Source organism: Marinococcus salis (assembly GCF_054971365.1).
The window spans coordinates 57,672-113,058 of the sequence record NZ_JBQOJB010000004.1; the positions used below are offsets into that span (position 1 = coordinate 57,672).

A 55,387-nucleotide genomic window follows, 5' to 3' on the forward strand; every position below is an offset into this window, starting at 1 on the left:
ATCCTTAAACTTCACTCCCGGCCGCTCCCTCCGGTCATCGAGCAGTACGGACCAGCCGCTTTTCTGAAGGCTGTCATACAGTTCTTCCCCGAGCTGCTGCTGGTCCTCCTGCTTCGGATTGATCACAAGCAGATGCAGGTCAAACGGGGCAGCTGCTTTCGGCCAGCAGATGCCGCTCTCGTCATGATTCTGCTCAATGACAGCAGCAATCGTCCGGCTCACACCGACGCCGTAGCTGCCCATAATGATCGGGCGGGCTTTTCCGTTTTCATCCAAAAATGTGGCTCCGAGGGCTTCGCTATACTTCGTGCCAAGCTTGAAGACGTGCCCGACCTCTATACCTTTAGCGAAACGGACAGTCCCCCGGCCGTCCGGGGATGGCTCGCCTTCCTGGATGAAACGCAGATCAGCGTACTCTCCTACCGGAAAGTCTTTTTCCGGCACCGCATTCTGGTAGTGCCTCCCGTTTTCGTTAGCTCCGCATACCGCGCCTGCCATGCCACGGACCGCGTAATCAGCAAGCACCTCCACGTCTCCGGAAAGGCCGGCAGGACCGATAAACCCGGGTTCTGCCCCGAACGCTTCTTCAATTTGCCCGGCGGATGCCGGCTCAAGCACTTCAGCTCCCAGGGCGTTTGCGACCTTCACTTCGTTGACGTCATGATCACCGCGCATAAGCACGGCTACCAGGCGGCCGTCTGCATCAAACGCCACCGTTTTCAGGCACTGCTCATGCCTGATGCCAAGTTTTGCAGCCACTTCTTCGATAGTTCGTTCCTGCGGTGTATCAACCATGGTCATTTCTTCAGCGACCGGCTCCGGCTTTGATACGGTGTCCGGGATGGCAGCTATTTCAATATTAGCCGCAAAATCGCTCTCGTCAGAATACACAATGGTGTCTTCCCCAACGTCGGAAAGCACAGTGAATTCGTGGGTCTCGCCCTGGCCACCCATCGCTCCGGCATCGGCCTGGACGGCCCGGTAATTCAGTCCCAACCGGGTAAAAATCCGCTCGTAGGCGCGATACATGGCCCAGTAGCTTTCGTTCTGCGCTTCGTAGGAGGTATCAAACGAATACGCGTCCTTCATAATAAATTCGCGGGCACGAAGCACTCCGAAGCGCGGGCGCGCTTCGTCGCGGTATTTGGTCTGGATCTGGTACAAAATCGCAGGCATACGTTTGTATGTATTCATTTCATCTTTTACAAGGGCGGCAATGTTTTCTTCATGCGTGGGACCGAGAACAAAATCCCGCTGGTGGCGGTCTTTAAAGCGCATCAGCGCCGGCCCGTAATTGTCATAGCGGCCCGAGGCCTGCCATACCTCTGCCGGCTGCATGGCAGGAAGCAGTACTTCCTGCCCGCTTGCCGCATCCATTTCCTCGCGGACGATGCTTTCGATCTTGCGCAACACCTTATGGCCAAGCGGAAGGTAGGAATATACCCCGGCTGCGCTCTGACGGATCAGGCCGGCACGAAGCATCAGCTGGTGGCTTGCAATGTCCGCTCCCTGCGGCACATCACGGAGGGTAGGACTGAATAAAAATTGTTGTCGCATACTATATCATCCTCTTTCTCTTATACATCTGCGTCTGTAAGCTCTTTGGTTATTTTAACATAAGAACGGTGACGGGGCCTTGGCTCCGTCACCGTTTTTTTATTACGTGAATAAGCGATTAATATCGTTCCATGTGACTGCGATCATAAGCAGCAGCAGCAGCGCAAAACCGAGCAGGTGGATGACGCCTTCCTTCTGCGGCTCGATCGGCTTACCGCGGATCGCTTCGGCAATAATGAACAAAAGCCGTCCTCCGTCAAGCGCCGGCAGCGGCAGGAGATTGACGATTCCGAGGTTGACGCTGATCATGGCGGACCACGCAATAAGCGTGAGAAGTCCGGTTGCAATCACCTGGTCCGTGGCGTCATAGATTCCTACCGGGCCTGCCAGGTCATCGAGGGAGAATTCCCCGGTCACAATCGTGCCGAGCGTCTGGAAAATCAGCGTGGAAACTTCATACAGCTGGGTGCCTCCATATTCCAATGCGCCCGTAAAGGATCGTTCCAGCTCGGCATAAACACCGATCTGGCCGAATTCTTCGCTTGATCCCTCCTGCACCGGAACACCGTCGATAGTAACCGTATCTTCGATTGTTTCTCCGCCGCGTTCAGCGGTGACTGTCACTTCTTCTCCCGGACGCTCCTGAACCACACCGGTCATTTCATCCCAGGAATTTACGGACTCGCCGTCTACGGAAGTGATTACATCGCCTTCTTCAAACGCGGATTCGCTCAGCGGCGAACCGTCTGCAATACCTCCAATCACCGGAGTATCCTGCGGGACACCGTGCGCTAGAGCGTAAATACCAAACAGTACGAAAGCCAGCACAAAGTTCATAAACGGACCGGCAAAGATCGCTACCGCTTTTTTCCACGGACGCTTGGAGCCGAACTGGCGGTCCCACGGTGCAATCTGTTCTCGCTTTTCGTCCACAATCAGGTCGCATGTGCGGTCGATCTCATACCGCTTCAGCCCGGAGTCTTCCTCATCCTCCACAGCTTCAATATAAAGCTCGCGCTCCATATCAATTGATTCCACGGATACCACTTTTGCTTCCGGATGCTTAGATTTATTATTGACGATGATTTCTTTGACTTTTCCGGCATCGTTAAAAGTCAGGCCGATTTCATAGCCCGGTTTGATGTTGACCGGGTCGGGATCGTCCCCGGCCATCCGTACATAGCCGCCAAGCGGGAGCAGCCGGATCGTGTAGACCGTTTCATTGCGCTTCGTCGAAAATATTTTGGGCCCGAAGCCGATCGCAAACTCCCGGCATAAAATGCCGACTTTTTTGGCAAAATACAGATGGCCCCATTCGTGAATGGCCACCAATAAGCCGAACATGATAATTACCGCTATCAGCGTATCCAAAGCTTATTCACCTTCTTCTTTTGCTCTTTCTTTTCATTATAGAGTGTTTGTGAAAGAACGTCACGTTATAAGCGTCTGCACATGTTCTCTAGTTTCCCGGTCTGCGCGTAAAATCGTGTCAAGATCCGGATGCTCGATGCGCTGGTGACGGGATAGCGCCTCTTCCACCGCGGTTTCAATTTCAAGAAAAGCGCATTTCCCATCTAAAAACATAGCGACAGCCTGCTCATTGGCAGCGTTTAGCACGGCCCCCATGGATCCGCCGGCTCTGCCGGCATCATAGGCAAGACGCAGGCTGCGGTAGCGTTCAAAATCCGGCGGCTGAAAATGCAGGGCACCTATTTCCCAAAGATTCAGCGATTCTTTAGCCGGATAGTCAAGGCGCTCCGGATAAGTCATTGCGTACTGGATCGGCACACGCATGTCCGGCAGCCCGAGCTGGGCAATGACGCTTGTATCCTGGTACTCCACGAGCGAGTGAATGATGCTTTCTTTATGAAGCAGCACGTCGATACGCTCGTATGGAATACCAAACAGCCAGTGCGCTTCGATTACTTCAAAGCCTTTGTTCATCATCGTAGCCGAATCGATCGTGATTTTGGCCCCCATGCTCCAGTTTGGATGATTTAAGGCGTCTTCCACGGAGACCCCGTCGAGATCGGCTCGTGAGTAGTCACGGAAGCTCCCTCCCGAGGCCGTGAGAATCAGGCGGCTCACTTCCTTCAAGCTATTTCCTTCCAAACACTGGGCGATCGCCGAATGCTCGCTGTCGACCGGCAGCAGGCGCACGCCGTGCTCCTTTGCCTTTTCCATCACAAGATGCCCGGCGGTGACGAGCGTTTCTTTATTGGCGATCCCAATATCCACCCGGTTTTCGATGGCCCGCAAGGTCGGCTCAAGCCCCATGCTTCCGCTGACCGCGTTCATCAAAAAGTCACAGGAGCTTCCTGCAATCTCGATCAGGCCTTCATGGCCCCATACGATGCGTATACGTCCGCCGTATTCCGCCTGAAGCGTTCGGGCATCTTCTTTTGTGTGGACGGATACAATCTCCGGAGAAAATTCTTCAATCTGCTTTCGTACGAGATCAACATTTCTGCCGGCAGCAAGCGCTGTTATCCGAAAGCGCTCCGGGTGCAGACGAATAACGTCAAGCGTCTGTGTACCGATAGATCCAGTAGATCCAAGCAATGCTATTCGTTTCATGACGAAGACTCCTTTAGGTTGGCAACCTGCGTTTTTGTATTAACCAAAAAAATAGAAAAAATGAAGCAGGGGCATCACGAAAATCAAGCTGTCAAACCGGTCTAATATACCTCCGTGGCCAGGCAGAATGTTGCCGGAATCCTTCACAGCGTAATGACGTTTTAACGCCGATTCCACCAGGTCCCCGAGCTGGCCAAAGATAGATGTTACTACGATAAAAGCACTCATGATCAGATAGGAATGAAACACCGGATACACGGCTTCAAAGATAAAGCCGACGACAAATGCCGCCACGAGCCCCCCGACAAACCCTTCGATGGTTTTTTTGGGGCTGATCTCCGGCCACGGCCGGTGGCGCCCAAAATTTTTCCCGATGAAATATGCCCCGGAATCGGTGGCCCAGATTAAAAACAAAATCAAAATCACAACGGCAAGGCCGATATCCGGGAGCTGGCGGATCATGATTAAACTGTGGAACCCATACCCTATGTACACAGAGGACAAAATAACAAACCCTGCTTCATCGAAGGTGAAGGAATTTTTGGTTACTACTGTTAAGGCAAGCAGGCCCAGAATCATTGTTAAAAAAATCTCTGTTTTCGTTATGTGCTGCAAAAATGGATAGTCGAGCCATTCTGTCGGCACGAGCAGTATCCACATAAAGCCCATACTGATTAAACCCCGGAAGGATACCAGCGGGATTCGTTTCATGCGCATTATTTCAAACATGGCGACAGAAGCAAGCAAAGCGATCAAAAGAGTAAACCATTCGCGGCCCACAAATACAATCGCCAAGACGAGTACTGCTCCGATAAGACCCGTAATCGCCCGCAATCCCATAAAAGACCTCCCCTTCAGTCGTTAAACGCCCCCGTACCTGCGTTTTCTCTGCTGATATTCTATGACAGCTTCCGCTAAGCCTTCTTCATTAAAGTCCGGCCAGAGCGTTTCGGTAAACCAAAATTCCGCATAAGCCAACTGCCACAGCATGAAATTGCTGAGCCGGATTTCACCGCTCGTGCGAATAAGCAGATCAGGGTCCGGGAGCTGGTTTGTATACAACCGATTGGTGATGAGTTCTTCATTGATGGCCTCTGCCTTCATCCGTCCCTCTTCCACGTCTTTTGCAAGCTCCTGTACGACGTGCACGAGTTCGTGCCGCCCTCCGTAGTTAAGGGCAAAGTTTAAGACGATGCCGGTATTTTCAGCTGTTGCGTCCACAGCCTCCTGCACGGCCTGCAGCGTATGGCCCGGCAGCTTGTCCGCATCGCCCATCATCCGTACTTGTACATTGTTTTTCATCAACTTTGGCAGCTCTTTAGCCAGAAATCGCTCTGGGAGCTGCATGAGAAAATTCACTTCTGATTTCGGGCGTTTCCAGTTTTCAGTGGAAAAAGCATAAAGAGTTAAGTATTTCACACCGAGTTCGTGCGCTTTTTCCACTACTTTCGTGATCGCTTTCATACCTTCGCGGTGGCCGGCTACACGGGGCAGGCCTCTTTTTTTTGCCCAACGGCCATTGCCATCCATAATAATAGCCACATGGGCAGGCGTATTCACTTTTACTGCCGTGGCATTCGCCTCCGTCCATGGATTTATTTGATTAAATAGTCGATCGTTCATAACGAGGGCACCAGCCTTTTCCCCTTTGTCTAATTTATATGGCACGCGTCAAATTATTTCCATATAAAAACCGTTCCTGCCTCAGCATTGTTGAAGAACGGAAAGCAGTATTTCTGTTTATTTTTCCCCTCCGGCAGCGCGTATTCTTCGTGCCGGTTTTGTTCTTACAAAAAAACCCTCTTGAATGCAGAGGGTTCCAGTCTGTTCCTATTGTAACTCGATTTGCATCAAACTTCCATAACTTCTTTTTCTTTTTGTTCTGCTGCCTGATCCACCTGGCGGATATATTTGTCAGTCGCTTTTTGCACCTGCTCCTGCTCACGCTTTAAATCATCCTCGGTGATTTCATTGCTCTTTTCATCTTTTTTCAACGTATCATTGGCATCACGGCGGATGTTGCGGATAGCTACCCGTGCTTCCTCCGCGTATTTGTTAATCAGCTTGCTCATTTCCTTCCGGCGGTCTTCCGTCATCGCCGGGATCGGAATCCGGACTACTTCGCCGTCGTTGCTCGGATTCAGGCCAAGCTCTGCTTTTTGAATGCCTTTTTCCACGTCCTTGATGGAGCTTTTGTCAAAAGGGGTTACAACAAGCAGGCGCCCTTCCGGCACGGTGATCGTTGCGAGCTGTTGAAGCGGCACCTCGGCGCCGTAGTAGTCGACAACTACCCGGTCGAGCATGGAGGCGTTTGCCCTTCCTGTCCGCAGTGTTGCAAGCTCCCGGCTTAAAGAATCCACTGATTTTTTCATCTTATCCTCTGTTGCTTTCATGTCATGAGCCATCGTTGTTCCTCCTTATTATTGTTCCAATGTCTTCGCCCATTACTGCTTTTTTGATGTTTCCTTCTTCCATAATCGAAAATACGAGCAGCGGGATGTTGTTGTCCATACAGAGCGTTGAAGCCGTAGAGTCCATCACTTTCAGGTCATGATTTAAAATGTCCAGATACGTGAGTGACTGATACTTTTTAGCATCCGCATTGGCAGACGGGTCTGAGTCATATACCCCGTCCACTTTGTTTTTAGCCATCAAAATGATGTCAGCCTCTACTTCAGCTGCCCGCAGTGCCGCTGTCGTATCTGTAGAGAAGTACGGGTTCCCGGTTCCAGCCGCAAAAATTACTACCCGCTTTTTTTCTAAATGACGGATGGCCTTCCGGCGGATGTACGGCTCGGCTACCTGTCTCATTTCAATGGACGTCTGCACTCTCGTAGGGATTTCAATATCTTCGAGGCTGTCCTGCAGCGCAAGCGAATTCATGACTGTGGCGAGCATGCCCATATAGTCTGCCGTGGCCCGGTCCATCCCTTTCGAGCTTCCGGCCATGCCTCTCCATATGTTTCCTCCGCCGACGACAATCACTACCTCTGTTCCCAATTCTACTATTTCGCGGATTTGAGAAGCAATAGATTGAATGACTTCCGGATCAATACCGTAGCCCTGTTGCCCTGCCAATGCCTCTCCGCTCAACTTCAACACAACGCGATTGTATTTCTCCATCGTCATGAACCCCGCCTTTATATTATGTATCGCAGAAGCCCTTAAGCTTCTGCCCTGATATTACTTTTAGAAAAAAGGAGAGCCTACGGACCCCAGAGGATTCGATATGGACTCTCCATACTGCCAATTTATTTCTTTACTTGGTTCATTACTTCGTCTGCAAAGTTTTCGTCGCGCTTTTCCATGCCTTCGCCTACTTCGTAACGGACAAATGTGCGCACGGAAGCACCTTTGCTTTTCAGGTAGTCGCCTACTTTTTGGTCGGTATCCTTTACAAATTCCTGGTCGAGCAGGCAGATTTGTTCAAAATACTTGCCGATACGGCCTTCAACCATTTTTTCAACGATGTTTTCCGGTTTGCCTTCATTCAGTGCCTGCTGCTTCAGCAGTTCACGTTCACTGTCTGCTTCTTCCTTCGGCACATCTTCACGGGAAACGTATTTCGGGCTGATAGCCGCTACGTGCATCGCTACGTCTTTAGCAAGGTCACTGTCTTCTGTGTTTTCAAGAACAGTCAGTACGCCGATGCGTCCGCCCATGTGAAGATAAGCGCCGAAAGCGTCGCCGTCATTTTTTTCTGCGAGCAGAAAACGGCGCAGGGAAATTTTTTCCCCGATGCGTGCAATCTGGTCGTTAATGTAACGATCAAGCGTTACTCCGCTTTCAATCTCCCCGGCCAGTGCTGTATCCACGTCCGCCGGCTGTTCTTTCAAAAGGTACGTAGAAACGTCAGCAACGAGCTGCTTAAACGATTCGTTTTTTGCTACGAAGTCTGTTTCTGCGTTCACTTCCACAATGACCGCCTTGTTTCCTTCGTACGTTGCGTACGTAAGACCTTCTGCCGCTACACGGTCAGCTTTTTTCGCTGCTTTGGAAATACCTTTTTCCCGCAGGTAGTTGATTGCTTCTTCCATGTTGCCGTCTGTTTCGTTGAGCGCTTTTTTGCAGTCCATCATACCTGCACCTGTTTTTTCACGCAGTTCTTTAACCATGCTTGCTGTTACAGCCATTTAAATTCCTCCTTCAATTTTCCATGCATACACGCTTGAGCGCTAATTTTCAAGAAAAAGGGTGATAAAGGGTTTTTCCCTTTTACCACCCTTCGCGTCAGGCCTGGGCCCGTTATATTTATGCAGAGAGCTTACTGGTTTGAAATGCTCTCTTCTTCTGTGCTTCCTTCTTCTTCCGCTGCAGATGCTTCTTGTTCTTTTTCCTGGGCAGCTGCCTGCTCACGGGCTTTTTCCTCTGCACCCTGGGTGGCTTCGATAACCGCATCGGCCATTTTTCCAGTAAGAAGGCGAACGGCACGGATAGCGTCGTCGTTACCCGGGATCAGCTTGTCGATTTCGTCCGGATCACAGTTAGTATCAACGATCGAAATGATCGGAATGTTTAGTTTGTGAGCTTCTGCCACTGCGATACGCTCTTTGCGCGGATCGATAATAAACAGGGCATCCGGAAGCTTGTCCATCTCTTTAATGCCGCCAAGGACTTTTTCGAGACGGTCTTTTTCTTTGTTTAAAAGCATAACTTCTTTTTTCGGAAGAATGTCAAAGGTACCGTCTTCTTCCATTTTTTCAAGATCTTTCAGGCGGGCGATCCGTTTGCGGATCGTAGCGAAGTTCGTTAACGTACCGCCTAACCAACGCTGGTTGATATAGTACATGTTTGAACGGATCGCTTCGTCACGCACAGAGTCCTGCGCCTGTTTTTTCGTTCCGACGAAAAGGATTTTTCCTCCGTCTTCTGCAATGCTGCGCACGTATTTGTACGCTTCTTCGACTTTACGTACCGTTTTTTGAAGGTCAATGATATAAATACCATTACGCTCCGTGAAAATATAACGGCTCATTTTAGGGTTCCAGCGACGAGTCTGGTGACCGAAGTGTACCCCTGCTTCAAGCAACTGTTTCATAGAAATAACAGCCATAAAATAATTCCTCCTTAGGTTTTTTCCACCGCAAGCGTCATATTCATGCAAAACTTTCTTTATCGAAAGCACCTCTGCATAAATCAGCTTTTGCGTGTGTTTTTAACACCAACACGTAATATACCATACGTGTCTGCAGGACGCAATGTCAAAGCTTACTTTTCCTGCATCTGCAAAAACAGATGCACCTCCCGCTGTCCAATCGACAGACTCTTGGCGATATCTTTTTCCTTCCATCCCTCTTTGTACAACATTATAACACGGTCCATCAGTGATTCCTTCGGGGACGCTTCACCCTCCGGCATTGCAGAATCCTCCCCAACCGCTTCCAATTCCTCTACAGGGCTTTCCGGTCCGCCCCATTCTGCACGGAGACGTTCATTGTCACGTTTCATCTCATCCGTGTAGTAGATTAAAAGCTGTTCGATTTCCTTCTTATCATTCTTTACCCGCTGCAGCTCGCCTGCCACCGACTGAAGCTTTATCCACAAAGCACCGGCAGCCATCAGGGCAAGCAGGCTAAATATTAAAGCCATCGCCATTCTCCCTTCTCACATTCTTTCTTCCGTCTGCTTTAAATACTGTCTCAGCCGGAAAAGCGCTTTGGAGTGAATCTGTGAAATCCGGGACGTAGACAGGGACAAAATATGGCCGATTTCCGTCAGCGTCATTTCCTCCAGGTAAAAAAGAGAAACGACCTTCTGTTCTTTTTCGGGCAGTTGGGCTATCGCTTCACCCAGTTCGTGCAGAGAAGCCTGGTCGGTAAGCATTTCCTCCGGCGACGGAGCGTTAGGATCCACAATCGCTCCCCGGTACGTTTCATCACGCTCACCATCCGGTGTCACTTCGTCCATGGAAAGCATATGCACAAAATAGTTTTCCGCTATTACTTTCGATACCTCTGAAGACTTCATATCCAGTTCTTCACCAATCTCCCGGTCGGAGACGAAACGCCCCTTTTTTTGTTCAAGCCATTCAGCCGTCTCTTCAATTTTCTTTGTCTTTTCCCGAAGGGAGCGCGGCATCCAGTCTTCCTGGCGGAGACCATCAATAATAGCCCCGCGTATCCGGAAGGAAGCGTATGTATCAAATTTCAAATCCCGGGCCAGGTCGAATTTTTTCATTGCGTCGTACAGGCCCATTAATCCGTGGCTCATAAGATCTTCCCGGTTTACATTTTTCGGAAGCGTGGCCGCGATACGCTGAACATGATAATGCACAAGGGGCGTGTAAATGTTGACTAATTGGTCGGCCGCTGCATCGTCATAATTTTCCAGCCATTTCTCCCAAATCTCCTGATGAGCATGCGCTGTCGATCTACTCATGTAACCTTCCCCCTGTTCATATTATCATTGTTTCTCCACCGGTCGGCTTGATCCGGAGAGCTCCCGTAGCCACGTCGAATTCTATTGTTCTGCCAATGTGCCCGCCTGTTTCTTCCGCTGTCAGGGATACCGACCGCCCGGCAAGCAATTCTTTTGCCGCTTCAACATTTCGTTTTCCGATATTCAGATGATCTGTCTGAAACTGAAACATTCTTGCTCCCCCGGCTAGCTTCGCTTCCAGAGAAGCTATTGGGATCCGGCGTTCTTCGAAGCCGGTGAATGCCTTTTTCACAGCCGTGTCTGCATACTTTGCTTCGTTAACATGCTGGCCCTCTCTTGCCATCTCAGATGACGGAAGCATGGCATGGATCAGACAGGCACACTGGCACCGGAGCGAATAAATTACAATACCGACACATGAACCAAGACCGCTTGTGGTGAGAATATCACCGTTTTGCCCCCACTGCATATCCGCCATGGCCACTTTCACTTTCGCTGGTTTAACGTCCACGTTTTTCATGCCCCGCTCTCCTGCACTCCAAGCGAAGCAAAAATTTTTGGAAGCGAGTGAGCATCCGGAAGCATAAAAAACCGTCCTGCCATCTGTGATTGATGCTCCCCTTTTGTCATGTTGGTATCGATCATGATCGCTTCATCTCCTTCCAGGCCTGCTTCGATCAGTCCTTCGCTTAAAAGCGCTCCGATCATGTCAACAGCAGACGACGGGACCGTCGGCATCATATAAAGCCCGGTAAAATCCGAAAGCGCCGATAAATAAGACCCGGCCAGAATATTGGTTAGTTCGCATACTGCCGAGGCGAACAAGTCTTGCTCATTTTCGGGCGTTCTGGAAATATTCCAGCTTTCTACAAGTGCTCTTCCAACCGTCTGCATTTCTTCGGGCTCCAGGACAAAAAATATGCTTCCACTGATATGACCCGCGATACGGAGAAAGGTAACCGCCGCCACTTTTTCTTCCCCTCCGGCCGCTTCAAGCAGCTCAGGGAATGGGACCATCTGCACCAACGGCACGCTGATCTGGACCGGTGTTTTCAGCAGCGAAGACAGTGCTGTTGCCGCATTCCCCCCACCAATGGTTCCGACTTCTTTTAATATATCGAGCTCTACCTCACGTGTGCCCATCATTTCACCTCTTTTTCATATGCGGTGTTATTTACAAGCTCCCCGATCCGCTCCCCGATCGCGTGGAGCGGCAGCACTTCATCAATTACGCCTGCCTGGACCGCTGCCCGGGGCATGCCATATACAATAGCCGTTTCTTCTGATTCAGCAACAGCATAAAGAACTGCTCTCACTTTCAATACTTTTAATCCATTTGTTCCGTCATTTCCCATGCCGGTTAAAATAACGCTGAGTACGCGCAGGCTGTCTACACCAGCAAGGGAGGCAAGCAGAATGTCTACTGATGGATGATACCGGTCGCCGGTTCTGCTCTCGCTTACCACCGTTACCAGCTGGCCCCTGTGCCTCCGGACCTCAAGCTGCCGGCCTCCGGGTGCAATATACGCGCTGCCCTTCTGCAGCAGGTCGCCGTCTTCGGCTTCTTTGACATTCCAGCTGTAATCCCGGTTCAGCCTGTCGGCAAGCGACCTGGTGAACCCGGACGGCATATGCTGGACAACCAAAATCGGCAGTGCTACTGTCTCCGGCATCGACTGAAAGAGTTTTTGCAGTGCTGCCGGACCGCCTGTAGAGGTGCCGATCACCAACAGATCCCACGGTCCTGTTAAATTAGAATAGTAATTTTTCATATACTCGGGCTCCGTCCTACATGCGGGCAGAGGCGAATAACCGCTGCTTCATTCCTGTAATAAATTGCCGGAACGGAGCGCCATCCGTTGCTGGTTCCCGTTTTTTCACCCACAGAGTGGCTGCGATCTGCTTCATGCTCTGTGAAGCGCCACAGTTCGGGTACGCGATTACAAGCGGGGTCTGCTCCATAACTGCCCTGCTTACTTTTGGATCACTTGGAACCATCGGCAGAAGCATAAGCTGCATCCCGAGGAACCGTTCACTGACCGACGTTAATTTCTGCGCTGCCGCTCGGCCGTCTTTTTTCTGCTCCACCCGATTGATAACAGCGGCAAATGGAAAGTCACTCTTATGTGACCGGATATATTTCATCATTGCGTAGCCATCCATCAGCGCCGTTGGCTCCGGGGTCGTTACCAGGATTCCGCGCTCGGTTGTGGCAATCAGATGCATATGGTTTTCGTTCAGCCCTGCCCCCATATCAAAGATAATAAAATCAAATGCGCCTTCGAGCAGCTGAAGCTGTTCGTAAAACCGCTGCTTATGCTCCTCCTCCATATGAAAAATACCGGAAAGGCCCGATCCTCCCGCCACCCACTGCACGCCGGATGGGCCCGGCTGAATTAATTCAAAGATGCTTTTATTTTCCGTAAACATTTCCTGAAAAGGGGGAATCGGCGCACATCCGAGCAGAATATCGAGGTTGGCCATCCCGGTATCCATGTCAATTAACAGCACTTCCGCTCCAGCCTCCGCCAGGGATATAGCCACGTTCAGGGACACGTTTGATTTACCCACGCCCCCTTTTCCACTCACTACCGACAACACTCTCGTCTGCCTGCGGCGCCTTTTTTGCATTTGCTCTCGCAGGCTTTCCGCCTGATCATTTTTCACCGAGCGCCCTCCCTGCTATTTTTGCTGCAAGCCACCGGTTGTCTGTTGGTTCAATGTCTTCCGGCACTTCCTGTCCCGTAGTGACAAACGCCACCCGGAGCGAAAATTCATCGATAATATTCAGCAGCGCCCCAAACGATGTGGTTTCGTCCGTTTTGGTAATAATAACCTCGTTTGATATATAAGGAAGAAATTTTTCAGCGACTTCTTTCATATCCTTGTATTTAGCTGTCAGTGACAGTACGAGCACGGTTTTAATCGGTTCCCCGGCTGGGAGAAGGCGCTGCGCCTCCTCTACTGTCTGTTCATGCAGAAAATTCCTGCCCGCAGAATCAATGAATACATAATCATGTGTCCGGGACTGGGCTACTGCCTCGATATAATCTGCCTGGTCATAGATAACATGCACCGGCGCTTCCATGATGGAGGCATAGGTATTCAATTGGTCGACCGCTCCCATGCGGAAGGTGTCTGTCGTAAAAAAGGCAATGGATTTTTTTCTCCGGAGCATTTCCCGGGCCCCAAGCTTCGCAAGCGTCGTCGTTTTTCCGACCCCGGTCTGGCCGACCAGCTGAATCATTCGGGACGGCACCGCTTCTGCAGCGGGATGCCGATGCTCCAGCCACTCCCGTATGCAGTCTTCGAGCACAGCCGCTTCCTGCCGGCGCCCCTTCTCTGCGTACCATTTTTCCATGAACCGGTTCATCAGCTCTTCTTCCACCTGTCCGTTTACTTCCTGGGCCTTTAAAGCGGAAGCTACGGCCCGAAAAGGCGCCGGGGCCGAAGACGGAAGACCTTCTGTCATCTTCCCCGGGCCCTGGGCCGCCTTAATTTCTTCAGGTGGGTCCGGCTTCACAATGTTTGCCGGAGGTTTTCGTTCTTTTTTGCGGGGCGGAGCATCATCAATTCCTGCATAAACTTCAAGCTTTTCTACAGATTTTAATCCAAACCATGTTCTGACTTTGACAGGCTTGGAATGCAGAATGACTGCTTCATCACCAAATTCCCGCCGCACCTTCGCCACCGCTTCCGGCATTGAATCCGCTGTAATTTTTTTCATTCTCATTCATTGTTCACCACCCCAACGCTTTGAACTTCGACCGAAGGTTCAAGCTCGTTATAAGATAAAACCGGCATTTGCGGAAAAAATCGCTCAATCAGCTGTCTTACGTGCATACGCACAGCCGGCGAACAGAGAATAACCGGCGTTTTCCCGAGATTCATCAGCTGCTCGGCTTCTGCGCCAATGCGCTGGACCACCCGCTGGGATTCGTTTGGATCCATTGCCAGATAATTTCCGCTTTCGGTCTGCTGAAGCGCATCGGCAATTTTCTTTTCAATGCTGCCGCTGAGTGTAACGACCTGCAGCAGCTCTTCCCCGTCCGCATACTGCTTGGAAATCTGTCTTGAGAGCGCCTGCCGTACGTACTCAGTAACGATGTCCATATCCTTGGTCATCGTGCCGTATTCTGCTAGTGCTTCAAAAATGGTCGGCATGTTCCGGATGGATACTCCTTCCCGGAGCAGCTTAGCCAGTACCTTCTGTACATCCCCGATTGTGAGCATTGAAGGTGTCACTTCTTCCACAAGGGTCGGATATGTTTCCTTCAGGTGTTCAATCAGCTGCTTCGTTTCTTCACGGCCGAGCAGCTCGTGGGAATGGGTTTTAATGACTTCGGTTAAATGCGTGCTTACCACGGACGGCGGATCGACGACGGTGTAGCCGGCATCCTCGGCAATCTCCCGCTCTTCTTCCGGAATCCAGAGGGCCGGCAGCCCGAAGGCTGGCTCGGTGGTTTCAATGCCGTCAATTGGCTCTTCAGCTCCGGTGCCCATCGCCATGTAATGATCCATGTAAAGCTCGCCCCGGGCGATTTCACTGCCGCGCATGCGGACTACGTATTCGCCCGGCTGCAGCTGGATATTGTCACGAATCCGTATTACCGGCACCACCATACCAAGCTCCAGCGCCAGCTGGCGCCGGATCATTACAACCCGGTCGAGCAGATCGCCTCCCTGCTTTGCATCCGCAAGCGGGATCAGGTTGTAGCCGAATTCAAATTCAATCGGATCCACATCGAGCAGCTGCATCACGCTGTCCTGCGAACGCAGGTCCTCCTCCTGTGCCTCTTCGGTTTCATGGACCGCCGCCTGTGCTTCCTGCAGTACCGTCTGCCTGATGGTAAATCCAATTGCAGCCATCGCTCCGGCAATACAGGTGGTCAAAAAGAAGTTGATCGGCGTGAACACACCGAGCAGAAAAATGGCCCCTGAAGCAACAAACAGCATCGGCGGGAAAGCAAACAGCTGTTTTGTAATATCGTGGCCGAGGTTGCCCTCCGACGCTGCCCGCGTCACAACAATACCAGTCGCCGTGGATATTAGAAGAGCTGGTATCTGGCTGACGAGTCCGTCCCCGACAGTAAGGAGCGTAAAGGTGTTTGCCGCCGTTCCGATATCCATTCCGTGCTCGGTCATGCCGATCACAAGGCCGAAAATAACATTGATAATAACGATCACAATCCCTGCGATGGCATCACCCTTCACAAACTTACTTGCCCCGTCCATTGAGCCATAAAAATCGGCTTCCCGTTCGATTTTCTCCCGGCGCGCTTTTGCCTGCTGTTCGGAAATGACGCCGGCGTTCAGGTCGGCATCGATGCTCATCTGCTTGCCAGGCATCGCGTCGAGGGTAAAACGCGCCCCGACCTCCGACACCCGTTCTGCCCCTTTTACAATAACGACAAACTGAATAACGACAAGGATGACAAAAACCACCAGGCCGACGAAGGCACTGCCCTGCACCACAAAGCTTCCGAACGTTTCAATAACGTTGCCTGCTTCAGCATTGCTTAAAATGGAACGGGTCGTCGAAACGTTCAACCCGAGCCGAAACAGCGTTACAAGCAAAAGCAGCGTAGGAAAAATGCTGAATTCGAGCGGCTCTTTCGTGTTCATCGCCACAAGAATCACCAGAAGCGCCAGCGAAATATTGGCCATAATTAAGACGTCTAAGATAAATGTCGGCAGCGGGATGATCAGCATAATGACGATCAATATAACGCCGAGCAGCACTGATAATTCTCTAAATCCCATAACGTTACTCCTTTTCTACCCGTTTTTCCTTTTAAGGCGGTACACGTATGCAAGCACCTCGGCCACGGCTTTGAATAGATCTTCAGGTATTTCATCATCGATCTCGGACTGGGCATACAGCGCACGGGCGAGCGGCTTGTTTTCCACCATCGGGATAGCATGTTCACCTGCTTTTTCCTTAATCCTCCGGGCCAGATGATCGGCTCCCTTAGCAATCACCTTCGGCGCCCCCATCGCCCCTTCTTCGTAGCGGAGCGCGACCGCAAAATGCGTCGGGTTCGTAATGACGACATCTGCTTTCGGCACTTCTTCCATCATCCGTCCCATCGCGAGTTCCTGCTGCTTCTGCTTTCGTTTGCCGCGGATAAGCGGATCGCCCTCCATGTTTTTCATTTCCTGCTTTACGTCGTGCTTGGACATGCGGATCTGCTTTTCGTGGTCGTGCTTCTGATAAATATAGTCCGGAAGCGAAAGCACGAGCAGCAGCAGGCTTCCGATAATCCCCATCAGCCCGGTCAGCCGGGCAATTTCCATAAATCCGTCGCCAACATCCTTTTGCGATAAAAACAGGAGACGGTCGAGCGCGAGCCAGAGAATGGTAAAAACGACACCGCCGACAAGCGTGATTTTTAAAAGTGCTTTGGCCAGCTCCACAAGCGCCCGGGCTGAAAATATCCGTTTGATACCGCTGAGCGGGTTAATTTTTTCAAGCTTCATTTTGACCGGTTCGCCCGTGAACAAAAAACCAACCTGGGTAAGCGAGGCCGCCACGCCTGCCACCATGGCCACGAGCATTACCGGCAGGATAATAATAACGGATTGGATCGTAATTTCCTGCAGCATCGCCGGAACACTGGCCGTTGTAATTTCCCACTGCATGTATTCTATGTATGTATGCGTCATTAACGCCTGCAAATGATTAAAAATAGTGCCTCCGTACATGTAAAAGAGAGCAAATACTAAAAACAGTATGACTGCTGTATTCACATCGTTACTTTTGGGGACCTGGCCTTTCTGCCTTGTATCCCGGCGTTTTTTAGGCGTGGCCTCCTCGGTTTTTTCCTGTGAAAAGAATTGCAGATCGAGTGTCCACTTCATTCCTGTTCCTCCCCCAAAAGTTCAAGCAGTCCACGCGAGACGTGAAACATGTCTTCATATAAGTACTGAATGGCCAAAAACATCCCGGGAATTGCCACCACAAGCAGCGGCAGCCCTGCCGCAATTTTCAGCGGCAGTCCGACGACGAACACATTCATCTGCGGGACTGCTCTGGCCATGATCCCTAAAGCAAGGTCAACCAGAAAGAGCGAACCAACCAGCGGAAACGCCAGCTGAAAGGCAAGAATAAACATCTGGTTAAAAGCCTCCGCCACATGCGTAACGACCGCTTCATCGCCGAAGGCAAGCCCTGTTTGGTCGATCGGCACAAAGCTGTAGCTGTAATAAATGCCGTCGAGCAGCAGATGGTGGCCGTTCACTGCCAAAAGCATTAAGAGCGCAAAAGCGTAAAAGTAACCGCCGAAAAGCGGGCTCTGGGCACCCGTCTGTGGATCCACCACGTTTGCCACCAAAAAGCCGAAGGAAATGTCAAGAAACATTCCGGCTGTCTGGACAGCATACAGCATAATCGTCGCGATAAGCCCGATCGCAAGTCCGAGCATGACTTCTTTTAACAGCAGGAGAATATACTCGCCGTCCACCGTCATCAGCGGAGCATCCAGTGCCGGAAAAATAGCCAAAGCAAGAAAAAATGCCAAACCTACTTTAAATTGATTCGGAATAGTCCGATAAGAGAAAAGAGGCATCGTCGTAAAAAAAGCGAGCACTCGCACAAACACCAGGGAAAAAGCAGGGAGCTGCTCAATTATTGCTTCCATCGTCTATTCAACCGATAAACTGCTGGGCGTGATACCATAAATTTCTCGTATACTCCACCAGCTGCGTCAGCATCCACGGGCCGAGCACGAGCATGGCGGCCAACACGCCAAGAATCTTAGGTATAAACGCGAGCGTCTGCTCCTGGATTTGGGTGGTCGCCTGAAATATGGCAACACCAAAGCCGAGAACGAGCGCAATGACAAGCAGCGGCCCTGCAATTAAAAAAACCATCCATATTCCCTGTTGTGCGATCTGCATTACCTGTTCTGCTGACATACATTTCTTCCTTTCTTTAACCCGGCTAGGTGTAGCTGAGGAGGAGCGACTCCACAATCAGATACCATCCATCTACAAGCACAAACAATAAAATTTTAAACGGCAGACTGATCATCACCGGCGGAAGCATCATCATGCCCATGCTCATCAATACACTCGCCACAATCATGTCAATAACAAGAAAAGGCACAAAAATGAGAAACCCCATCTGAAAAGCTGTTTTCAGTTCGCTGATGGCAAACGCCGGCACGAGCGATGTAAGAGGAATGTCTTCGATCGACTCCGGTCGCTCTTCGCCCGCGTAATCCATAAACAGCGCCAGGTCTTTTTCCCTCGTATACCGGGACATAAATTCCTTCATCGGGCCGACCGCTTCTGTCAGCGCTTCGTTTTGATCGATTTCTCCTGCCATTAGCGGGCTGAACGCCTGCTCGTTTACTTCCGAGAGCGTCGGCGCCATAATGAAGAAGGTTAAAAATAAGGCAAGGCCGATAAGCACCTGGTTTGGCGGCGTCTGCTGCGTGGCAAGCCCCATCCGCACAAAGCTCAGCACGACCACAATTCTGGTAAAACAGGTCATCAGCACCAGAATGCCCGGGGCAAGAGATAAAACCGTAAGCAGCAGCACTAGCTGTACCGAGGTTGCCGCTCCTTCGCCGCCGCCCTCGAGCAGTCCGCTGAAATCAAGCGCCGGAAGAGCACTAATAATCATCGCTGTTCCTCCTTCGCTTCCGTCCGTTTATCCCGCGCCTCCGGATGTTTTGCCTCACGTGCTGTTTTCAGCCGTTCTTCAAGCATCGAGTGAAAAGGCGAGCTGCTGTCTTCTTTTTTTCCGCGTTTTTTCCACTTATCTATCACTGACGGAACGCCTGCATATGTATTTTGTTCCTGGGCGGTAATCCGTTCCTGTTCCTCTTTATCCTCAATTTCCTGAAGGAGCGAAATTGTATCCCCGACACCAATCACAAGCATTTTGTCTCCAACTTTAACTACTTGAATGGATTTATTCTGGCCGAGCCCGATTCCGCCAATGCTTTGCAGCGAGCGGGTCGATTGATATCTGCTCGTTTTTTTATTAATGAATTTCAGCAGCCAGAACAGCAGGCCGAGGACGACCGCGAGTGCTCCAATCATCTTTATAAAATTCAGCCACAGGCTGCCGTTATCCATCGCTGCAGGGACCGAATCTTCGTCTGCCGGAGTTTCACTGCCAGAACCCGTGTCCTCCTGATTTTCCTGCGGATTCAGGGACTCATTAACAGTAGTGCTGGCAAGCGCTGTGTCTGCGCCCGCCAGAAGTATTACTGTCATTATTACACCTATAATCACTGCGTATTTCCAATTCATTTTTTTCCTCCGCAGCAGGCCCTCAGCCTAACGTTTTATTGATCGCTTCAAGTACACGGTCTGCCTGAAACGGCTTTACGATAAAATCTTTCGCCCCTGCCTGAATCGCATCAATGACCATGGACTGCTGGCCCATGGCTGAGCACATGATTACTTTGGCATTGGGATCTGCTGCTTTGATTTCCTTTAACGCTTCGATTCCATCCTTGTCAGGCATAGTAATGTCAAGCGTCACAAGATCCGGAGCCGTTTCCTGAAATTTTTCCACTGCTTCGTTTCCGTCTTTTGCTTCTCCTACTACGTTAAACCCGTTCTTTTCCAGAATATCTTTGATCATCATCCGCATGAACGCGGCGTCGTCTACTACTAAAACTGAATAAGCCATGCTGTCCACTCCCTGTTTATTATTATTTTAGTTGAGCCACCCGTTCTCTCGGGCTTAGTATTTCTGTAATGCGCACGCCAAAATTTTCATCGATGACGACGACTTCCCCTTTAGCTACGGGCTTCTGGTTTACAAGCACGTCCACCGGTTCACCGGCAAGCTTGTCAAGCTCAACCACCGACCCCTGGGACAGGGCCAATATATCCTTGATCGGCTGCCTGGATCTGCCAAGCTCCACTGTCACGTCAAGCGATATATCCATGAGCATATCAAGATTCCCGCCGCCGTCGCTATGTCTGTGGGCCGGCTCCTCGAGCTCGGAGAAAGCGGCTCCACTTACTGTCGGAGCCGACGCAGGCCCCTGGGCACGCTCTGTCTGCTGCCGGGCTTCCTGCTGTCTGGACCGCTCCGGGCCAGGCTCCTGTTTTTGCTGCGGCGGAGCTTCTGCGTTATTTGTTCCAAGCAGCTCTTCGACCATCTTTTTTGCAAATCCAAGCGGTATGAGCTGCATAATATAAGAGTCCATCAGCTCCCCGATCTGAATGCGGAAGGCGATCTGTACGACCGTATCTTCGTCAGGGATGTAGCGGGCTGATTCCTCCTGCTCCAGGTTCATAATATTGACGCCCGGAGGAGAAATATCCACCCGTTTATTAAAAATAGTGCTCATGGAGGTGGAGGCTGAGCCCATCATCTGGTTCATTGCTTCCTGTACCGCGCTTTGCTGCATGTCATCAATGTTATCAGCTTCATCTACTTTGCCATCGCCGCCCATCATCAGATTGGCGATAATGCTTGCGTCCGTCATGCTGATCACAAACAAATTGGTTCCTTCAAAACCTTCCGTGTATTTCACATTTACCGCTACATGCGGACGTGGAAAGGACTTCTCTACCATTGCGGTTGATACAGCTTTCACGCCAGGAATGGTGATGCTCACTTTCTGGTTCAGCAGGCTCGACAGGGCAGTTGCCGCGCTGCTGAAGCTGATGTTGCCGATTTCTCCAAGCGTATCCTTTTCCTCGGTGGATAAGAGGTGGTCAAGGCCGTCTTCCTCAGTAGAAGAGGCAATCTCTTCGGCCGGTGTTTCCCTGGAGGGAAAGCCGCTGTCATTATCATCGTCTGCGCCAACGTTTTTCAGCAGCTCGTTAATTTCGTCCTGCGAAAGCATATCGTCACTACTCATGCTGTTCTTCTCCCTCCTCTATCTTTTCTAATATTTGCACAGCCATATGGCTTCGTTTTCTTCCTGGCTGGGCTGTGAATTTTTTCCTGCTGCCTACATGCACCTCGAGCGGGTCATGAATATGCTGTTTCAGCGTTAAGATGTCCCCGCGTTCCATATGTAATAGCTCCTCAATAGTAATAGAGGAAGTGCCGAGAATGGCCTGCAGAGAAACATTTCCCTGCATCAGCCACTCGTTCAGGTGTTCTACCTCCTGCTGGTTTCTTTCTTTTACTTTTGTCTGCATCCAGTAGTGGGTAGTAAGCTTTGGCAGGATCTCTTCAAGCACCATGTGCGGCAGGCATAAATTGATCATCCCGGACGTTTCCCCGATTGTGGTGGTTAAAGAGATGACTACCACGGTTTCATTTGGAGAAACCATCTGCAGAAACTGCGGGTTCACTTCAATTTCGGAGCCGATGGTTTCAATGCTGAGCACCGATTCCCAGGCGTTTTGAAAAGATTCAAGAATCATCTGCATGAAGGAACTCAACAGCTTTGTTTCAATTTCTGTCAGCTTTTCGACCTTGTTCATGCTCTGACCCTGGCCACCAAGCAGCCGGTCAAGCATGGCGTAGCCAACATGCGGGTTGACCTCCATCAGAAGCCGACCTTCAAGGGGAGGAGCTTCAAACACATTCAGGAGTGTCATTTTAGGAATCGAACGAATAAATTCGTCGTAGGGCACCTGGTCGACAGAAGCCACATTAATATCCACAAAAGAGCGCAGCTGGCCTGAAAGTGCCGTGGTAAGAATTCTTGCAAAGTTTTCGTGTATCCGTGACAGGCCCCGGATCTGCTCTTTAGAAAACCGAAGGGCGCGTTTAAAATCGTAGGAACGGACTTTGCGTTCACTTTCTTCTTTTTTCAATTGTTCCCCGTCCATCTCTCCAGTGGACAAGCCGGACAGGAGGGCATCTATTTCGTGCTGTGATAATACATCTGACAAGAGGCTTTCACCTCCCTTTCTCTTCTCTCAGGCTGCTCCTGGGCTATTGAATAACGCGTTCAGTCGTGTAGACCCGCTGTACTTTGCCCTCTGTCATAACTTCATTTACTTTTTCCTTAAGTCGTTCTTCCATTTTTGTTGTGCCTTCCGAGCCTTCAATATCCTCGGGGCTGAGCTGGGCCAGTTCGTGGATAATGATATTATTAATCTGGTAATCCCGCTGTTCCAGCTCTTTTCGGGCTTTTTCATTATCGGCCTGCAGGCTGAACATCGTTTTAATATAGCGGTCGTTTCCTTTTAGGTTGGTTGTCATTTCTTCCATATCCCAGGTGAGCTCCCGCAGCTCTTCGGCGCTTAGTTCCTCTGTTTTTTTCTCTTCACTGCCTTCGGCTTTTTCAGACGAGGAGCCAAGAAATTGATACACAGCAGCCGCCGCTCCTGCAATAAGAACAAGGGTCAAAAGCATAATCATCATCATTTTTCCTGCTCTGGTTTTTAACATGGCTCAGGCATTCTCCCCTTTTCGACTAGCCGGTATCCATGTCCGTCGATAAAACCGTTCGGCCAGGTCCATTACTTCACTAATGCTTTCCCGGACGACAATTTTGTTGCCGTTCAGCAGCGTAATTGTAGTATCCGGCGCCGCTTCGACCTGTTCAATCAATGTAGTATTCAGCACGAACGGGCGTCCGTTTAATTTTGTTAATTCCATCATAATTAGTTGAGGGGCAGCATACCGCCCCTGTCTCCCCCAATTTCATTTCTTAGTTACCGCTTAATGTTAAGCAGCTCCTGAAGCACTTCGTCCGCTGTCGTAATACCGCGCGTATTTGCCTGGAACCCGCGCTGGGCCGTGATCATTTCCGTAAATTCCTCGGAGAGGTCAACGTTAGACATTTCCAGGGCTCCAGATACAATTTCTCCCGCGCCGCCTGCACCTGGAGCAACATCATTCGCTACACCGGAGTTTAAAGAAGCCCGGAAGATGTTTCCTCCTACTTTTTCCAGCCCTCCCGGATTGTTGAACGTTGCCAGCCCAATTTGACCCGCTCCATTTGTATTTCCATTTTGGCCAACAACGTTGATGTTCCCTGCAGAATCAATGCTAAAGCTCTGCGCATTGGCATCAATATTAATTCTTCCATCCCCTGCGTTCAATAAATAATGACCATCTGCATTAACAATATTTCCGCCGTTATCCAAGTAAAAATTACCCGATCTTGTGTATAAATTCTCGCCGCCCTGTGGGTTTTCCAATTTAAAATAGCCCGAACCTGAAATTGCAAGATCTAATTCACGGCCGGTGTTTTGCAGGCTGCCCTGCGTGTCAACCGTATCAATACTTCCAAGTTCACTCCCAAGGCCAATTTGTTTTGCGTTTACTCCGCCCCGGTTACCTTCCGCTCCTGCGGCTGCTCCGGTCTGCTGGCTCATCATATCCTGAAATGTCGGGCGTCCTTTTTTGAACCCCTGGGTGTTTACGTTTGCGATATTGTTGCTGATAACGTCCAATTTCTGCTGAAAGTTCTTCATTCCTGCGATTCCTGAATACATAGAGCGTAACATGGTATTCCTCCTTTGATTTAAGCGGGCCCCGTCTGTCTGTCGGGGGCCCAGGCCTCCTTGCGGTCAAGCCTTTTACATGAATATGACGCCGTCAATATTAGTAAATGTATGATTCGCTGCTTCCTGCTTGGACATTGCTGTAATGATCGTCCTATTTTCTGCATTAACAACCAGTGCCGCTTCCGGGAATACCACAACAGATTCCTTCACACCTTTTTCCGCTGCCTCACCGAGTCTTACCTGCATCTGTTCCCAGGCCGTGCTATCAATATGGACGTTTCTCTCTTCCATTCGCTTGGCAGCATGCTTGCTGATTTTTACTTCCGGCCCGGCCAGTTCGTTCTGCAACAGTGAGGCAAATGAACCAGCCTGTTGTTTTTCCGGACGTGGAGCGCTTCCTGTATTGGACGGAACCGGCATGCTGGAATAGTTATGTATCTTTGAATAATCCATGCTGTTCCTTCCTTCATGTCAGCTTTCCGCCTGCTCTTTTCCGATGTTCACCACCTGCCTGCCATCAATCCAGCGTCCCGAGTCAAGCTCGACCATAATATTTCCCTGAGTATCTTTTTTCACAGACTTAATTTCATTGCGCCCCGTCTGCACGTCCTCGTTTGGAGTATGAGCGTTTACGAGTGTCTGCCATGTCACGTCCTGGCCAATCAGGCTGCTCAGCTGCATCAGCGCATCTTGCGCCATAAACTGTGTCGACTGTTCCAATGATTTGTTCATGTTCGTCATCTGCTCAAGCGTACTGAAGTTGGCAATCTGCGACACGTATTCGGTATCGTTCATCGGCTCGAGCGGATTCTGGTTTTGCAGCTGGGTAATCAGCAGCTTCAAAAAATCATCCTTATCCATATTGCCGTTGGTGTTCTCTGCGGCAAATGGGCTTTTACTGTTTGAAGTATTACTTAGCTGCATATTATCTGTAATGGCACTCATCGTATGTTCACCTCCTTTAAATGCGTTCGTTGACCGAAAGCTGCTGTAAAATATCTTCAAACGAGTGTTCTTCCTCTTCTGAAGACTCTTCCTGCACATTTACCGCTTCCCGCTGTTCTTCAGGCTCTTCTTTCTGCTCTTCTTCCTTATAGAAATCCGGATGCTCTGCTACTTCGATGCGCTCCACCTGCAGGTTCTGCTGCAGGAAGGAATGCCTCAGCTGATGCACGCTGCTTTCCACAAGCTCCTGCGCTCCTTTGGAGGTTGTAACCAGCTGAGCGGTCCACTGCCCTTCAATTTTCGTGAGCTTCACATCGAGCCGGCCCAGATGTTCAGGATGAAGGCGGATCGTATAGGAAGCTCCGTTTTTCAGCTGGGCGGCGTTCATCGTACTGAGTGTCTGCTGGAACTGCCTTAAAAATTCTGCCTGACGCTGATTTCCTTCAGACGCCGGCGGCAGCTGGATTACAAGCGGCCCATTCAACTGGGACGCTCTCGGCTCTCCCACTCCAGCTGGTGGTACTGGAGTGGCTGAAGCATTTCCTGTTTCGCCGCGGATACTCTGAAGAATCCGTTCGAGCTGCTCTGCGAATGCTTTATTATTACCCGCTTCTGCTGTTAAAGAGACAGATGGCTGCTTTTTTATCAGCGCTTGGAGACTGTGAACAAATGCCGTCAGCAGCTTTTCAGGCTGTTCCCCGGAAGGCTGAAGCGCTTTTGGCACCCAGGATCCCGGCTCTTCCCGCCCATTGATGTATTTCTGCCACTGCTGCAAATCTTGCTTCAAGCTTTGCAGCCCGGTTGCTGCTCTTGCTTCCTGGCCGGCTGGAGGACTCATCCACCCGGCAGGCACTTGCGGCAGCCACTGGGGATGCGGCCCTGCGCTGCGTTCGGCTCCTGAATGCTGTTCTAGGTATGAAATAAGCTGCTGCACTTCCGGAGGTTTTTCTGGAAACAAAATCTCCAGCTTTTCTATTCGGGAAATATCCTTCCGAGGCGTTGACCACTCCGGCCGAACGCCTTCCATTTTTCCCTTCGTTCCATCTGGCTGCACCGGAGCTTCGTCAGCCACTGCTGCAGCGATAAGAGCAGCTTCAAGGCGGGCTTTTCCAGAGTTTTCTGGTAAAACTTTTGAAAGAAGGGCAGTCAACTCATTCAATCGGTTCGTAAACGAATCTTCTGCCTGCCCCTTTTCGTTTCCCACCAGAGTTTCAGAAACCAGCTGCCCAACAGCCTGCTGCAGCTTTTCAGCTTCCATCTGTATCGCCTGCTGGTCTCCCGGGGGCAGGATCTTGAGCTTGGCTGTCAGCTGTTCGAGTACCGGCAGTGCTGCTTTCACTGCTCGCTCTTCCTTCGTGTTCCCCAAGGCTTCAGGCTGCTTTTCGCTTACTCCCGCGTGTTTGTTTGCCAATGCTTCTGCATTTGGAGAATTTACGACAATGGCAAGCTTAGTGAGCATGCTGTCCTTTTCTGGCGGCATCTCTTCGAGCGCATCCTCCGGCACCGGCGTTTCGCCGCCCTGCTCGTCAAGTACGAGCTCTGCAATATATATCAAGGCTTCTTCAAGCTCCGGCTGCTTCTTTATCAGGGCATTGATTGCTTCAGGATGCGATTCGATCGCTTCCATTACTTGTTCAGCTGAAGGCAGGGCGTTTTCCGGCCCATTTTCCTCTGCCGGCTTTCTTTCCGCAAGCGCAGCTGTCCCCGCGAATAACACGGCAAAAGCTGATGAACCGCTTGCTGCCTGCACGGACAAAGGCGTGCCGCTCAACTGGGCCGGGGCCCGGCCGGTAATTGCTGTTTCCATAGCGTCCTCCTTTCTTCTACTGTGCCAAATCGAGGCCTTCAATCCCTGAAACAACGGAAGCAGCAAGCTCTTCATCCATTTCTTCGAGAATGGCTGCCTGTTCCTCCGGCCGCAGGGAATACAATTGTTGGACAATCACTTCTGTTTCCTGCTGCCCAAGTACCGCTGCCGCTGTCGCCGGCTTCATTTCCTCGTAAATTTTCTGGGCGGAGCCAGCGCTCCCCCCATTTTCTTCTTCGCCTTCTTCGCCGCTTTCTTTTGTTTCTGCTTCAAGCGTCAATTCCTCAAGCTCTTCTTCCACACTACGGAGCTCCTGCTCCCGTTCCTCAAGCCGCTGCTGCAGTTCGACAATTTCCTCTTCCTTCGCTTCGAGTTCTTCGCCGGAAGCACCGGCGTCATCTGCACTTTCTTCGCTTCCGGCAACCGACTTCACCACGTCCTGGCCAAGCTGCGTCACATTTATGCCCATAAAGGACATAACCGCAACCGACAGAACGATGGCGAAAAGGAGCGGGATAAGAAACAGCATGAAAAACCATTGAAAAAAACTGCCCTTTTTCTTTTCTTTTTCAGCCATGATGCTGCACCGTCTGCTTCTGGAGATACATTTGCACCGCGGTATCGTCCATTGCTGCCCGCTCGTTTCGCTTTATTTTTTCCGTGTGTTTTGCTTCTTCTTGTTCCTTCATCAGCTCAAGCTTCCGGTTTTCGCGCCATGCTTCCTGCATCGCTTTTTCCTCACGCAGCATCATCCACCTGGCCTTACTTACAGCCTCTTCGAGAACCACAGCTTCTCGCTCATACATATGAAGCATCTTTTCCTGCTGGCGAAGCTCCCGTACCGTCACACCCCTGGTCATTTTTTCCCGGTTAACCTCTTCGGCATGTTCTTTAGAACGGAGCATTTCGTACAGGGCGCCGGCTTTCTGCTCAAACTGGTCCACTGCTTCATTGTAAGATTTTACTTTTTGGTCCTTTTCACGATCCCGCAGCTGCAGCAGCTGTTCTAACGAAAATTGATAGGCCATTAAGAAGCTCCCTCCTCCATTACGTTTTGCAGTTTCTTCAGCGTCTGCTCCATTGTCGAAGCTTCCATCGACCGCTGCTGGATAAGTGCTTCAACGGCAGGCAATTTTTCCAGTGCTTCGTCAGTCTCCCGGGAGCTGCCTTTACGGTAAGCCCCGATTCGTATGAGATCCTCCGCCTCCCGGTACGCCGCAAGCCAGCTCTTCACTTTGGAAGCTGCCTGCTGATGGGTTTCATTTGTAATTTCTGACATTACCCGGCTCACGCTTTGAAGCACATCGATGGCCGGAAAGTGATTTTTATTGGCAAGCGACCGTTCAAGAACAAAGTGGCCGTCAAGAATACCGCGTACGGCATCAGCAATCGGTTCATTCATGTCATCTCCGTCCACAAGCACGGTATAAAAAGCAGTGATTGAACCTTCTTTGCTTGTACCCGTCCGTTCAAGCAATCCCGGCAGGAGGGCAAATACCGACGGCGGATATCCTTTGGTCGTCGGGGGTTCACCGATCGCGAGCCCGATTTCCCTTCTGGCCATCGCAAACCGGGTAATGGAATCCATCATGAAATTGACTTTTTTTCCTTTAGAGCGGAAATATTCTGCGATAGCTGTAGCTGTATACGCGCCCTGAATCCGCATGGAAGCGGGCTGGTCCGAGGTCGCTACCACCAGTACTGATTTAGCCATGCCTTCTTCCCCGAGATCGCGTTCGATAAAGTCGCGCACTTCACGACCGCGCTCCCCGATAAGAGCGATGATGTTGATGTCGGCTTCCGTGTAGCGCGTGATCATCGAAAGCAGCGTGCTTTTGCCAACACCGCTTCCGGCAAAAATACCTATGCGCTGCCCTTCCCCCATCGTAAGCAGGCTGTCGATTACTCTCACACCGGTCGGCATGATATTTTTGATTCTTGGACGGTCAAGCGGTGCCGGCGGCGCTGCCTCCGAAGAAACACTGACCAGTCCTTCCGGAAGCTCCTGATGATCAATCGGTTCTCCCATTCCGTTTAATACACGTCCGATAAGCCCTGCCCCGGCCTTAATCTTCAGCGGTTTGCCGGTGGCTTCTACTGTGCAGCCCGGGCTGATGTTTTTTAATGACTCCAGCGGCATCAGCAGCACATACTCCTGGCGAAAGCCAACCACCTCAGCAGCTGTGGAGGTGTCACTTCCGACGCCGTATATGTAACAGATGTCCCCGACGTTTGTTTTGGGGCCGCGTGACTCCACCATTAAGCCAATCACCCGTTCTACACTTCCGTAGGACCGGTACAAAGACATCTGTTTGACCTGGGCTGCTGCATGCTCTGCCCTCATACCGGCATACCTTCTTTAACAACAGCCTGCAGCTGTTTTTTTAATTCCTGAAGCTGGGTCTCCAGGGAAACGTCGATTTTTCCGAAGTCTGTTTCGAGTACACACTGGCTTTGTCTCATCTGCGCATCAGGGTAAATGGTTACCTTCTGTTCGCTCCCTGCCGCACTCTGCAGCTCTTCTTTATACATTCGTACCTCTTCGTACTCCCCGGCACTTACAAGCACACGGATATGGCCCTGTTCCCGCAGTGCGCTTACCGCGGTCGAAAGCTGCATCCGCCAGTGCTCATCCGGCAGCCATTCCGGACCAAGCATTTTTTCGAGTGCCTGCACGGCTATATCAATTACTGTCGGTTCAGCTTCATTCAAGCGTTCATGAAAGGCCTGCTCAGCGGATTCTATGATCCGACCAGCGTGAGAAATTTGTTGCTGCCACGCTTCGAGCCCTTCCTGTTTTCCGCTCTCAAACCCTTCCGCGTATCCTTGTTGTTTTGCCTCTTCGGCCCAGGCGGCAATGCGGGCCTGGGAATCGTTTTCTTCCTGCCTGATTTTTTCCTGGGTTTCTTTCCAGGCCTGCTCGGCCTGCTGCTGCAGCCGGCCGGCCTGATCCTTTAACTGTTCCGCCTGCCGCTGCTGAAGAAGATGTTCGTCTGCCTGCGGCGGCACTTCCTGATACACAATTTTTCTTGGAGCAATGGTTCTGTGTCCGGCGCTTACGTGAGTGCGAAATACGTTAGACAATGACATCATCTCCCCCGCCGCGGGCAATCACAATTTCGCCCGTTTCTTCGAGTCTCCGGATTATACCGACTATTCTCGACTGAGCTTCCTCTACATCACGCAGCCGCACCGGCCCCATAAATTCCATTTCCTCCTGGAACGTTTCGGCCATCCGCTGGGACATGTTCTGGAAGACAACTTCTTTAACCTGTTCGCTTGCCACTTTGAGGGCGAGCTGAAGATCTTCATTATTAACGTCCCGTACCACACGCTGTATGGAACGGTTATCAAGAGCCACCACGTCTTCAAATACGAACATGCGCTTTTTGATTTCTTCAGCCAGCTCCGGGTCTTCCTGTTCCAGGGATTCGAGAATGATTTTTTCCGTGCTCCGGTCCACTCCGTTCAGCACCTCTACCACCGATTCAATGCCGCCTGCCTCGGTATAGTCCTGGGTAACAGATGTGGAAAGCTTCTGTTCAAGCACTGCTTCCACCTCGCTTACAATCTCCGGCGAGGTCCGGTCCATTTTTGCAATACGCCGGGCCACATCGGTCTGCTGCGTTTCAGGAAGCTCTGACAAAATCTGCCCGGCCTGGCCCGGCTCCAAATACGAAAGCACCAGGGCGATCGTCTGTGGGTGCTCGTTTTGAATGAAGTTCAGCACCTGGGCCGGCTCAGCTTTGCGGGCGAAGTCAAATGGCTTTACTTGCAGCGACGATGTGAGGCGGTTAATCATGTGCATTGCTTCCTCTTCCCCGAGCGCTTTTTCAAGAACGCTTTTAGCGTAGCCAATGCCTCCCTGGGAAATGTAATCCTGCGCAATGGCTATTTGGTGGAATTCATTCATTACTTCTTCTTTTTTCGAGCTTTCCACTTTTCGGACATTGGCAATTTCAAGCGTCAGCTTTTCAATTTCTTCCTCGCGCAAATGCTTGTATACTTCGGCTGAAACGTCCGGACCCAGTGAGATCAGCAGCACAGCCGCTTTTTGCTTTCCCGTCAGCGTTTCTTTTCTCTTTTGCAATTGCTGCTCCCCCTTTTAATCATCGGACAGCCAAGAACGAAGCAGCTTTGAAAATTCTTCCGGCTTTTCTTTTGCTAGCTTCTCGAGCTGGTTTCGTTTCATTTCTTCCTCGGTCATTTCCCGGCTGGTTCCAAGATCCGGTACCTCGTGCTGTTCAAATTCTGCTGCCTGGAAGGTTTCCTCTTTGGTTTCCACTGGTTTTTTCCGCCGGATGAGCCATACTGCCAGCAGAATAAGGCCCACAGCTCCAACTGCCATCGCTGCGTAAGCCCACCACGGCAGGCCGCCAGCTTCCTGGTCGACTTCTTCAGCACCGAGGAACGTCTGGGAGGAAATAGATACTTTTTCTTCTACATCCATTTCTTCACCTTCTGCTTCAAGATATTCTTTATCAATGCTCGTACTGATGACTGTCTCAAGCATGGCCTGCATGTTGTCCATTGTTTCTGCTTCTAAAGAGTTCGGGTCTTCCGGGTCCGGCGGTTCCACCATCACTTGAATGCCAAGGTCGCGAAGCTTGTACGGACTTTCCTGAATCTCTTTATGTATACGGTTCACTTCGTAATTGATTCGTTCTTCCGTCCGCTCCGAGTCACCGGCTGCTTCTGTACCCGCCGGATAGTTGGCTACATCTTCCTCTCCGGCGCCTGCTTCACCCTCCTCGAGCGGATCAACGCCTTCATAAGCTTCAGCAATTTCTTCTGCGCTGACTGCAATGCCTTCCATCGTTTCTTCATCCACCGGCTCAACGAGGTCTTCTTCCCGGTTTTCTTTCGTAAAGTCGATGTCTGTCGTTACCGAGACCATGACTTTGTTCTGTCCAGCCACCGTGCCGAGCATCTGCTGGACTTCACGGCGGATGTCTTTTTCGATATCCTGCTGTACCGCACGCTGATCCTCGTATTGATCCATAGCGGACCCGGAAGAACCATTCTCTTCATATGTATAATAGTTCATGCTTGTATCGCTGATATCGATATTTTCCACCGGCAGATCAGGCACGCTCTTGGACACCAGGTTGTACAGAGTCTTCACCTGCTCCTGGTCCAGCTCCCCTGCTCCACTCAAATCGACCGTCACCGAGGCGGTGGCTGCTTCGGCTTCTTCGGCCACCCACGTGGCTTCCTCCGGCATATTAATCATTACATCGGTGCTTTCCACTGCGTCCATGTTGGAAATTAATGCTTCAAGCTCAGTCTGTAGTGCTGCCCGTTCCATGACAGAGAATTCATTGTCCGTCATTCCGAAGCCGGTCTGGTCTTCAATAAAGCTGTAGTCGATCGCTCCGTCCTGTGGCAGCCCCTCGGCAGCCAGGTCCACCTTCAACGCATCCACCTGATCCTTTGGCACGCTAATTGTGGTTCCTTCATTCGAAATTTCATACTTTACTCCGCGGGTGTCCAGCGTCTCTTTAATGCTTCCTGCTGTTTCCGGTGCCAGATCGGTGTAAAGAGGCTCAAAGTTTGTCCGCGAAAACAGCAGTATGCTTATGAGGAGAAAAAGAAAGATCGCCGTCGTACCAAAAATATATATTCTTTTTTGTTTTTTACTGCGGCTGCCCCAATACGTTTTCGCCTTTTGGCTGTACTCTTTCCATTTTTCTTTCATAATTTCGCTTCATACCTTCCTCTTTACGATTACACCTGCATCCGCATCATTTCTTTGTAGGCTTCCACCGCCTTATTTCTCACCTCTGTAGCCGTCTGCATGTAAATACTTCCTTTTTCTGCAGCAATCATTACCTCGTGCAGATTATCCGCCTCCCCGGTCACCAGTTTTTCCGTCATCCGGTCCGATTCAAGCTGGGCCTCGTTGACTTTGCTCATTGCTTCGCTCATTGCCTTTTGAAACGCATCGCCGGTTTCCTTAACTGTGGTCTGCCCTGCTTCGTTTGCTGCTCTCACTGCCGGAGCCTGTATGTTTGTGATTTCCATCCGTTCTCCTCCTTCCGTTATTAGTTTTTGCCGATTTCAAGTGCTTTCATCATCATGTTTTTATTAGCATTGAGGGCCGTGACGTTCGCTTCATACGAACGAGATGCCGAAGTCAGATCCGTCATTTCTTTTAAAGGATCCACATTCGGCATCTGCACGTAGCCTTCTTCGTTAGCATCAGGATGCTCCGGCTGGTAGACCTCGTCAAAGGGAGCGTCATCCACGCCTATTTCCGACACCCGTACGCCTCCCTGTTCGTTCAGTGCTTTCGTTAAATTCGCCTGAAAAGAATTATCCTGTTTGGGGCTCATAGAAACGGTTTTACGCTGATACGGCTGCCACTCGCCGTCGACGAGCCGGCCCCGGGTGGAATCGGCGTTTGCAAGGTTGGAGCTTACAACATCCATCCGCAGACGCTGCGCTGTTAAAGCCGAGCCTGAGGCTTGAATCCCATTAAAAATAGACATGCTTATGACCCTCCCCGGATAGCTGATTTAATGCCACCGAATTTCCCATTAATGCGGTCAATGATGGCGTTATAATGCAGTTGGTTTTCCGAAAGCTCGGTCATTTCTTTATCAATGTCTACGTTGTTTCCATTATTGTTGTAGGTGTTGCCCCGTTGCTCATATACGCTTGGAGTATTTTGAGTATTCTGAAAAGAAAAATGTTTTGCATTTGTCCGTACAGCTTCCATTTGACTGCTGCTTTCTTCTTTTAACATCTCCTGAAAGGAAACTTCCTTAGCTTTATAGTTTGGCGTGTCAATATTAGCGATATTATTGGTAATGGCTTTTTGCCTGAGCGCTGCTCCTTCTGCCCCTGCCTGTAATTTCTGCCATGTCCCGGACTGGAACAGTTCCATTTTCTCACCTCTGGCTTTTTTATTAATACTAAAGATTCACTCCATCATTTTTATATGAGCATTACTTCCTAAATTGTATAGAAAAAATGTACATTTGTCTAACCAATATCGCCTTTTTTGCATTTCAGTAACTTACGTCTAAGCATTTAAACCAATAATTAGTAGTTCTTTTATCCTCTTTGTGCTTTTTTCATTGTGTGTTTTGCGGTTTTTTCTTGCATAAATTGGTATTTATCTGAGACTTTTGCGTTTCAAAAACATAAAAAAAACGATCCCTCATTTGGGATCGTTAGTCATTCATCCATTAACCGTTATTTTTAATTTTTTCCAATTCATATAGGAACTTATTATTTAATACTTTAATATAGGTCCCTTTCATCCCAAGAGATCTCGATTCGATCACACCGGCGCTTTCAAGCTTACGCAGAGCGTTGACGATGACTGAACGGGTGATGCCGACACGATCGGCGATTTTACTCGCTACAAGCAGCCCTTCCTTGCCATCCAGTTCTTCGAAAATGTGCTCGACAGCTTCAAGCTCACTGTAGGAAAGAGAACTGATCGCCATCTGTACGACCGCTTTGCTTCTCGCTTCTTCTTCGATTTCCTGCGTTTTTTCATGAAGGATTTCCATGCCGACAACGGTTGCCCCGTATTCGGCAAGGATTAGATCATCATCATCAAACGTTTCGCTCAGCCGGGCCAAAACGAGCGTCCCAAGCCGCTGGCCGCCGCCGACAATCGGTACAATCGTTGTGAGGCCGGAAGCAAACAATTCGGCGCTTTCCTGCGGGAATGCCGTGTATTCGCTCTGCACATCCAGGTTCGGGGAGGTTTCATTAATGCTGAACAGTCCGGACGTATATTCCTGGGGAAACTGGCGCTCTTCTAATATCCGCTGCATTTTTTCATGTTCAATTTCCTGTTCGATCGAATAACCGAGAAGTTTTCCCCGTCTGCTGACGACAAACACGTTAGCTCCAATAATTTCCTGAAGGGTTTCGGCCATGTCTTTAAAATTGACATGGTCGCCCTGCGTTTTCTGTAACATTTCGTTAATTCTTCTGCTTCTTGTTAACAAATCCATGCTGATTCTCCTCCTGATTTATGCTACAAAATGTACCGGCTGACGTCCCGGTCCCTGGCGATCGTCGCCAGTTTATCGTTGACGTATTCCGGTGTAATGGTGATGGCATCCATGGTAATTTCCGGAGCCTCAAAGGACAGATCCTCGAGCAGCCGTTCAAGCAGCGTGTGGAGTCGTCTTGCACCAATATTTTCCGTCTGCTGATTGACCGCTTCCGCCAATTCTGCGATAGTTTCGACAGCTTCGTCTGTAAAGGTCACTTCGATGCCCTCTGTGCGGATGAGCGCCTGATACTGTTTGGTAAGGGCCTGGTCCGGCTCCCGCAGAATCCGGGCAAAATCTGCTGCCCCTAAGTTATCTAATTCGACACGCACCGGAAATCTTCCTTGCAGCTCAGGAATTAAATCGGAAGGCTTGGCCGTATGAAAAGCACCCGCAGCAATAAACAGCATATGGTCGGTACGAACCGGGCCGTACTTGGTATTGACAGTTGATCCTTCCACAATCGGCAGGATGTCCCGCTGGACGCCTTCGCGCGACACGTCCGCACTGCTGCTTTCTTTTTTGCCGGTCACTTTGTCGATTTCATCCAGGAATACAATTCCCAGCTGCTCCGCGCGGTAAACCGCCTCTGAACTGACTTCATCCATATCGATCATTTTCTGGGCTTCCTGCTCGGTAAGCACCTTACGTGCTTCGCGAACAGGGAGGGTGCGGTTGCTTGTTTTCTTTGGCATCATGTTTCCGAGCATCTCCTGCATATTCATGCCCATCTGCTCCATGCCGCCGCCCTGAAACATGTCACCAATCGAGCCGGACTGCTGTTCGACCTCGATGGTTACTTTGCGGTCCTCAAGCTCTCCCATTTCGAGCTGCTTCTGCAGCTGCCGGCGCTGCTCACGAAGATCGCTGTTGTCGGAGGTGTCCGTCTCCTCCTCTTCTTCGCTGTCATTATTTTGCTGAAAAAGCATCCCAAACGGATTGCCGGCATTGTTGTCCGCCTGCCGGTTTTTTCGTTTTCGCGGGGCAAGCAGCCGGACGATTTTTTTATTGGCTGCTTTTTCGGCCTTTTCCTGTACGGACGCCGCTTTTTCTTCCTTTACAATTCGGACGGCAACCTCCACCAGATCCCGGATCATTGACTCCACATCGCGGCCAACGTAGCCGACTTCCGTGAATTTTGTTGCTTCCACCTTCGAAAACGGAGCGCCAACAAGTTTAGCAATCCGGCGGGCAATTTCTGTTTTTCCTACGCCAGTGGGGCCGATCATCAGAATATTTTTAGGCGTTACTTCCTCTTGAAGCTGTTCTGGCAGCTTGCTTCTGCGATACCGGTTGCGAAGCGCTACGGCGACAGAACGCTTAGCTTCATTCTGGCCGATAATATATTGATCGAGCCGTTCTACAATTTGTTTGGGTGTCATCGAAATTTCCATTAATAAGCCCCCTTAGCGGACTATGTTTTAAGATTCCAAATCTTCGATAATGATTTCATGGTTGGTGAATACACAGATATCCGCTGCTGTCTCAAGTGAAGCTTTGGCCATTTCCCGGGCAGTCAAATGCGTCGCATGTTTTTTAAGGGCACGGCCGGCGCTGAGAGCATAGTTGCCACCGGAACCGATCGCAAGCATATCATCGTCAGGCTCAATCACTTCTCCAGTGCCTGCCACTAAAAGCATAGTGAATTTATCCATGACGATCAGCATCGCTTCAAGGCGCCGAAGTGTTTTATCGCTGCGCCAGTCCTTGGCAAGCTCGACCGCAGCCCGTTGCAGGTTACCGCTCCACTGCTCAAGCTTTTCTTCAAATAAATCAAACAGCGTAAATGCATCGGCTACCGATCCGGCGAAGCCGGCGAGCACTTTTCCGTTGTACAGCTTTCTTACTTTTCTTGCGGTATGCTTCATGACCACCTGCTGGCCGAGCGTTACCTGGCCGTCCCCGGCCATTGCTGCTTTGCCCCCGTGGTGGACAGCGTATATTGTTGTGGCGTGAAAGGATGGTTCCATTTGTTATTCACGCTTCCTTTCTGCTCTCGGATGCGCGTGCTGGTACACATCCTGGAGCCGTTCTTTAGTGACATGGGTATAAATCTGGGTGGTTGATAAATTGGCATGCCCGAGCAGGTCCTGCACTACACGGAGATCCGCCCCATGGTTGAGCAGGTGTGTCGCAAACGTGTGCCTCAAGTCATGAGGGGAAATACGCAGCGTACTCGATACCTTTTTCACCCGCTCGTTAATGACATGCCGAAAACCACGGTCCGTCAACGGACCGCCCCGGGCGTTCAAAAACAGCTGTCCGGCCGGGGCCTTGCTTTTGGCTGCGAGCTCCGGCCGCACATTCGTTTTATACAGCTCCACGGCTTCCTGGGCAAAGCTTCCTACCGGAACATATCTTTCCTTTCGGCCTTTACCTTTTACTAAAATCGTGCCGAGATAGTCATCGAGGTCATCAGCCTGAAGCTGCTGGCATTCGCTGATACGCATGCCCGTAGCATAAAGCAGCTCCATAATGGCTTTATCCCTGATATCAAGCGGCTTGCTCATATCAAAAGAAGCAAACAGCGATTCGATTTCTTCTTCATATAAAAAATGGGGCAGCGGCCGTTCTTTTTTTGGATGGCTTGCACCGATGAACGGATTTTGTTCAATATAATCTTCACGCTGCAAATAGCGGAAATAAGCACGCAGCGCTGAAATTTTCCGTGCTACTGTCGCCCTTGCGTATGAGTGGTCGTACATTTTGCTGTAGTAGAGACGGACAAGCGCCGGATCAACGTCCTCCACATGCTTCCACCCTTCCTGCTGCATAAATGTGTCAAATTCCATTAAGTCCTGCTCATAGGCGGTTTTGGTGTAGGAAGAAATATTCTTTTCCAGTTCCAGGTAGCGGAAAAATTCTTCTCGCCATGCTAATAACGGATTCATCAGCTTTTTTGCTCCTTTACGCTTTCTGCTTCCTTTGGCGGTTCTGTTGCCGCTTTATGAAGACAAAAGCTAGTAAATCGTATCACAAACCCCGGAGCCTAGCAATCATATTTCGACTTTTTTCATAAAATTCTGAATGGAAGCCAGAGCCCGTTCTGCGTAGTATTCATTGCGCTCCCGCTTGTTTTTGATTTTTTGCTCCGGTGCCGGCAGCAGGCCGAAGTTGGCATTCATCGGCTGAAAGTTCTTGGCCCCGGCCGTAGTAATATAGTGGCTCATAGCACCGATTACTGTTTCTTTCGGGAACGTGTCCGTTTCTTCGTGCAAATACTGCTTTGCTGCGTTCCATCCGGCTACAAGACCTGAAGCAGCTGATTCCACGTACCCTTCCACTCCGGTAATCTGGCCGGCAAAGAACAAATCGCTTCGCGCTTTCGTCTGATAGGTCGGGTTCAGGAAGTTCGGGGAATTCAAAAACGTGTTGCGGTGCATCACGCCGTAGCGGACAATATCAGCATTTTCTAGTCCCGGAATTAAACGGATCACTTCTTTTTGAGGTCCCCATTTCAAATGGGTCTGAAAGCCGACAATGTTAAACAGCGTGCCTTCCTGGTTGTCCTGGCGCAGCTGCACAACGGCATGCGGGCGTTCTCCTGTCTCCGGATGCTCCAGGCCTACCGGCTTCATTGGGCCAAACAGCAGCGTCTTTTTACCTCTGCGGGCAATTTCTTCGACCGGCATGCAGCCCTCAAAGAAGATATTTTTCTCAAATTCGCGCAGCGGCACGACTTCTGCTTCCACCAGCGCATCGTAAAAGCGGTCAAATTCCTCTTCTGTCATGGGACAGTTGATATACGCCGCTTCCCCTTTATCGTAACGTGATTTTACGTACGCTTTATCCATATCGATGCTGTCCGTTTCCACAATGGGAGCAGCTGCATCATAAAAGTACAGATGATCTTCGCCGGTCAGCTTAAAGATATCTTCGGAAAGCGACTCTGCCGTCAGCGGACCGGTGGCAATAATTGCCGGCTCATCCGGTATATGAGTCACTTCTTCCGATACTACTTCCACGAGCGGATGGTTTTTCACTTTGTCTGTTACGTTGGCGGCAAATTCGTGCCGGTCCACAGCGAGTGCCCCGCCTGCAGGCACCGATGCAGCGTCTGCCGCCTCAATAATTACGCTGTCCAGGTTCCTCATTTCTTCCTTTAATACGCCCACGGCATTAGTCAGATTGTTGGCCCTCAATGAGTTGCTGCAGACCAGCTCCGCAAATTTATCTGTATGATGCGCGGCTGTCTGTTTATTTGGTCGCATTTCGTGTAACTTGACTGGAACGCCCTGCCTGGCCAGTTGCCACGCCGCTTCGCTTCCTGCCAGTCCCGCTCCGACGATATGAACAGGTGTACGTTTCATGATAAAAACTCCTTTCCCTTTTGAAAGCGCAGGCAACTATTCCTGTCGGAAGCAGTCGGACCTGCGCTGTAATCAGTCATTTTTTAATTTGGTTCTTCCTTGTAATCACATTCCGAGCACTGTACGTGTACGCCTTTTTTCGTCTTTTTCTCCACAAGCATGCTTTCACATTTCGGACAAGGCCGGGCGATCGGTTTATCCCAGGAAACAAATTCACATTCCGGATAACGGTCGCAGCCGTAAAAGATCCGCCTTTTCTTACTTCGGCGTTCAACGACGTTTCCCTCTTTACATTTCGGGCATTTTACGCCGATATCCTTCACAATTGCTTTTGTGTTACGGCATTCCGGGAAGTTGGAGCAGGCCATGAATTTCCCGTAGCGTCCCATTTTATAGACCATTGGGTGACCGCACTGTTCACAGTCTTCCCCGGCCGGCTCATCTTTGATTTCGACTTCTTCCATTTCTTCTTCGGCCTTTTTCAGCCTTGGTTCGAATCCCTGGTAAAATTCATCGATAATCTCAATCCAATTTTGTTTGCCTTCTTCAATATAGTCAAGGTCGTTTTCCATCTTTGCGGTGAATTCCACATCGAGAATTTCAGGGAAAAATTCTTCCATTAGTTCCGTGACGATTTCACCGAGCTCAGTTGGCACGAAACGCTTTTCTTCAAGTGCTACGTAATTCCGGCGCTGCACGGTGTCGAGTGTCGGAGCATACGTTGACGGGCGCCCGATCCCCATTTCTTCCATCGTCCGCACGAGACGGGCTTCTGTATAGCGCGGAGGCGGCTGGGTGAAGTGCTGGTTTTCTTCCATGTCGGTCCGGGTGACCATCTGTCCTTCCTGAAGATCCGGAAGCATTTTATCCTCTTCTTTTTTCCCGTCATCCCGGCCTTCAACATATACTTTCATAAAGCCTGGAAACTTCACTTTCGACCCGGTCGCCCGGAACAGCACGCCTTCATTATCAAGATCCACCGACATTGTATCCATTACGGCCGGGGCCATTTCACTTGCCACCAGACGTTCCCAGATGAGTTTGTACAGCCGGTACTGGTCTCTTGAAAGTGAGCTTTTCACCTGCTTCGGCTCGTACATGATCGACGTCGGCCGTATCGCTTCGTGGGCGTCCTGGCTGTTGCTGTTTTTAGCAGCCTTTTGTTCTCCCTGGCGAACATATTCTTCCCCGTACTTCTCCGTAATAAATGTCCGGGCTTCTTCCTTTGCAGTTTGAGAAACCCTTGTCGAATCTGTCCGCATATAGGTAATCAAGCCGACAGTACCGGCCGGTTTACCTAAATCGATACCCTCATACAGCTGCTGGGCGACCATCATCGTCTTTTTCGCCCGGAAATTCAGCTTTCTCGCTGCTTCCTGCTGCAGGGAGGAAGTTGTGAACGGCTGCACTGGGTTTCGTTTACGTTCTTTTCTTGTGACTTTGGTTACTTCAAACTGCTCGCCTTTCATTTTTTGAAACACACCGTCGACGTCTTCCCGGGAAGACAGCGCCTGCTTTTCCTTCGCAGTGCCGTAAAATTTCGCTTCAAATTCCGTGTCTCCATCCGAAAATGTTCCATTAATACTCCAGTATTCTTCCGGAATAAACGCCTTGATTTCTTTTTCCCGGTCAATAATCATTTTCACGGCAATCGATTGCACCCGGCCGGCACTCAGTCCTTTTTTCACTTTCTTCCATAGTAATGGGCTGATGTTGTAGCCGACGAGCCGGTCGAGTATCCGGCGGGCCTGCTGGGCGTCCACCAGATCCATGTTGATGGAACGAGGGTGCTTGAACGCATCCTTTACCGCCGTTTTTGTAATTTCATTAAAAACGACCCGGCATTCCGAATCTTCATCAATATTTAAGCTGTGCGCCAAGTGCCAGGCGATGGCTTCGCCCTCTCTGTCAGGGTCGGCTGCGAGATATACTTTTTTCGCTTTCTTTGCAGCTGTTTTTAATTCCTTTAGTACCGGACCTTTCCCGCGTATCGTTATATATTTCGGGTCATAATTGTTCTCAGTGTCGACTCCCGTCTGGCTTTTTGGCAGGTCTCTTACGTGCCCCATTGAAGCTTTCACTGCATACTTTTTCCCTAAATACTTTTCGATTGTTTTTGCTTTTGCGGGAGATTCCACGATGACTAAATAGTCGGCCATTCCTCTTCTCCCCTTTGTCTCAATGAAATATTACCATTATTAACGCGAATAAATTATCATGTCAAATCGCGATACTTTTATGTTCATGGCGTTCAGTGCCCTTTGTGCTTGAAATCACAATTATTCTTTCACAGTTTCCTGAACGTGTCTAGCATAACATACGGAAAATTTTAAATTTCGTTTCAATTCTCCAGCTGTTATGAGACACTGTCCGGCCTTCGGACAATGCTTAAATCTTCCGGCTGGAGCACCGGGAGCGCACCGTCATAAATCAGCTGGTTCGTACCGGAACTTTGTTTGGAAAAAACCGGTCCCGGCAGCGCACAGACATCACGGCCCTGCTCAAGCGCAAGCGACGCGGTGATGAGAGATCCGCTGTTTACATCTGCTTCCACAACAAATATTTTGTCACTCAGCCCGCTGATGATACGATTTCTCGCAGGAAAATGCCATTTTCGCGGAGGTCTGTCGGGTGCATATTCGCTTAGCAGCAGCCCTGAGGCTGCAATATTTTTCGCCAGGCCGAGGTGTTCTTTCGGATAAAGATGTCCAAAACCGGAGCCGAGCACTGCAATAACGGGGTATCCTGCTTTTAAAGCGTGCCTGTGAGCGTGTCCATCTACGCCTCTTGCAAGCCCGCTTACCACCTGCAGCTGCCCGGCCGCCTTTTCAGGCAGGAACGCTTCAACTGCTTTTTTACCGTAAGAGGTCATGCTCCGGGAGCCAACTACCGCGAGCCGGGGTGCTTCGCGCAACAGGCCTGTGTTCCCTTTCGTATAAAGTACCCACGGCGCATCGTATATTGATTTTAAGGACGAAGGATACCGGACGTCAAAATAGGTTATCCATCCGATTCCTTGCTCGCGGTACCACGAAAGCCGCCGTTGCACGGTAAGCTCACGTACGTATTGCCGCCATGCGATTAAATGTTCATTGTTTAATGGGAGAAGATGCGGCTGCTTAAAAGGGAGAAGTAATTCAGGATCGCACCGCATCAGCTCTGCTACATGCTTCCATTGGAATAGGGGGAATTCGTGAACAGCCAGAAGACGTTCATTAAAGGAGAGATTATGCATAGGGGTAGTCCTTTCATGGGAGGGTGGTGGCGCGTTAAAAGGGGGGATACGGGAAAGAGAAAACCTCCGCTGCCTCTTTGGGCAGCGGAGGGCGGTTGGTTTATACTTGTGGTTCGTGGGTGAGGCATTTTTCGTAGAGGCTGCGTTCTTTTAGAACGTTGATCATCGTATCGCCGATTTCTGCTGGGGTTGCAGCTACCTGCACGCCGCTTTCGTTTAACGTTTTGATTTTTTCCTCTGCGGTGCCTTTACCGCCGGAAATAATCGCGCCGGCGTGGCCCATCCGTTTTCCTGGAGGAGCTGTCGCACCGCCGATGAATCCGACAACCGGCTTGGTCATGTTCTGCTTAATCCATTCAGCTGCTTCTTCCTCAGCCGTGCCGCCGATTTCACCGATCATGATAACGGCTTCTGTATCCGGGTCGTCGTTAAAGGCCTGCAGCACATCGGTAAAGCTTGTACCATTTACCGGGTCGCCGCCGATGCCGACTGCTGTCGACTGGCCGACGCCTGCTTTAGTAAGCTGATCGACGGCTTCATACGTCAGCGTGCCCGAACGGGAAACAACACCTACGTGTCCCTTTTTATGAATGTAGCCCGGCATAATGCCGATTTTGCATTCGTCCGGGGTAATAACGCCCGGGCAGTTCGGGCCGACAAGGCGGGTGCGCTTGCCTTCCATAAAGCGTTTCACTTTAATCATGTCAAGAACCGGGATGCCTTCAGTGATGCAGATGGCAAGATCAAGATCTGCATCCACTGCTTCAATGATCGCGTCCGCTGCAAAAGCAGGCGGAACATAAATAACCGAAACGGTAGCGCCGGTTGCTTCTACTGCATCATCCAGCGTGTTGAAAACCGGTACGCCTTCAACTTCCGTGCCGCCTTTACCCGGCGTCACGCCGCCGACGATTTTTGTACCGTACTCTAACGCCTGTTGAGTGTGAAAGAGGCCGGTAGATCCTGTAATTCCTTGAACAACTACTTTTGTATCCTGATTAATATAAATGCTCATAGGTCGATGGTCCCTGCCTTTCTATTGAACTAACGAAACAATTTTTTGCGCACCGTCTGCCATAGAGTCCGCTGCTGTAATATTCAATCCGGATTTTTCCAGAATTTCTTTGCCTTTTTCTACGTTCGTTCCTTCCAAACGTACAACAAGCGGAATCTCTAATCCAGTCTGCTTCGTAGCTTCCACTACCCCGTCAGCGATGACGTCGCACTTCATGATTCCACCGAAGATGTTAACGTAAATGCCTTTCACCGCATCATCTTCAAGGATAATTTTAAATGCTTCTGTGACTTTTTCAGCGGTCGCACCGCCGCCGACATCCAGGAAGTTCGCCGGATCGCCGCTGTAGTGCTTAATAATATCCATCGTAGCCATCGCAAGACCGGCACCGTTGACCATGCAGCCGATATTGCCATCAAGGGCAATGTAGCTTAAGTCATATTTGGAAGCTTCGATTTCCTTTGGATCCTCTTCATCGAGGTCCCGGTAATCAAGCACTTCCTTCTGGCGGTAAAGCGCGTTGGAATCGAAATTGAACTTCGCATCAAGCGCCATTACTTTTCCGTCTCCGGTCGTTACAAGCGGATTAATTTCAGCAATAGAGCAGTCGTTGTCGATAAACACCTTGGATAGGCCAAGCATAAACTTCACTGCCTCTTTCAGCAGGTCTGTCGGTATGTTCATATTAAATGCCATACGACGGGCCTGATAAGGCTGCATGCCGATAGCTGGGTCGATGTATTCACGGAAAATTTTCTCCGGATTCTCTTCAGCTACTTCTTCAATTTCTGTTCCGCCTTCTTCAGACCCCATCATCACAATGCGGGATGATACCCGGTCGAGCACAACACCTAAGTAGTATTCTTTCTTGATGTCGCTTCCCTCTTCGATGTAAAGACGTTTTACTTCTTTACCTTCCGGGCCAGTCTGGTGGGTAACCAGTGTTTTGCCAAGAATTTCATCTGCATATCTGCGGACGTCATCGAGGTTTTTAGCGAGTTTTACTCCACCGGCTTTCCCTCTTCCACCTGCGTGGATCTGGGCTTTTACCACTGTTACGTCCGAACCCAGTTCTTTTGCGGCTGCTTCTGCTTCGTCTACCGTAAATGCAACTTTTCCGTTAGGGACTGCTACTCCGTATTTACGAAGGAGCTCTTTTCCCTGGTACTCATGAATATTCATGCTTTTTCCCCCTCACCGTTACAATACGAATCCTTCTATCGACTGTGTAAGTGATTACAAAATCGAATCTGGTCAGAGCGAAAGGCTTCAAATCGCCTCGCTGCTTCCCACACATTCTTTATCGTATAGAAATTTAGAAAAAAATTCAACATTTCCATAAAAGTTTCTGCTGTGCGGATTAGTTTTCATTTTCTGCTGTTTTTTTATCCATCCGGTAAATAAAAGCAAAAATTTCCGCCACAACTTCGTACAGTTCTTCCGGAATCTCTTCGTTCCATTCAAGCTCATGCAGCATGTGTACAAGGCCAGCGTCTTTATGCACAGGCACGTTATGTTCAGCAGCCGCCTCGATAATTCTTTCCGCCGTCCAGCCCCGTCCTTTTGCTTTGACTGCCGGAGCCTGCGATGTACTCTGCTTATAGTTAAGCGCCACTGCCTTTTTCATCTTCCAGTTCTGGTTAGAATTCATATCCGAACATCAAACGCTCCTCTCGGCCGGGACTGCTGAGCACGCGGCTTCTCGGCCACCGCTTCTTCCTCATGCCACTGAAGCGACACCAGCTGATAGTTTAAAGAAGCCATTGCTGTTTTCAGCATGGGCTGCAGAAGATGAAGCGTCCGTTCCGGATGCGGGTTTTCACTGCTGATGTTCACTGTTACATTTCGTTTATAAATCTGTACGTCGGCAATTAAAACGCCGAGACGGTCCATCTCAAGTTGAAATAAGATGTGGCATGTATCAGGATCGAGCTTTCCGTCTTCCGTGCGCTTCCCTTCCCAGTGAACGACAGCATCCGAAAGCATTTCCCCCCACTTCGCCGGAAGATGGGAGAGCTGCTGCAGCCAGGCCTCCTGGTCAGCCTGCTGCAGCAGCTGCTGGCCGGCAACATGAGCCACAGTTCGTTCATGCTGGGGAGAAAGTTCGTTTCTCGACATAATATGCGTCTGAGCCTGCTCCAAATGCCTGTAAGCAGCCTGCATCGCTTCCTTGCTTCCGCTTTCTGCCCACGCTGCCCAGCTGGTGCTGCCAACGTGGCTAGTCAGCCATTTCACCATCTGGGGCATGTGGTCGAGCACCGCACCTGCTTCGGGCACGAGCGGGTGCCATGCTTTCATCAGAGCCTGGACGTTCAGTTGCGAGGCGACGCCGGGCGCCTGCTGTACTGTTTGATGCATCTGGCCGGCGTCCTTAACCTGGGCCTGAAGCCAGTTTTCCATGGAGCCGCTGCTTCCAATACCCTGGCGGATATGCTGCAGAAATGCTTCAGCATTCAGAGGCGGCTGAAGGCCGGAAAATAACTGGTGAATCAGCTGTCGGGCCTGTCCATTTTTATCATTGGCGGCAACCGCGGCTGTCGCAGCGAACAGCTGTAATGGTTTTGTCGGGGCTTCAAGGTTCCCTTTAAAACTTTCCGGGGTAAGAACAGCGTTTTTAAGAGACTGATGAAGGGCCTCCGCCGGCCTGTGCCTTTCAAGAAGGGCGGCCATATCCTCAGCGGGCGACGTGCCGTGCAGCACTTGATGGATGCTTTGAAAAATGGAAGTTTTTAAGGGGGCGCCTGCGGCAAGCATCCATTGAAGCGTCTGCATTCCCTGCTTGTTTACCGCTCCTTCACTCTTCAGCAGCTGAACGCTTTTCTGAAGCGTTTCCCTGGTTACAGGCAGCTGCATCTGTTCAAACATGCGGAATATGTATTGCTCTTGCTTTCCAGACGATAGGCCGAGCTGCTTCAGGAGAACCTGGCTCTTGTCCGCAGAAGTCTCGGCTGTCCCTCCAGCTGCCACCTGCCATATTTGCCGGCCATGTTCATTCTTCACCTGAAAATAGTATGATTTGCCGGTTTCAACCGGTGCCTCCAAAGAGGCGTGATACACCCGTCCGTTCACGGCAACCGCCGCCTGCTGGCCAGGATAAAGCTGTTTGACGGCACCTTTAATGATCTGGCCGGCTTTAATGTCTCCGTTTCCAGCTTGGCTTGTATGATTTCGAGCATATGCGGACGGCAGTGACAGCTTCATCAATTTTCTCTCCTTTTACGGGCGGTGGAATCCGGCCACCGGCTGAAACGAGTACCGGTGAATGGCGCATCCTCCCAGACGCTTCAGGCCGTCCAGGTGATTCCGGGTACCATAGCCCTTATTGCTGGCAAAATCGTAATCCGGATAGAGCGTATGGTAATACTGCATGTAACGGTCCCTTTCCACCTTCGCCAGAATGGAAGCAGCCGCAATCGACACGCTCCGGCTGTCGCCCTGTACCAGCGACTGCTGTTCAATATGCAGTGGAAGGGCCATTGCATCTACAAGCAGGGCGTCTGGCGCAGGTTCAAGGTTTGCGACAGCCGTCCGCATTGCTTTTTTGGTTGCCTGATATATATTCAGGCGGTCGATTTCGTCCGCTTCGATATGTACTACACTCCAGGCAACGGCCGCCTCTTTAATCTTTGTTTCGAGCTCTTCCCTTTTTTTGGCGGAAAGCGTTTTGGAGTCATTTACCTCTATCAGGCTGAAATCTTCCGGCAGCACAACGGCAGCGGTAGTCACCGGCCCGGCGAGCGGACCGCGTCCGACTTCATCCACTCCAGCTACCGTTTGAAAACCCCGGCTCCAATATTCCTGTTCAAACGAAAGCCGGCGATAAAAGTCTTCGTACTTTTCCCGCTGCTGCTTCTGCCGCCTGGCGTACCGCTGCAGTTCCTTCTGGACGCCGGCCCGGGAGTCCTCCTTCCAGGCCTCCAGAAGTCCCGCATCCGGCTTTTCGTTTGTTTGCAAATACTCCTTCACAGCTGTTATCGTCCATTTCTCCAACATTTTCACCTCTGCTGCTCAATTATTCGCTTGCTTCATCATACGGGCGCTCGAGACTGATCCGGCCGAGCAGTCCACCGCGAAACTCGCGCACGACCATTTCACCTGCTTTTTCATAATCAATTTCCGCTCCTGCAAGAAGCGCCCCCCGCTTGCGGCCGATATCTTCAAACCATTCAAGCGACGTCTCCCTGGGCTTATCCTCGAGGCCGAAACGCTGAAGCAGCTTTTCAGGGTAATACTCCTGGCAGATGCCGATAATAAAATAAGCAATGTCCTGCAGGTCCAGAAGTTCATCTTTGATGGCCCCCGTCGCTGCAAGACGTTCACCGACATAGGGATCTTCAAACTTTGGCCAAAGAATCCCCGGGGTGTCGAGCAGGTCCATCTCCTTGCCCATCTTCAGCCACTGCTGATTTTTCGTAATTCCGGGACGATCGCCAATTTTAGCTGTTTTTTTGCCGATCCACTGATTGATCAGCGTTGATTTCCCGACATTGGGGATACCAATAATCATGGCCCGGATGGCACGCGGTTTAATGCCTTTTCTTTTCCACCTGGCCTGAAGACGCTCCGTCTGCTGAAGCGCTGCTTCTTTAATTACGTGCAGACCTTTCTTATGCTTAGAATCCACGTCCACCGCCTCAATACCTTGATCGCGGTAATACTGCTTCCATTCTTCTGTCACTTTCGGGTCAGCCAGGTCCGCCTTGGTTAATACAATGACCGACGGCTTGTCCTGAATAATCGTTTCAAGCAGTGGATTCCTGGAGGAGCGGGGGATTCTTGCATCAGCAAGCTCAATCACCACGTCCACCTGTTTTAATTTGCTCTGCACTTCTTTTTGTGCTTTATCCATATGTCCCGGATACCATTGAATGTCCATATTTCAGCCTCCTTTCAAATTAAAATGAGGACGTCCACATATGGTTGAGCGGCCAGAATGTGAGGACCGCTTCTCCCACAATCTCTTCTTCCTCCACCAGTCCGATGGCCCTCGAGTCATAGCTGTTCGGGCGGTTATCCCCCATCACAAACACTTCTCCCTCGGGGATACGGCTCCGGCCTGTTTTTTCCTTCAGCGTAAAGTCAGTCGTCGCCGGGAGCGGTCCAGCTGCCAGGGTTTTTTTATCGAGAAAAGGCTCGTCCATCTGCTCTCCGTTAATAAAAAGCTTATCATTCCTATATTCAAGCGTATCTCCCGGCAGCCCGATGATTCGTTTAATGTAATCATCTTTATCATTTGCATGGAAAACGACCACATCAAAACGATCCCATTCGTGCAGCCATTTGCTTGTTTTGTTCAACAGCATCCGGTCTTCATCATGAATGGTAGGCTCCATTGATTCGCCTTTCACAACGACTGGAGCTACAAACAGCCAGCGGGCTGCGAGTGCAATAAGTAATGCGATCATAATTACTGTCAGAAGATGCAGCCAATTGATGGGATAGCGGCGTTCATTCATGCGGTCGATTCCTTTCTTTATATAGTTTAGCCGTATGAAAAAAGCTGCAGACGGAATACTCCGCTGCAGCTTTTTTTCCTGTGTCTTATCGAAGTTCTTTAATACGCGCAGCTTTTCCACGCAGGTTACGGAGATAGTACAATCTAGCTTGACGTACTTTACCGCGGCGTTTCACTTCAATCTTGTCGATTCTTGGGGAATGAAGCGGAAGAGTTCTCTCTACGCCAATTCCGTAAGAAACTTTACGCACGGTGAAAGACTCGCTGATGCCTCCGCCGCGACGTTTGATAACGACGCCCTGAAACACCTGTACACGTTCACGGGAGCCCTCGACAACTTTCAAGTGCACTGCTACAGTGTCACCTGGGCGAAAGTCCGGGAGATCCGATTTTAACTGTTCTTTCGTTATGTCGCGAATAAGTTGTTGCATTTGTATTCGCCTCCTTCTCTCGCATGCTCTTGTCCACGATGAAAACAGCGGAGCACCGTAATTGATGACTATTTAGTCACAAAATGAATCATAGCACATTCCACCAGCGGAATCAACCGCCGGATTTACGTCTAATCGGTATATTTTTCCCAAAGATCCGGCCGGCGTTCCTTTGTTCTCCTGATCGCCTCGTTTTGCCGCCATTCAGCAATTTTCCCGTGATCACCGGACAGTAGAATGTCCGGCACCGTCATCCCGCGGAAATCCGCGGGACGGGTGTACTGCGGATATTCCAGAAGGCCGTTTTCAAATGAATCCGTATGGGCGGACTGTTCATTGCCGAGCACCCCGGGCAAAAGGCGCGTGATGCTGTCTGCCATAACCATGGCACCGAGCTCGCCGCCGGTCATCACAAAATCCCCTATCGAGTATTCGTCCGTAATCAGATGCTCCCTTATCCGTTCATCATAGCCTTCATAATGCCCGCAGATGAACATCAGCCGCTCTTCGCCGGCAAGCTCCCGGGCGTCCTCCTGCTTGAACGGCTTTCCCTGCGGGCAGAGAAGAATTACACGGTCCGGGAGAGCTTCGCCCTGATTTTTTACCTGATCGGCAGCGTCGAACACCGGCTGCGGCTTTAACACCAGGCCTGCGCCTCCGCCGTACGGGTAATCATCGACCTTATTATGCTTATCCTCTGTATAATCCCGGATGTCATGAGTATGAAAGGACACGTGTTCTCTTTCAGCGGCCCGGGCAAGAATAGAGTGATTGAACACACTTTCAAACATCCCCGGAAACAGAGTTAAAAAATCCATTCTCATTCCGGCAGCATTCCTTTCATTATTCGTACGGTGATACGTTTTTTAGCCACGTCCACGTGCTGAACGACTTCTTCGATATACGGAAGCAGAATGTCCTGCCGGCCTTCTGCCGGTTCCACGACCCATACATCATTTGCTCCCGGAGTGAGGATTTCTTTTACATAGCCGAGATGGCTGCCTTCTTCCGTGTAAACGTCTGCGTCAATAATTTCATGAAAATAAAATTCTTCTTCCTTGAGCGGGGCCAGCGCCGTTTCCGGCACAGAAAGAGCAGCGTTTTTCATCCAGTCTACATCGTCAATGGAGTTGTACCCTTCAAAGGTAAGCAGGATAAACTGTTTATGCGGACGGGAGCTTTTAATAACCAGCGGTTCATAGCCGGTTTCCGCCCCATTATTTTCCACATATATCTCCTGCCCCGGCTGAAACCGTTCCTCTTCAAAGTCGCTGACAGATTTCACCCTGACTTCTCCCCGCACCCCGTGGGTATTCACAATCGTACCTACATTAAACCATTCCATTTTCGTCACTCGCTTTGTGTTTTGATCTGATTTCTTTTACAATGCCTTCTTCCACAACAATGGTGCCCCAGTGCTCGCCTTCATGCCACTGGCTTCCCACTTCGATGTCAAACATCACTTCCGTAGTGCCAAAGGACAGCTCCGATCCGATCGAAAGGTGCTCGAGCTGATTCTGCAGAAAATACAGCTGCTGCAGCTCTTCTTTGCGCTTTTCAATTTCTTTGTTGAATTTGTCCATAGCCGACCAGCGCCCATTTTCTGTCTCCCGCTCCTTATTCTGCTTTTGCTTTTGAAAGCGGAGCTGTTCCGTTTCTTCCTGGAGCCGGGACTTCTGCTGTTCGTATTTTTCCTGCAGCTCTTCCTTTAATGTTTGCGTCAGAATGTGGTGAACATTCATTTTCTTTATTACACGCACTGTATCACCTCTTCTAAGGCCCCGAAGCGGCAGCTTATTTTTGGTCGTTTAACAGGGTAAGGCGGACCTTTTTCCCTTCAGCTGAGGCCTTCGCCTGCAGCAGCGTCCTTATTGCTTGAATTGTTTTTCCCTGCCGGCCGATGACTTTCCCTGCATCTTCCGGGTGGACCCTTACTTCAATAAGCGTCCGCCCGTTCTCTTCTGAGGCTGTCATACTTATATCATCGGGATAATCCACGATCCGCTCGAGTATTATGTAGGCAAAAGATTTCATCCACTCATCCTTTCCTGATATGTATTATTTTATCATAAACGGGCGGTTTCCGGCGCATTTCTGCCGGCTGGCTGCCAGCATAAAAAAAGACCGCCTGCCCCGCTCACTTCATAAGGAAATGGCGAATCCAGACGATCCTTTTACATCATTACTTTGCGTGCTTTTCGTTGTGAAGACGGGTCATAAGACCTTCCTGCGAAAACAGGTTACGAACAGTATCCGATGGTTTAGCACCGTCGAGCATCCACTTAAGAGCTTTCTCTTCGTTCACGTGGAACTCGGCAGGATTAGTCAGCGGGTTGTACGTACCGATTTCTTCGATAAAACGTCCATCACGTGGAGCCCGGGAGTCCGCTACTACCAAACGGTAGAAAGGACGCTTGTTCGAGCCCATGCGCTTTAATCTAATGCGCGTTGCCATATGCAAACACCTCCATTTTTTTCTCACATTTGCTTATTATAATAGCTTCTTTACGAGCTGTAAAGTGTTTTTCCTTGCCATATAAAATTTTTACATAAACGGCAGAGAAAAATTGCCCTTTTTCTTGCCTTTTTGCTGTGAAGTCATCTGTTTCATCATTTTTTTCATATCTTCAAACTGCTTGAGCAGCCGGTTCACGTCCTGGATGGTTGTGCCGCTTCCTTTAGCAATCCGGCGCTTGCGGCTTGCGTTCATTAGGGACGGCTGCTGGCGTTCCTGTTTGGTCATTGAACGCACGATCGCTTCCACCCGCGTAATCTGGTTGTCATCCATCTGTACGTTTTTAAGGCCTTTCATTTTGCCGGCCCCCGGGATCATGCTCATAATATCTTCCATCGATCCCATGTTACGCACCTGGCCGAGCTGTTCCAGGAAGTCGTCAAACGTCAGGTCCTGCGAACGCATTTTCTTTTCAAGCTCTTTGGCTTTGTCTTCATCCACATTGGTTTGTGCTTTTTCAATCAGGGAAAGCATGTCTCCCATGCCGAGAATCCTTGAAGCCATGCGTTCCGGGTGAAATGGCTCAATGGCGTCAATCTTCTCGCCAGTACCGGCAAATTTGATCGGTTTATCCGTCACCGACTTCACCGACAGCGCCGCCCCGCCGCGGGTATCCCCGTCAAGCTTCGTCAACGTAACGCCGGTGATGCCGAGCTGTTCATTAAAGCTTTCTGCAACGTTAACTGCATCCTGGCCGGTCATCGAATCTACGACAAGCATAATTTCATCGGGGTTGACTGCTTCTTTCATGCGCTGCAGCTCATCCATTAACGAATCATCCACGTGCAGACGCCCCGCCGTATCAATAAACAGATAGTCGTAGTGCTCTTCTTTGGCTTTGGCAAGCGACTGTTTAGCGATATCAACCGGATCCGCTTCGGTTCCAAGAGAGAAAACCGGCATGTTTAACTGCCGGCCGAGTGTTTCTAACTGGTCGATCGCAGCCGGCCGGTAAACGTCGGCGGCAGCCATTAAGGGCTGGCGGTTTTTGTTTTTGCGTAAATAATTTGCAATTTTTGCAGAAGTCGTCGTTTTCCCGGCGCCCTGCAGACCAACCATCATTACTACCGTCGGCCCTTTAGCCGCCTTTGCTATTTCAGCCTGTTCGCCGCCCATCAGCTGCGTCAGCTCTTCATTAACGACCTTGACCACCTGCTGGCCCGGCGTTAAGCTCTTCATCACTTCCTGGCCGGTAGCACGGTCTTTCACACTGTTAACGAACTGTTTTACCACCTTGTAGTTGACGTCCGCTTCAAGCAGCGCAAGCCGTACTTCACGCATCATTGCCTTAACGTCTTCATCCGTGACTTTCCCACGGCTTTTCATATGGTCAAACGTGGACTGGAGACGTTCGCCTAATCCTTCAAATGCCATTACGAAACCCCTTCCTCTTCTAATTTTTCCAGTGTATCTATCAATTCAAGCAGCTGTGTTTTCCGGCTGTCATCAGAAGCAAGCGTTTTTAACTGCTCGAATAATGCCAGACGCTCCTGGTATTTTTTATATAGGCCAAGCTTTTCTTCGTACTCTTCAAGCATTGCTTCCGTGCGCCGGATATTGTCGTAAACAGCCTGGCGGCTGACGTTAAATTCCTCCGAAATTTCGCCCAGCGAAAAGTCGTCTAAATAATATCTTTCCAAATAGAGCCGCTGCTTGTTCGTCAGCAGCGGCTGGTAAAAATCAAACAGCGAATTCATGCGAACGGTTTTTTCGAGCATGCAGACCACCTCTGGCGTTAAGTGCAATTACTTTACAGTTCATCTTACGAATCACAGCAGTTCTTGTCAAGAAATTGCCTGGCACGGAAACTATCTGTCTTCCGCATCCGCCGGTGCCTGTTCAATCATATCCTTAAACAGTCCATAAACGAAATCTTCCGCTTCAAATGGCTGGAGGTCGTCGAGTTTTTCTCCGAGTCCGACCATTTTTACCGGAATGTTTAATTCATTGCGGATCGCCATCACGATACCACCTTTGGCAGTACCATCAAGCTTCGTTAATATAATGCCCGAAACCTCTGTCGCTTCCCGGAAGGTTTTGGCCTGACTCATCGCGTTCTGCCCTGTTGTAGCATCCAGTACGAGCAGCACTTCGTGAGGCGCCTCGGGAATTTCCCGCGTAATTACCCGCTTTACTTTCGCAAGTTCATTCATTAAATTGACTTTATTCTGCAAACGGCCCGCTGTATCACAGAGAAGCACGTCTGCCTGCCTTGATTTCGCCGACTTGATCGCATCATAAATGACAGCCGCCGGGTCACTTCCGGCCTGCTGCTTGATAACGTCTACGCCGGCGCGCTCTCCCCAGCCTTCCAGCTGTTCAATCGCTCCGGCACGAAACGTGTCTCCTGCGGCTAGTACGACCTTCTTTCCTTCTGCTTTCATCTGGTGGGCCATTTTCCCAATTGTTGTCGTTTTCCCAACGCCGTTCACACCTACAAAAAGCATGACGGTCATTCCGTCCGGATTCATGTTCAGTTTAGAGTCTTCGCCAGTCCGGTCCAGTTTTTCCGCCATTTTTTCAGTAATCAGCGGAGTAAGTTTTTCTGTAGTGCGTATATTTTTTAAAAGCGATTCATTTCGCAGCTCGTCGATGATTTCCATCACCGTTTCCACTCCAACGTCTGAGCTGATCAAAATTTCTTCGAGTTCTTCAAAGAAATCTTCATTTACTTCGCGGTACTGGGCGAACAATTCGTTCATTGCTTCGGAAAATGACGATCTCGTTTTCGCCAGTCCTTCACGGAACCGGCTGGAAAGCGAGGCGCGTCGTTCTTCCTGCTGTCCCTGCTCATTTTCCCCTGATTCTTTTGCTCCCTGCTTCGCTTCTTCTTCCGCCGCTTCTCCGGCCATTCGTTTTTTTAATCGCTGAAAAAGACTCATGCTTTTCACTCCTTACACTTCCAGTAGTTCATCCGCTTCTTCCAAACGGACAGAGACCATTTTTGACACTCCGGATTCTTCCATCGTAATTCCATAGAGAACATCGGCTTCTTCCATTGTTGCTTTGCGATGGCTGATGACAATAAACTGAGTCGTTTCACTGAACGAGCGCAGATACTTCGCAAACCGTACGAGATTCGCTTCATCAAGTGCGGCTTCTACTTCATCGAGCACACAGAACGGAGCCGGCTTCACTTTAATAATGGCAAACAGCAGAGCTATAGCCGTCAAGGCCTTCTCCCCGCCTGAAAGCAGGGATAAGTGCTGTTTCTTTTTACCCGGCGGGCGGGCGGAAATATCCACTCCCGTATGAAGCAGGTTCTCCGGCTCCGTCAGCACCAGGTCTGCTTCTCCGCCGCCGAACAGCTTCACAAAGACGTGCTGAAATTCTGCACGGATGGCGTGGTACGTAGCTGCAAAACGCTCTGTCACCTCGGCGTCCATTTCATCGATCACATTCTGCAGCGACTCCCGCGCCTCCATCAGGTCCTCCTGCTGGCTGTTTAAAAAGCGGTGGCGTTCTGTGACCCGCTCGCATTCATCAATCGCTCCGAGGTTGACAGTGCCAAGCTCTTCAATGCCGAGCTGGAGCAGGTGTACCTCATTTCTTGCCTGCTCCGCGCTTACAGCCAGCGTATGCTTTTGCTTCGCCCGTTCAAACGACAGTTCATATTCGGACTGCAGATAGGTGATTTTATTTTCCAGCGCCACGTCGAGGCGGTTCATGCGCACTGTCGTTTCGTGCAGGCGTTCCCGGCTCTCCTGATAACGGTCATTCTGGACGGAGGCTGTTGCTTCTATCTGTTCTGCATC

The 55,387-nt window shown here is 50.3% G+C and carries 64 protein-coding genes (2 of these 64 only partly in view); all 64 read right to left on the bottom strand.

Annotated features, from left to right (window positions below; all coding sequences use genetic code 11):
- Positions 1 to 1,557, bottom strand: partial view of a proline--tRNA ligase gene (locus tag ACTTK6_RS05125; protein WP_462832870.1) — the 5' portion only. 156 nt of this gene lie to the left of the window's left edge; only the first 1,557 of its 1,713 coding nucleotides appear in the window; its start codon is at positions 1,555 to 1,557; its stop codon lies off the left edge, out of view.
- Between the two features lie 102 nt (positions 1,558 to 1,659).
- The gene (gene rseP / locus ACTTK6_RS05130; protein WP_094907887.1) at positions 1,660 to 2,928 is read right to left on the bottom strand and encodes an RIP metalloprotease RseP; all 1,269 of its coding nucleotides are present in this window, start codon (positions 2,926 to 2,928) and stop codon (positions 1,660 to 1,662) included.
- 60 nt (positions 2,929 to 2,988) lie between these two features.
- Positions 2,989 to 4,134, bottom strand: a complete 1,146-nt coding sequence (locus tag ACTTK6_RS05135) for a 1-deoxy-D-xylulose-5-phosphate reductoisomerase (protein ID WP_462832872.1) — start codon at positions 4,132 to 4,134, stop codon at positions 2,989 to 2,991.
- A gap of 39 nt (positions 4,135 to 4,173) precedes the next feature.
- Positions 4,174 to 4,974, bottom strand: a complete 801-nt coding sequence (locus ACTTK6_RS05140) for a phosphatidate cytidylyltransferase (RefSeq protein WP_079476193.1) — start codon at positions 4,972 to 4,974, stop codon at positions 4,174 to 4,176.
- A gap of 21 nt (positions 4,975 to 4,995) precedes the next feature.
- Complete coding sequence (locus ACTTK6_RS05145; protein WP_079477031.1) at positions 4,996 to 5,757, bottom strand: isoprenyl transferase; 762 nt, start codon at positions 5,755 to 5,757, stop codon at positions 4,996 to 4,998.
- 227 nt (positions 5,758 to 5,984) lie between these two features.
- Positions 5,985 to 6,539, bottom strand: coding sequence for a ribosome recycling factor (gene frr / locus ACTTK6_RS05150; RefSeq protein ID WP_079476192.1), 555 nt, complete (start codon positions 6,537 to 6,539; stop codon positions 5,985 to 5,987).
- Positions 6,529 to 7,263, bottom strand: coding sequence for a UMP kinase (gene pyrH, locus ACTTK6_RS05155; protein WP_079476191.1), 735 nt, complete (start codon positions 7,261 to 7,263; stop codon positions 6,529 to 6,531). Before pyrH ends, frr begins: the two co-directional genes overlap by 11 nt.
- A gap of 122 nt (positions 7,264 to 7,385) precedes the next feature.
- A complete protein-coding gene (tsf, locus tag ACTTK6_RS05160) occupies positions 7,386 to 8,267 on the bottom strand; it encodes a translation elongation factor Ts (protein WP_079476190.1) in 882 nt (293 codons plus the stop codon).
- Positions 8,268 to 8,398: 131 nt separating this feature from the next.
- Positions 8,399 to 9,187, bottom strand: coding sequence for a 30S ribosomal protein S2 (gene rpsB / locus ACTTK6_RS05165; RefSeq protein WP_094907886.1), 789 nt, complete (start codon positions 9,185 to 9,187; stop codon positions 8,399 to 8,401).
- Positions 9,188 to 9,342: 155 nt separating this feature from the next.
- Positions 9,343 to 9,723, bottom strand: a complete 381-nt coding sequence (locus tag ACTTK6_RS05170; protein ID WP_462832874.1) for a DUF6115 domain-containing protein — start codon at positions 9,721 to 9,723, stop codon at positions 9,343 to 9,345.
- Positions 9,724 to 9,738: 15 nt separating this feature from the next.
- Entirely contained in the window at positions 9,739 to 10,512 is a 774-nt protein-coding gene (locus ACTTK6_RS05175) for a FliA/WhiG family RNA polymerase sigma factor (RefSeq protein ID WP_462832875.1), read from the bottom strand.
- A gap of 16 nt (positions 10,513 to 10,528) precedes the next feature.
- Positions 10,529 to 11,032: a chemotaxis protein CheD gene (locus ACTTK6_RS05180; RefSeq protein WP_462832876.1), complete on the bottom strand. Its 504-nt coding sequence runs from the start codon at positions 11,030 to 11,032 to the stop codon at positions 10,529 to 10,531.
- Positions 11,029 to 11,655 carry a chemotaxis protein CheC gene (locus tag ACTTK6_RS05185; RefSeq protein WP_244897367.1) on the bottom strand — a complete coding sequence of 209 codons (627 nt, stop codon included), beginning with the start codon at positions 11,653 to 11,655 and terminating at the stop codon, positions 11,029 to 11,031. Before ACTTK6_RS05185 ends, ACTTK6_RS05180 begins: the two co-directional genes overlap by 4 nt.
- Positions 11,655 to 12,284: a CheB methylesterase domain-containing protein gene (locus ACTTK6_RS05190; RefSeq protein ID WP_462832877.1), complete on the bottom strand. Its 630-nt coding sequence runs from the start codon at positions 12,282 to 12,284 to the stop codon at positions 11,655 to 11,657. The genes ACTTK6_RS05185 and ACTTK6_RS05190 overlap by 1 nt, the downstream gene beginning before the upstream one ends.
- Positions 12,285 to 12,300: 16 nt before the next feature.
- A complete protein-coding gene (locus ACTTK6_RS05195; protein ID WP_079476183.1) occupies positions 12,301 to 13,179 on the bottom strand; it encodes a MinD/ParA family protein in 879 nt (292 codons plus the stop codon).
- Positions 13,169 to 14,245 carry a flagellar biosynthesis protein FlhF gene (locus ACTTK6_RS05200; RefSeq protein WP_462832878.1) on the bottom strand — a complete coding sequence of 359 codons (1,077 nt, stop codon included), beginning with the start codon at positions 14,243 to 14,245 and terminating at the stop codon, positions 13,169 to 13,171. Before ACTTK6_RS05200 ends, ACTTK6_RS05195 begins: the two co-directional genes overlap by 11 nt.
- Positions 14,242 to 16,275 (bottom strand): flagellar biosynthesis protein FlhA, encoded by a 2,034-nt coding sequence (flhA, locus tag ACTTK6_RS05205; protein WP_462832879.1) that lies wholly within the window; start codon positions 16,273 to 16,275, stop codon positions 14,242 to 14,244. Before flhA ends, ACTTK6_RS05200 begins: the two co-directional genes overlap by 4 nt.
- 15 nt (positions 16,276 to 16,290) lie before the next feature.
- Positions 16,291 to 17,373 (bottom strand): flagellar biosynthesis protein FlhB, encoded by a 1,083-nt coding sequence (gene flhB, locus ACTTK6_RS05210; RefSeq protein WP_079476180.1) that lies wholly within the window; start codon positions 17,371 to 17,373, stop codon positions 16,291 to 16,293.
- Positions 17,370 to 18,152, bottom strand: a complete 783-nt coding sequence (gene fliR / locus ACTTK6_RS05215; protein ID WP_079476179.1) for a flagellar biosynthetic protein FliR — start codon at positions 18,150 to 18,152, stop codon at positions 17,370 to 17,372. The genes flhB and fliR overlap by 4 nt, the downstream gene beginning before the upstream one ends.
- A gap of 7 nt (positions 18,153 to 18,159) precedes the next feature.
- Entirely contained in the window at positions 18,160 to 18,429 is a 270-nt protein-coding gene (fliQ, locus tag ACTTK6_RS05220) for a flagellar biosynthesis protein FliQ (protein WP_022792784.1), read from the bottom strand.
- 25 nt (positions 18,430 to 18,454) lie between these two features.
- Complete coding sequence (gene fliP / locus ACTTK6_RS05225) at positions 18,455 to 19,141, bottom strand: flagellar type III secretion system pore protein FliP (protein ID WP_462832880.1); 687 nt, start codon at positions 19,139 to 19,141, stop codon at positions 18,455 to 18,457.
- Entirely contained in the window at positions 19,138 to 19,776 is a 639-nt protein-coding gene (locus ACTTK6_RS05230; RefSeq protein ID WP_462832881.1) for a flagellar biosynthetic protein FliO, read from the bottom strand. Before ACTTK6_RS05230 ends, fliP begins: the two co-directional genes overlap by 4 nt.
- A gap of 22 nt (positions 19,777 to 19,798) precedes the next feature.
- Positions 19,799 to 20,161, bottom strand: a complete 363-nt coding sequence (locus ACTTK6_RS05235; protein WP_079476177.1) for a response regulator — start codon at positions 20,159 to 20,161, stop codon at positions 19,799 to 19,801.
- A 22-nt stretch (positions 20,162 to 20,183) separates the two neighbouring features.
- Positions 20,184 to 21,347, bottom strand: a complete 1,164-nt coding sequence (gene fliY / locus ACTTK6_RS05240) for a flagellar motor switch phosphatase FliY (protein ID WP_079476176.1) — start codon at positions 21,345 to 21,347, stop codon at positions 20,184 to 20,186.
- A complete protein-coding gene (gene fliM / locus ACTTK6_RS05245; RefSeq protein WP_079476175.1) occupies positions 21,340 to 22,335 on the bottom strand; it encodes a flagellar motor switch protein FliM in 996 nt (331 codons plus the stop codon). Before fliM ends, fliY begins: the two co-directional genes overlap by 8 nt.
- A 43-nt stretch (positions 22,336 to 22,378) precedes the next feature.
- A complete protein-coding gene (fliL, locus tag ACTTK6_RS05250; RefSeq protein WP_079476174.1) occupies positions 22,379 to 22,837 on the bottom strand; it encodes a flagellar basal body-associated protein FliL in 459 nt (152 codons plus the stop codon).
- Between the two features lie 3 nt (positions 22,838 to 22,840).
- Positions 22,841 to 23,050 carry a flagellar FlbD family protein gene (locus ACTTK6_RS05255; RefSeq protein ID WP_079476173.1) on the bottom strand — a complete coding sequence of 70 codons (210 nt, stop codon included), beginning with the start codon at positions 23,048 to 23,050 and terminating at the stop codon, positions 22,841 to 22,843.
- 53 nt (positions 23,051 to 23,103) lie between these two features.
- The gene (gene flgG, locus ACTTK6_RS05260) at positions 23,104 to 23,901 is read right to left on the bottom strand and encodes a flagellar basal body rod protein FlgG (protein WP_079476172.1); all 798 of its coding nucleotides are present in this window, start codon (positions 23,899 to 23,901) and stop codon (positions 23,104 to 23,106) included.
- A 72-nt stretch (positions 23,902 to 23,973) separates the two neighbouring features.
- Entirely contained in the window at positions 23,974 to 24,354 is a 381-nt protein-coding gene (locus tag ACTTK6_RS05265; protein WP_079476171.1) for a TIGR02530 family flagellar biosynthesis protein, read from the bottom strand.
- An 18-nt stretch (positions 24,355 to 24,372) separates the two neighbouring features.
- Positions 24,373 to 24,846 (bottom strand): flagellar hook capping FlgD N-terminal domain-containing protein, encoded by a 474-nt coding sequence (locus ACTTK6_RS05270; RefSeq protein ID WP_462832883.1) that lies wholly within the window; start codon positions 24,844 to 24,846, stop codon positions 24,373 to 24,375.
- Between the two features lie 16 nt (positions 24,847 to 24,862).
- On the bottom strand, positions 24,863 to 26,653 hold the full coding sequence (locus ACTTK6_RS05275) for a flagellar hook-length control protein FliK (RefSeq protein ID WP_462832885.1): 1,791 nt from the start codon (positions 26,651 to 26,653) through the stop codon (positions 24,863 to 24,865).
- Between the two features lie 16 nt (positions 26,654 to 26,669).
- Entirely contained in the window at positions 26,670 to 27,230 is a 561-nt protein-coding gene (locus ACTTK6_RS05280; protein ID WP_079476168.1) for a MotE family protein, read from the bottom strand.
- A complete protein-coding gene (gene fliJ / locus ACTTK6_RS05285) occupies positions 27,223 to 27,681 on the bottom strand; it encodes a flagellar export protein FliJ (protein WP_079476167.1) in 459 nt (152 codons plus the stop codon). Before fliJ ends, ACTTK6_RS05280 begins: the two co-directional genes overlap by 8 nt.
- A complete protein-coding gene (gene fliI / locus ACTTK6_RS05290) occupies positions 27,681 to 28,997 on the bottom strand; it encodes a flagellar protein export ATPase FliI (RefSeq protein ID WP_462832886.1) in 1,317 nt (438 codons plus the stop codon). The genes fliJ and fliI overlap by 1 nt, the downstream gene beginning before the upstream one ends.
- Entirely contained in the window at positions 28,994 to 29,737 is a 744-nt protein-coding gene (gene fliH, locus ACTTK6_RS05295) for a flagellar assembly protein FliH (protein ID WP_179124098.1), read from the bottom strand. Before fliH ends, fliI begins: the two co-directional genes overlap by 4 nt.
- Complete coding sequence (gene fliG, locus ACTTK6_RS05300; protein WP_079476164.1) at positions 29,730 to 30,743, bottom strand: flagellar motor switch protein FliG; 1,014 nt, start codon at positions 30,741 to 30,743, stop codon at positions 29,730 to 29,732. The genes fliH and fliG overlap by 8 nt, the downstream gene beginning before the upstream one ends.
- Positions 30,744 to 30,758: 15 nt before the next feature.
- Positions 30,759 to 32,351: a flagellar basal-body MS-ring/collar protein FliF gene (gene fliF, locus ACTTK6_RS05305; RefSeq protein WP_462832887.1), complete on the bottom strand. Its 1,593-nt coding sequence runs from the start codon at positions 32,349 to 32,351 to the stop codon at positions 30,759 to 30,761.
- Between the two features lie 29 nt (positions 32,352 to 32,380).
- Positions 32,381 to 32,677, bottom strand: coding sequence for a flagellar hook-basal body complex protein FliE (gene fliE / locus ACTTK6_RS05310; protein ID WP_462832888.1), 297 nt, complete (start codon positions 32,675 to 32,677; stop codon positions 32,381 to 32,383).
- 20 nt (positions 32,678 to 32,697) lie between these two features.
- On the bottom strand, positions 32,698 to 33,144 hold the full coding sequence (flgC, locus tag ACTTK6_RS05315; protein ID WP_079476161.1) for a flagellar basal body rod protein FlgC: 447 nt from the start codon (positions 33,142 to 33,144) through the stop codon (positions 32,698 to 32,700).
- A 2-nt stretch (positions 33,145 to 33,146) separates the two neighbouring features.
- Positions 33,147 to 33,542, bottom strand: coding sequence for a flagellar basal body rod protein FlgB (gene flgB / locus ACTTK6_RS05320; protein ID WP_079476160.1), 396 nt, complete (start codon positions 33,540 to 33,542; stop codon positions 33,147 to 33,149).
- Between the two features lie 304 nt (positions 33,543 to 33,846).
- Positions 33,847 to 34,629 carry a GTP-sensing pleiotropic transcriptional regulator CodY gene (gene codY, locus ACTTK6_RS05325; protein ID WP_079476159.1) on the bottom strand — a complete coding sequence of 261 codons (783 nt, stop codon included), beginning with the start codon at positions 34,627 to 34,629 and terminating at the stop codon, positions 33,847 to 33,849.
- Between the two features lie 23 nt (positions 34,630 to 34,652).
- Positions 34,653 to 36,065 carry an ATP-dependent protease ATPase subunit HslU gene (hslU, locus tag ACTTK6_RS05330; RefSeq protein ID WP_462832889.1) on the bottom strand — a complete coding sequence of 471 codons (1,413 nt, stop codon included), beginning with the start codon at positions 36,063 to 36,065 and terminating at the stop codon, positions 34,653 to 34,655.
- Between the two features lie 27 nt (positions 36,066 to 36,092).
- Entirely contained in the window at positions 36,093 to 36,641 is a 549-nt protein-coding gene (gene hslV / locus ACTTK6_RS05335) for an ATP-dependent protease subunit HslV (protein WP_462832890.1), read from the bottom strand.
- A gap of 3 nt (positions 36,642 to 36,644) precedes the next feature.
- The gene (xerC, locus tag ACTTK6_RS05340; protein ID WP_079476156.1) at positions 36,645 to 37,562 is read right to left on the bottom strand and encodes a tyrosine recombinase XerC; all 918 of its coding nucleotides are present in this window, start codon (positions 37,560 to 37,562) and stop codon (positions 36,645 to 36,647) included.
- A 105-nt stretch (positions 37,563 to 37,667) separates the two neighbouring features.
- Entirely contained in the window at positions 37,668 to 38,981 is a 1,314-nt protein-coding gene (gene trmFO / locus ACTTK6_RS05345; RefSeq protein WP_462832891.1) for an FADH(2)-oxidizing methylenetetrahydrofolate--tRNA-(uracil(54)-C(5))-methyltransferase TrmFO, read from the bottom strand.
- Positions 38,982 to 39,064: 83 nt separating this feature from the next.
- A complete protein-coding gene (topA, locus tag ACTTK6_RS05350; RefSeq protein WP_079476154.1) occupies positions 39,065 to 41,140 on the bottom strand; it encodes a type I DNA topoisomerase in 2,076 nt (691 codons plus the stop codon).
- Between the two features lie 197 nt (positions 41,141 to 41,337).
- Positions 41,338 to 42,216: a DNA-processing protein DprA gene (gene dprA / locus ACTTK6_RS05355; protein ID WP_079476153.1), complete on the bottom strand. Its 879-nt coding sequence runs from the start codon at positions 42,214 to 42,216 to the stop codon at positions 41,338 to 41,340.
- A 100-nt stretch (positions 42,217 to 42,316) separates the two neighbouring features.
- Entirely contained in the window at positions 42,317 to 43,231 is a 915-nt protein-coding gene (gene sucD / locus ACTTK6_RS05360) for a succinate--CoA ligase subunit alpha (protein ID WP_079476152.1), read from the bottom strand.
- Positions 43,232 to 43,252: 21 nt separating this feature from the next.
- The gene (gene sucC / locus ACTTK6_RS05365) at positions 43,253 to 44,413 is read right to left on the bottom strand and encodes an ADP-forming succinate--CoA ligase subunit beta (protein WP_462832892.1); all 1,161 of its coding nucleotides are present in this window, start codon (positions 44,411 to 44,413) and stop codon (positions 43,253 to 43,255) included.
- Positions 44,414 to 44,591: 178 nt separating this feature from the next.
- Positions 44,592 to 44,882 (bottom strand): EscU/YscU/HrcU family type III secretion system export apparatus switch protein, encoded by a 291-nt coding sequence (locus ACTTK6_RS05370; protein WP_079476150.1) that lies wholly within the window; start codon positions 44,880 to 44,882, stop codon positions 44,592 to 44,594.
- A complete protein-coding gene (locus ACTTK6_RS05375; RefSeq protein ID WP_462832893.1) occupies positions 44,879 to 46,432 on the bottom strand; it encodes a hypothetical protein in 1,554 nt (517 codons plus the stop codon). The genes ACTTK6_RS05370 and ACTTK6_RS05375 overlap by 4 nt, the downstream gene beginning before the upstream one ends.
- A 15-nt stretch (positions 46,433 to 46,447) precedes the next feature.
- Positions 46,448 to 47,224, bottom strand: a complete 777-nt coding sequence (locus ACTTK6_RS05380; protein WP_462832894.1) for a ribonuclease HII — start codon at positions 47,222 to 47,224, stop codon at positions 46,448 to 46,450.
- Positions 47,225 to 47,243: 19 nt separating this feature from the next.
- The gene (ylqF, locus tag ACTTK6_RS05385) at positions 47,244 to 48,107 is read right to left on the bottom strand and encodes a ribosome biogenesis GTPase YlqF (protein WP_079476147.1); all 864 of its coding nucleotides are present in this window, start codon (positions 48,105 to 48,107) and stop codon (positions 47,244 to 47,246) included.
- 19 nt (positions 48,108 to 48,126) lie between these two features.
- Positions 48,127 to 48,687, bottom strand: coding sequence for a signal peptidase I (lepB, locus tag ACTTK6_RS05390; protein WP_462832895.1), 561 nt, complete (start codon positions 48,685 to 48,687; stop codon positions 48,127 to 48,129).
- Positions 48,688 to 48,772: 85 nt separating this feature from the next.
- Complete coding sequence (gene rplS / locus ACTTK6_RS05395) at positions 48,773 to 49,117, bottom strand: 50S ribosomal protein L19 (RefSeq protein WP_022792749.1); 345 nt, start codon at positions 49,115 to 49,117, stop codon at positions 48,773 to 48,775.
- A gap of 131 nt (positions 49,118 to 49,248) precedes the next feature.
- On the bottom strand, positions 49,249 to 49,941 hold the full coding sequence (gene trmD / locus ACTTK6_RS05400; RefSeq protein ID WP_462832896.1) for a tRNA (guanosine(37)-N1)-methyltransferase TrmD: 693 nt from the start codon (positions 49,939 to 49,941) through the stop codon (positions 49,249 to 49,251).
- A complete protein-coding gene (rimM, locus tag ACTTK6_RS05405; RefSeq protein WP_462832897.1) occupies positions 49,938 to 50,462 on the bottom strand; it encodes a ribosome maturation factor RimM in 525 nt (174 codons plus the stop codon). Before rimM ends, trmD begins: the two co-directional genes overlap by 4 nt.
- Positions 50,449 to 50,877: a YlqD family protein gene (locus tag ACTTK6_RS05410; RefSeq protein ID WP_079476143.1), complete on the bottom strand. Its 429-nt coding sequence runs from the start codon at positions 50,875 to 50,877 to the stop codon at positions 50,449 to 50,451. Before ACTTK6_RS05410 ends, rimM begins: the two co-directional genes overlap by 14 nt.
- A 34-nt stretch (positions 50,878 to 50,911) precedes the next feature.
- Positions 50,912 to 51,151 (bottom strand): KH domain-containing protein, encoded by a 240-nt coding sequence (locus ACTTK6_RS05415; RefSeq protein WP_079476142.1) that lies wholly within the window; start codon positions 51,149 to 51,151, stop codon positions 50,912 to 50,914.
- 148 nt (positions 51,152 to 51,299) lie between these two features.
- Entirely contained in the window at positions 51,300 to 51,572 is a 273-nt protein-coding gene (gene rpsP, locus ACTTK6_RS05420) for a 30S ribosomal protein S16 (protein WP_079476141.1), read from the bottom strand.
- Positions 51,573 to 51,662: 90 nt separating this feature from the next.
- Positions 51,663 to 53,006: a signal recognition particle protein gene (ffh, locus tag ACTTK6_RS05425; protein ID WP_079476140.1), complete on the bottom strand. Its 1,344-nt coding sequence runs from the start codon at positions 53,004 to 53,006 to the stop codon at positions 51,663 to 51,665.
- Positions 53,006 to 53,350: a putative DNA-binding protein gene (locus ACTTK6_RS05430; RefSeq protein ID WP_462832898.1), complete on the bottom strand. Its 345-nt coding sequence runs from the start codon at positions 53,348 to 53,350 to the stop codon at positions 53,006 to 53,008. Before ACTTK6_RS05430 ends, ffh begins: the two co-directional genes overlap by 1 nt.
- A 90-nt stretch (positions 53,351 to 53,440) precedes the next feature.
- Positions 53,441 to 54,514: a signal recognition particle-docking protein FtsY gene (ftsY, locus tag ACTTK6_RS05435; RefSeq protein ID WP_462832899.1), complete on the bottom strand. Its 1,074-nt coding sequence runs from the start codon at positions 54,512 to 54,514 to the stop codon at positions 53,441 to 53,443.
- A gap of 12 nt (positions 54,515 to 54,526) precedes the next feature.
- A protein-coding gene (gene smc, locus ACTTK6_RS05440) for a chromosome segregation protein SMC (RefSeq protein ID WP_462832900.1) crosses the window boundary here: on the bottom strand, positions 54,527 to 55,387 show its end. It continues 2,703 nt past the right edge of the window; 861 of the gene's 3,564 nt are visible here — the last part of the coding sequence; its start codon lies off the right edge, out of view — the gene reads right to left on this strand; it ends in the stop codon at positions 54,527 to 54,529.

What these genes read in the sequence shown, in the direction of transcription:
- ACTTK6_RS05135 (WP_462832872.1), bottom strand. Translation starts at nt 4,134, where the DNA reads ATGAAACGAATAGCATTGCTTGGATCTACTGGATCTATCGGTACACAG.
- ACTTK6_RS05140 (WP_079476193.1), bottom strand. Translation starts at nt 4,974, where the DNA reads ATGGGATTGCGGGCGATTACGGGTCTTATCGGAGCAGTACTCGTCTTG.
- ACTTK6_RS05145 (WP_079477031.1), bottom strand. Translation starts at nt 5,757, where the DNA reads ATGAACGATCGACTATTTAATCAAATAAATCCATGGACGGAGGCGAAT.
- frr (WP_079476192.1), bottom strand. Translation starts at nt 6,539, where the DNA reads ATGGCTCATGACATGAAAGCAACAGAGGATAAGATGAAAAAATCAGTG.
- pyrH (WP_079476191.1), bottom strand. Translation starts at nt 7,263, where the DNA reads ATGACGATGGAGAAATACAATCGCGTTGTGTTGAAGTTGAGCGGAGAG.
- tsf (WP_079476190.1), bottom strand. Translation starts at nt 8,267, where the DNA reads ATGGCTGTAACAGCAAGCATGGTTAAAGAACTGCGTGAAAAAACAGGT.
- rpsB (WP_094907886.1), bottom strand. Translation starts at nt 9,187, where the DNA reads ATGGCTGTTATTTCTATGAAACAGTTGCTTGAAGCAGGGGTACACTTC.
- ACTTK6_RS05170 (WP_462832874.1), bottom strand. Translation starts at nt 9,723, where the DNA reads ATGGCTTTAATATTTAGCCTGCTTGCCCTGATGGCTGCCGGTGCTTTG.
- ACTTK6_RS05175 (WP_462832875.1), bottom strand. Translation starts at nt 10,512, where the DNA reads ATGAGTAGATCGACAGCGCATGCTCATCAGGAGATTTGGGAGAAATGG.
- ACTTK6_RS05180 (WP_462832876.1), bottom strand. Translation starts at nt 11,032, where the DNA reads ATGAAAAACGTGGACGTTAAACCAGCGAAAGTGAAAGTGGCCATGGCG.
- ACTTK6_RS05185 (WP_244897367.1), bottom strand. Translation starts at nt 11,655, where the DNA reads ATGGGCACACGTGAGGTAGAGCTCGATATATTAAAAGAAGTCGGAACC.
- ACTTK6_RS05190 (WP_462832877.1), bottom strand. Translation starts at nt 12,284, where the DNA reads ATGAAAAATTACTATTCTAATTTAACAGGACCGTGGGATCTGTTGGTG.
- ACTTK6_RS05200 (WP_462832878.1), bottom strand. Translation starts at nt 14,245, where the DNA reads ATGAGAATGAAAAAAATTACAGCGGATTCAATGCCGGAAGCGGTGGCG.
- flhA (WP_462832879.1), bottom strand. Translation starts at nt 16,275, where the DNA reads ATGGGATTTAGAGAATTATCAGTGCTGCTCGGCGTTATATTGATCGTC.
- flhB (WP_079476180.1), bottom strand. Translation starts at nt 17,373, where the DNA reads ATGAAGTGGACACTCGATCTGCAATTCTTTTCACAGGAAAAAACCGAG.
- fliR (WP_079476179.1), bottom strand. Translation starts at nt 18,152, where the DNA reads ATGGAAGCAATAATTGAGCAGCTCCCTGCTTTTTCCCTGGTGTTTGTG.
- fliQ (WP_022792784.1), bottom strand. Translation starts at nt 18,429, where the DNA reads ATGTCAGCAGAACAGGTAATGCAGATCGCACAACAGGGAATATGGATG.
- fliP (WP_462832880.1), bottom strand. Translation starts at nt 19,141, where the DNA reads ATGATTATTAGTGCTCTTCCGGCGCTTGATTTCAGCGGACTGCTCGAG.
- ACTTK6_RS05230 (WP_462832881.1), bottom strand. Translation starts at nt 19,776, where the DNA reads ATGAATTGGAAATACGCAGTGATTATAGGTGTAATAATGACAGTAATA.
- ACTTK6_RS05235 (WP_079476177.1), bottom strand. Translation starts at nt 20,161, where the DNA reads ATGGCTTATTCAGTTTTAGTAGTAGACGACGCCGCGTTCATGCGGATG.
- fliY (WP_079476176.1), bottom strand. Translation starts at nt 21,347, where the DNA reads ATGAGTAGTGACGATATGCTTTCGCAGGACGAAATTAACGAGCTGCTG.
- fliL (WP_079476174.1), bottom strand. Translation starts at nt 22,837, where the DNA reads ATGTTAAAAACCAGAGCAGGAAAAATGATGATGATTATGCTTTTGACC.
- ACTTK6_RS05255 (WP_079476173.1), bottom strand. Translation starts at nt 23,050, where the DNA reads ATGATGGAATTAACAAAATTAAACGGACGCCCGTTCGTGCTGAATACT.
- flgG (WP_079476172.1), bottom strand. Translation starts at nt 23,901, where the DNA reads ATGTTACGCTCTATGTATTCAGGAATCGCAGGAATGAAGAACTTTCAG.
- ACTTK6_RS05265 (WP_079476171.1), bottom strand. Translation starts at nt 24,354, where the DNA reads ATGGATTATTCAAAGATACATAACTATTCCAGCATGCCGGTTCCGTCC.
- ACTTK6_RS05270 (WP_462832883.1), bottom strand. Translation starts at nt 24,846, where the DNA reads ATGAGTGCCATTACAGATAATATGCAGCTAAGTAATACTTCAAACAGT.
- ACTTK6_RS05275 (WP_462832885.1), bottom strand. Translation starts at nt 26,653, where the DNA reads ATGGAAACAGCAATTACCGGCCGGGCCCCGGCCCAGTTGAGCGGCACG.
- ACTTK6_RS05280 (WP_079476168.1), bottom strand. Translation starts at nt 27,230, where the DNA reads ATGGCTGAAAAAGAAAAGAAAAAGGGCAGTTTTTTTCAATGGTTTTTC.
- fliJ (WP_079476167.1), bottom strand. Translation starts at nt 27,681, where the DNA reads ATGGCCTATCAATTTTCGTTAGAACAGCTGCTGCAGCTGCGGGATCGT.
- fliI (WP_462832886.1), bottom strand. Translation starts at nt 28,997, where the DNA reads ATGAGGGCAGAGCATGCAGCAGCCCAGGTCAAACAGATGTCTTTGTAC.
- fliF (WP_462832887.1), bottom strand. Translation starts at nt 32,351, where the DNA reads ATGAAAGAAAAATGGAAAGAGTACAGCCAAAAGGCGAAAACGTATTGG.
- fliE (WP_462832888.1), bottom strand. Translation starts at nt 32,677, where the DNA reads ATGGAAATCACAAACATACAGGCTCCGGCAGTGAGAGCAGCAAACGAA.
- flgC (WP_079476161.1), bottom strand. Translation starts at nt 33,144, where the DNA reads ATGTCTATTTTTAATGGGATTCAAGCCTCAGGCTCGGCTTTAACAGCG.
- flgB (WP_079476160.1), bottom strand. Translation starts at nt 33,542, where the DNA reads ATGGAACTGTTCCAGTCCGGGACATGGCAGAAATTACAGGCAGGGGCA.
- codY (WP_079476159.1), bottom strand. Translation starts at nt 34,629, where the DNA reads ATGGATTTGTTAACAAGAAGCAGAAGAATTAACGAAATGTTACAGAAA.
- hslU (WP_462832889.1), bottom strand. Translation starts at nt 36,065, where the DNA reads ATGGAAATTTCGATGACACCCAAACAAATTGTAGAACGGCTCGATCAA.
- hslV (WP_462832890.1), bottom strand. Translation starts at nt 36,641, where the DNA reads ATGGAACCATCCTTTCACGCCACAACAATATACGCTGTCCACCACGGG.
- xerC (WP_079476156.1), bottom strand. Translation starts at nt 37,562, where the DNA reads ATGAATCCGTTATTAGCATGGCGAGAAGAATTTTTCCGCTACCTGGAA.
- trmFO (WP_462832891.1), bottom strand. Translation starts at nt 38,981, where the DNA reads ATGAAACGTACACCTGTTCATATCGTCGGAGCGGGACTGGCAGGAAGC.
- topA (WP_079476154.1), bottom strand. Translation starts at nt 41,140, where the DNA reads ATGGCCGACTATTTAGTCATCGTGGAATCTCCCGCAAAAGCAAAAACA.
- dprA (WP_079476153.1), bottom strand. Translation starts at nt 42,216, where the DNA reads ATGCATAATCTCTCCTTTAATGAACGTCTTCTGGCTGTTCACGAATTC.
- sucD (WP_079476152.1), bottom strand. Translation starts at nt 43,231, where the DNA reads ATGAGCATTTATATTAATCAGGATACAAAAGTAGTTGTTCAAGGAATT.
- sucC (WP_462832892.1), bottom strand. Translation starts at nt 44,413, where the DNA reads ATGAATATTCATGAGTACCAGGGAAAAGAGCTCCTTCGTAAATACGGA.
- ACTTK6_RS05370 (WP_079476150.1), bottom strand. Translation starts at nt 44,882, where the DNA reads ATGAATTCTAACCAGAACTGGAAGATGAAAAAGGCAGTGGCGCTTAAC.
- ACTTK6_RS05375 (WP_462832893.1), bottom strand. Translation starts at nt 46,432, where the DNA reads ATGAAGCTGTCACTGCCGTCCGCATATGCTCGAAATCATACAAGCCAA.
- ACTTK6_RS05380 (WP_462832894.1), bottom strand. Translation starts at nt 47,224, where the DNA reads ATGTTGGAGAAATGGACGATAACAGCTGTGAAGGAGTATTTGCAAACA.
- ylqF (WP_079476147.1), bottom strand. Translation starts at nt 48,107, where the DNA reads ATGGACATTCAATGGTATCCGGGACATATGGATAAAGCACAAAAAGAA.
- lepB (WP_462832895.1), bottom strand. Translation starts at nt 48,687, where the DNA reads ATGAATGAACGCCGCTATCCCATCAATTGGCTGCATCTTCTGACAGTA.
- rplS (WP_022792749.1), bottom strand. Translation starts at nt 49,117, where the DNA reads ATGCAACAACTTATTCGCGACATAACGAAAGAACAGTTAAAATCGGAT.
- trmD (WP_462832896.1), bottom strand. Translation starts at nt 49,941, where the DNA reads ATGAGAATGGATTTTTTAACTCTGTTTCCGGGGATGTTTGAAAGTGTG.
- rimM (WP_462832897.1), bottom strand. Translation starts at nt 50,462, where the DNA reads ATGGAATGGTTTAATGTAGGTACGATTGTGAATACCCACGGGGTGCGG.
- ACTTK6_RS05415 (WP_079476142.1), bottom strand. Translation starts at nt 51,151, where the DNA reads ATGAAATCTTTTGCCTACATAATACTCGAGCGGATCGTGGATTATCCC.
- rpsP (WP_079476141.1), bottom strand. Translation starts at nt 51,572, where the DNA reads ATGGCAACGCGCATTAGATTAAAGCGCATGGGCTCGAACAAGCGTCCT.
- ffh (WP_079476140.1), bottom strand. Translation starts at nt 53,006, where the DNA reads ATGGCATTTGAAGGATTAGGCGAACGTCTCCAGTCCACGTTTGACCAT.
- ACTTK6_RS05430 (WP_462832898.1), bottom strand. Translation starts at nt 53,350, where the DNA reads ATGCTCGAAAAAACCGTTCGCATGAATTCGCTGTTTGATTTTTACCAG.
- ftsY (WP_462832899.1), bottom strand. Translation starts at nt 54,514, where the DNA reads ATGAGTCTTTTTCAGCGATTAAAAAAACGAATGGCCGGAGAAGCGGCG.